55 protein-coding genes (2 of these 55 cut by a window edge) are annotated in these 56,068 nt (G+C 71.3%); 32 read left to right on the top strand and 23 right to left on the bottom strand.

Translation table 11 applies throughout. The features are described 5' to 3' along the window. On the top strand, positions 1-1,296 hold the end of the coding sequence (gene gcvP / locus OO67_RS17380; RefSeq protein ID WP_033301218.1) for an aminomethyl-transferring glycine dehydrogenase. The gene continues 1,590 nt to the left of window position 1, outside the view; 1,296 of the gene's 2,886 nt are visible here — the last part of the coding sequence; its start codon lies beyond the left edge, outside the window; the stop codon is at positions 1,294-1,296. 69 nt (positions 1,297-1,365) lie between these two features. Here gcvP and OO67_RS17375 read toward each other — a convergent pair whose 3' ends face one another. After that, positions 1,366-1,572: a DUF5999 family protein gene (locus OO67_RS17375; protein ID WP_033301216.1), complete on the bottom strand. Its 207-nt coding sequence runs from the start codon at positions 1,570-1,572 to the stop codon at positions 1,366-1,368. 607 nt (positions 1,573-2,179) lie between these two features. Here OO67_RS17375 and OO67_RS17370 point away from each other — a divergent pair. Continuing rightward, complete coding sequence (locus tag OO67_RS17370; RefSeq protein ID WP_033301215.1) at positions 2,180-2,926, top strand: SAM-dependent methyltransferase; 747 nt, start codon at positions 2,180-2,182, stop codon at positions 2,924-2,926. Positions 2,927-3,333: 407 nt separating this feature from the next. Here the strand turns inward: OO67_RS17370 and OO67_RS17365 are convergent, their stop codons facing one another. Further along, entirely contained in the window at positions 3,334-3,948 is a 615-nt protein-coding gene (locus tag OO67_RS17365; RefSeq protein WP_033301213.1) for a hypothetical protein, read from the bottom strand. Positions 3,949-4,439: 491 nt separating this feature from the next. Here OO67_RS17365 and OO67_RS17360 point away from each other — a divergent pair, with 491 nt between their 5' ends. Both OO67_RS17360 and OO67_RS17355 read left to right on the top strand, forming a co-directional pair. After that, positions 4,440-5,945, top strand: a complete 1,506-nt coding sequence (locus tag OO67_RS17360) for a glutamate-cysteine ligase family protein (RefSeq protein WP_033301212.1) — start codon at positions 4,440-4,442, stop codon at positions 5,943-5,945. A gap of 92 nt (positions 5,946-6,037) precedes the next feature. Further along, a complete protein-coding gene (locus OO67_RS17355) occupies positions 6,038-6,817 on the top strand; it encodes a CPBP family intramembrane glutamic endopeptidase (protein ID WP_033301210.1) in 780 nt (259 codons plus the stop codon). Between the two features lie 24 nt (positions 6,818-6,841). On the opposite strand, the gene OO67_RS17350 is transcribed toward OO67_RS17355, so the two are convergent. Both OO67_RS17350 and OO67_RS17345 read right to left on the bottom strand, forming a co-directional pair. Then, entirely contained in the window at positions 6,842-7,663 is an 822-nt protein-coding gene (locus tag OO67_RS17350) for a PhzF family phenazine biosynthesis protein (protein WP_033301208.1), read from the bottom strand. 274 nt (positions 7,664-7,937) lie between these two features. Beyond that, a complete protein-coding gene (locus tag OO67_RS17345) occupies positions 7,938-8,597 on the bottom strand; it encodes a class I SAM-dependent methyltransferase (RefSeq protein WP_033301206.1) in 660 nt (219 codons plus the stop codon). A gap of 275 nt (positions 8,598-8,872) precedes the next feature. Here OO67_RS17345 and OO67_RS17340 point away from each other — a divergent pair, with 275 nt between their 5' ends. From OO67_RS17340 to OO67_RS17310, 7 genes are all read left to right on the top strand, one after another. After that, positions 8,873-10,087: a glycosyltransferase gene (locus OO67_RS17340; protein WP_033301205.1), complete on the top strand. Its 1,215-nt coding sequence runs from the start codon at positions 8,873-8,875 to the stop codon at positions 10,085-10,087. A 184-nt stretch (positions 10,088-10,271) separates the two neighbouring features. Then, complete coding sequence (locus OO67_RS17335) at positions 10,272-10,808, top strand: hypothetical protein (protein ID WP_244300244.1); 537 nt, start codon at positions 10,272-10,274, stop codon at positions 10,806-10,808. Between the two features lie 30 nt (positions 10,809-10,838). After that, positions 10,839-11,315 carry a hypothetical protein gene (locus OO67_RS17330; protein ID WP_033301202.1) on the top strand — a complete coding sequence of 159 codons (477 nt, stop codon included), beginning with the start codon at positions 10,839-10,841 and terminating at the stop codon, positions 11,313-11,315. A 625-nt stretch (positions 11,316-11,940) separates the two neighbouring features. After that, positions 11,941-12,537 carry a PadR family transcriptional regulator gene (locus tag OO67_RS17325; protein ID WP_078598036.1) on the top strand — a complete coding sequence of 199 codons (597 nt, stop codon included), beginning with the start codon at positions 11,941-11,943 and terminating at the stop codon, positions 12,535-12,537. A 198-nt stretch (positions 12,538-12,735) separates the two neighbouring features. Next, positions 12,736-13,278, top strand: a complete 543-nt coding sequence (locus OO67_RS17320) for a Clp protease N-terminal domain-containing protein (RefSeq protein ID WP_208861034.1) — start codon at positions 12,736-12,738, stop codon at positions 13,276-13,278. A 67-nt stretch (positions 13,279-13,345) separates the two neighbouring features. Next, positions 13,346-14,377, top strand: a complete 1,032-nt coding sequence (locus OO67_RS17315; RefSeq protein WP_033301199.1) for an EamA family transporter — start codon at positions 13,346-13,348, stop codon at positions 14,375-14,377. Between the two features lie 156 nt (positions 14,378-14,533). Beyond that, complete coding sequence (locus OO67_RS17310) at positions 14,534-15,490, top strand: DMT family transporter (protein ID WP_033301198.1); 957 nt, start codon at positions 14,534-14,536, stop codon at positions 15,488-15,490. A 44-nt stretch (positions 15,491-15,534) separates the two neighbouring features. Here OO67_RS17310 and OO67_RS17305 read toward each other — a convergent pair whose 3' ends face one another. Continuing rightward, entirely contained in the window at positions 15,535-16,230 is a 696-nt protein-coding gene (locus OO67_RS17305) for a pyridoxamine 5'-phosphate oxidase family protein (RefSeq protein WP_033301196.1), read from the bottom strand. 36 nt (positions 16,231-16,266) lie between these two features. Here OO67_RS17305 and OO67_RS17300 point away from each other — a divergent pair, with 36 nt between their 5' ends. Then, the gene (locus tag OO67_RS17300; RefSeq protein WP_078598034.1) at positions 16,267-17,598 is read left to right on the top strand and encodes an aminotransferase class I/II-fold pyridoxal phosphate-dependent enzyme; all 1,332 of its coding nucleotides are present in this window, start codon (positions 16,267-16,269) and stop codon (positions 17,596-17,598) included. Here OO67_RS17300 and OO67_RS17295 read toward each other — a convergent pair. Next, entirely contained in the window at positions 17,589-18,584 is a 996-nt protein-coding gene (locus OO67_RS17295; protein WP_078598032.1) for a DMT family transporter, read from the bottom strand. The two genes, OO67_RS17300 and OO67_RS17295, sit on opposite strands and share 10 nt — an antisense overlap. A 73-nt stretch (positions 18,585-18,657) precedes the next feature. Between OO67_RS17295 and OO67_RS17290 the strand changes: the two genes are divergently transcribed. Then, positions 18,658-19,572: a LysR family transcriptional regulator gene (locus OO67_RS17290; RefSeq protein ID WP_033301194.1), complete on the top strand. Its 915-nt coding sequence runs from the start codon at positions 18,658-18,660 to the stop codon at positions 19,570-19,572. On the opposite strand, the gene OO67_RS17285 is transcribed toward OO67_RS17290, so the two are convergent. The 3 genes from OO67_RS17285 to OO67_RS17275 all read right to left on the bottom strand — a co-directional run bounded on the left by OO67_RS17285 (position 19,569) and on the right by OO67_RS17275 (position 21,318). After that, positions 19,569-20,039 (bottom strand): pyridoxamine 5'-phosphate oxidase family protein, encoded by a 471-nt coding sequence (locus OO67_RS17285; RefSeq protein WP_106972764.1) that lies wholly within the window; start codon positions 20,037-20,039, stop codon positions 19,569-19,571. The two genes, OO67_RS17290 and OO67_RS17285, sit on opposite strands and share 4 nt — an antisense overlap. An 87-nt stretch (positions 20,040-20,126) precedes the next feature. Then, a complete protein-coding gene (locus OO67_RS17280) occupies positions 20,127-20,582 on the bottom strand; it encodes a Rieske (2Fe-2S) protein (RefSeq protein WP_033301192.1) in 456 nt (151 codons plus the stop codon). Positions 20,583-20,748: 166 nt separating this feature from the next. Further along, positions 20,749-21,318, bottom strand: coding sequence for a GntR family transcriptional regulator (locus OO67_RS17275; RefSeq protein WP_244300243.1), 570 nt, complete (start codon positions 21,316-21,318; stop codon positions 20,749-20,751). A 257-nt stretch (positions 21,319-21,575) separates the two neighbouring features. Between OO67_RS17275 and OO67_RS39320 the strand changes: the two genes are divergently transcribed. After that, the gene (locus OO67_RS39320; protein ID WP_208861033.1) at positions 21,576-21,866 is read left to right on the top strand and encodes an MDR/zinc-dependent alcohol dehydrogenase-like family protein; all 291 of its coding nucleotides are present in this window, start codon (positions 21,576-21,578) and stop codon (positions 21,864-21,866) included. 81 nt (positions 21,867-21,947) lie between these two features. Here OO67_RS39320 and OO67_RS17265 read toward each other — a convergent pair whose 3' ends face one another. The 3 genes from OO67_RS17265 to OO67_RS17255 all read right to left on the bottom strand — a co-directional run bounded on the left by OO67_RS17265 (position 21,948) and on the right by OO67_RS17255 (position 26,492). After that, positions 21,948-23,255 (bottom strand): SGNH/GDSL hydrolase family protein, encoded by a 1,308-nt coding sequence (locus tag OO67_RS17265; RefSeq protein ID WP_051709493.1) that lies wholly within the window; start codon positions 23,253-23,255, stop codon positions 21,948-21,950. A gap of 209 nt (positions 23,256-23,464) precedes the next feature. After that, on the bottom strand, positions 23,465-24,670 hold the full coding sequence (locus tag OO67_RS17260) for a cytochrome P450 family protein (RefSeq protein WP_208861037.1): 1,206 nt from the start codon (positions 24,668-24,670) through the stop codon (positions 23,465-23,467). A 334-nt stretch (positions 24,671-25,004) separates the two neighbouring features. Next, positions 25,005-26,492 carry a SulP family inorganic anion transporter gene (locus OO67_RS17255; RefSeq protein WP_033301188.1) on the bottom strand — a complete coding sequence of 496 codons (1,488 nt, stop codon included), beginning with the start codon at positions 26,490-26,492 and terminating at the stop codon, positions 25,005-25,007. 404 nt (positions 26,493-26,896) lie between these two features. On the opposite strand from OO67_RS17255, the gene OO67_RS17250 reads away from it, so the two are divergent. The 9 genes from OO67_RS17250 to OO67_RS17210 all read left to right on the top strand — a co-directional run bounded on the left by OO67_RS17250 (position 26,897) and on the right by OO67_RS17210 (position 34,422). Beyond that, positions 26,897-27,310 (top strand): MerR family transcriptional regulator, encoded by a 414-nt coding sequence (locus tag OO67_RS17250; protein ID WP_208861032.1) that lies wholly within the window; start codon positions 26,897-26,899, stop codon positions 27,308-27,310. A gap of 237 nt (positions 27,311-27,547) precedes the next feature. Further along, positions 27,548-28,177 (top strand): hypothetical protein, encoded by a 630-nt coding sequence (locus OO67_RS17245; protein WP_157841700.1) that lies wholly within the window; start codon positions 27,548-27,550, stop codon positions 28,175-28,177. A 151-nt stretch (positions 28,178-28,328) separates the two neighbouring features. After that, positions 28,329-29,213: a HipA family kinase gene (locus OO67_RS17240; protein ID WP_033301184.1), complete on the top strand. Its 885-nt coding sequence runs from the start codon at positions 28,329-28,331 to the stop codon at positions 29,211-29,213. Beyond that, positions 29,210-29,593: a DUF3037 domain-containing protein gene (locus tag OO67_RS17235; protein ID WP_033301182.1), complete on the top strand. Its 384-nt coding sequence runs from the start codon at positions 29,210-29,212 to the stop codon at positions 29,591-29,593. Before OO67_RS17240 ends, OO67_RS17235 begins: the two co-directional genes overlap by 4 nt. Positions 29,594-29,796: 203 nt before the next feature. Further along, positions 29,797-30,558 (top strand): 3-oxoacyl-ACP reductase FabG, encoded by a 762-nt coding sequence (gene fabG, locus OO67_RS17230; protein ID WP_033301180.1) that lies wholly within the window; start codon positions 29,797-29,799, stop codon positions 30,556-30,558. Between the two features lie 23 nt (positions 30,559-30,581). Continuing rightward, positions 30,582-31,337 (top strand): SDR family oxidoreductase, encoded by a 756-nt coding sequence (locus tag OO67_RS17225; RefSeq protein ID WP_033301178.1) that lies wholly within the window; start codon positions 30,582-30,584, stop codon positions 31,335-31,337. A gap of 119 nt (positions 31,338-31,456) precedes the next feature. Further along, complete coding sequence (locus OO67_RS17220) at positions 31,457-33,037, top strand: ABC transporter substrate-binding protein (protein WP_033301176.1); 1,581 nt, start codon at positions 31,457-31,459, stop codon at positions 33,035-33,037. A gap of 89 nt (positions 33,038-33,126) precedes the next feature. After that, positions 33,127-33,846 (top strand): uracil-DNA glycosylase, encoded by a 720-nt coding sequence (locus tag OO67_RS17215; protein WP_033301175.1) that lies wholly within the window; start codon positions 33,127-33,129, stop codon positions 33,844-33,846. 75 nt (positions 33,847-33,921) lie between these two features. Beyond that, positions 33,922-34,422, top strand: a complete 501-nt coding sequence (locus tag OO67_RS17210) for a hypothetical protein (RefSeq protein ID WP_033301173.1) — start codon at positions 33,922-33,924, stop codon at positions 34,420-34,422. A gap of 37 nt (positions 34,423-34,459) precedes the next feature. Here the strand turns inward: OO67_RS17210 and OO67_RS17205 are convergent, their stop codons facing one another. Further along, positions 34,460-34,972 (bottom strand): DinB family protein, encoded by a 513-nt coding sequence (locus OO67_RS17205; protein WP_033301322.1) that lies wholly within the window; start codon positions 34,970-34,972, stop codon positions 34,460-34,462. Positions 34,973-35,013: 41 nt separating this feature from the next. Next, positions 35,014-35,649, bottom strand: a complete 636-nt coding sequence (locus OO67_RS17200; protein WP_033301172.1) for a TetR/AcrR family transcriptional regulator — start codon at positions 35,647-35,649, stop codon at positions 35,014-35,016. Positions 35,650-35,732: 83 nt separating this feature from the next. On the opposite strand from OO67_RS17200, the gene OO67_RS17195 reads away from it, so the two are divergent. Then, a complete protein-coding gene (locus OO67_RS17195; protein WP_033301170.1) occupies positions 35,733-36,944 on the top strand; it encodes an FAD-dependent monooxygenase in 1,212 nt (403 codons plus the stop codon). Positions 36,945-36,977: 33 nt separating this feature from the next. After that, entirely contained in the window at positions 36,978-37,883 is a 906-nt protein-coding gene (locus OO67_RS17190; protein WP_033301169.1) for a Gfo/Idh/MocA family protein, read from the top strand. Here OO67_RS17190 and lnt read toward each other — a convergent pair. The 3 genes from lnt to OO67_RS17175 all read right to left on the bottom strand — a co-directional run bounded on the left by lnt (position 37,807) and on the right by OO67_RS17175 (position 40,748). Beyond that, positions 37,807-39,435 carry an apolipoprotein N-acyltransferase gene (gene lnt, locus OO67_RS17185; protein ID WP_033301168.1) on the bottom strand — a complete coding sequence of 543 codons (1,629 nt, stop codon included), beginning with the start codon at positions 39,433-39,435 and terminating at the stop codon, positions 37,807-37,809. The two genes, OO67_RS17190 and lnt, sit on opposite strands and share 77 nt — an antisense overlap. A 50-nt stretch (positions 39,436-39,485) precedes the next feature. Next, positions 39,486-39,809, bottom strand: coding sequence for a hypothetical protein (locus OO67_RS40635; RefSeq protein WP_341864644.1), 324 nt, complete (start codon positions 39,807-39,809; stop codon positions 39,486-39,488). Between the two features lie 75 nt (positions 39,810-39,884). Further along, positions 39,885-40,748: a universal stress protein gene (locus OO67_RS17175; protein WP_033301163.1), complete on the bottom strand. Its 864-nt coding sequence runs from the start codon at positions 40,746-40,748 to the stop codon at positions 39,885-39,887. A 218-nt stretch (positions 40,749-40,966) separates the two neighbouring features. Here OO67_RS17175 and OO67_RS17170 point away from each other — a divergent pair, with 218 nt between their 5' ends. Further along, positions 40,967-45,112, top strand: a complete 4,146-nt coding sequence (locus tag OO67_RS17170) for a bifunctional nitrate reductase/sulfite reductase flavoprotein subunit alpha (protein WP_033301161.1) — start codon at positions 40,967-40,969, stop codon at positions 45,110-45,112. 2 nt (positions 45,113-45,114) lie between these two features. Here the strand turns inward: OO67_RS17170 and OO67_RS17165 are convergent, their stop codons facing one another. The 3 genes from OO67_RS17165 to OO67_RS17155 form a co-directional block, all read right to left on the bottom strand. Next, the gene (locus OO67_RS17165; RefSeq protein WP_033301320.1) at positions 45,115-45,903 is read right to left on the bottom strand and encodes an SGNH/GDSL hydrolase family protein; all 789 of its coding nucleotides are present in this window, start codon (positions 45,901-45,903) and stop codon (positions 45,115-45,117) included. Positions 45,904-46,063: 160 nt separating this feature from the next. Further along, positions 46,064-46,936 carry an undecaprenyl-diphosphate phosphatase gene (locus OO67_RS17160; RefSeq protein WP_033301159.1) on the bottom strand — a complete coding sequence of 291 codons (873 nt, stop codon included), beginning with the start codon at positions 46,934-46,936 and terminating at the stop codon, positions 46,064-46,066. A 172-nt stretch (positions 46,937-47,108) separates the two neighbouring features. After that, positions 47,109-47,855 (bottom strand): TVP38/TMEM64 family protein, encoded by a 747-nt coding sequence (locus OO67_RS17155; RefSeq protein WP_033301156.1) that lies wholly within the window; start codon positions 47,853-47,855, stop codon positions 47,109-47,111. Between the two features lie 49 nt (positions 47,856-47,904). Here OO67_RS17155 and OO67_RS17150 point away from each other — a divergent pair, with 49 nt between their 5' ends. From OO67_RS17150 to OO67_RS17135, 4 genes are all read left to right on the top strand, one after another. After that, on the top strand, positions 47,905-48,624 hold the full coding sequence (locus OO67_RS17150; protein ID WP_033301319.1) for a DNA alkylation repair protein: 720 nt from the start codon (positions 47,905-47,907) through the stop codon (positions 48,622-48,624). 315 nt (positions 48,625-48,939) lie between these two features. After that, the gene (gene tuf, locus OO67_RS17145; protein ID WP_033301154.1) at positions 48,940-50,109 is read left to right on the top strand and encodes an elongation factor Tu; all 1,170 of its coding nucleotides are present in this window, start codon (positions 48,940-48,942) and stop codon (positions 50,107-50,109) included. Between the two features lie 70 nt (positions 50,110-50,179). After that, the gene (locus OO67_RS17140; RefSeq protein WP_033301151.1) at positions 50,180-51,028 is read left to right on the top strand and encodes a patatin-like phospholipase family protein; all 849 of its coding nucleotides are present in this window, start codon (positions 50,180-50,182) and stop codon (positions 51,026-51,028) included. Between the two features lie 40 nt (positions 51,029-51,068). Then, positions 51,069-51,914: a spermidine synthase gene (locus OO67_RS17135; RefSeq protein WP_033301149.1), complete on the top strand. Its 846-nt coding sequence runs from the start codon at positions 51,069-51,071 to the stop codon at positions 51,912-51,914. Here OO67_RS17135 and OO67_RS17130 read toward each other — a convergent pair. After that, on the bottom strand, positions 51,876-53,189 hold the full coding sequence (locus tag OO67_RS17130) for an MFS transporter (RefSeq protein ID WP_033301146.1): 1,314 nt from the start codon (positions 53,187-53,189) through the stop codon (positions 51,876-51,878). The genes OO67_RS17135 and OO67_RS17130 overlap by 39 nt on opposite strands. A gap of 66 nt (positions 53,190-53,255) precedes the next feature. Continuing rightward, on the bottom strand, positions 53,256-54,296 hold the full coding sequence (locus OO67_RS17125) for a DUF8017 domain-containing protein (RefSeq protein WP_033301144.1): 1,041 nt from the start codon (positions 54,294-54,296) through the stop codon (positions 53,256-53,258). Positions 54,297-54,405: 109 nt separating this feature from the next. Between OO67_RS17125 and OO67_RS17120 the strand changes: the two genes are divergently transcribed. Further along, the gene (locus OO67_RS17120) at positions 54,406-54,843 is read left to right on the top strand and encodes a DUF4442 domain-containing protein (protein ID WP_033301142.1); all 438 of its coding nucleotides are present in this window, start codon (positions 54,406-54,408) and stop codon (positions 54,841-54,843) included. A 129-nt stretch (positions 54,844-54,972) separates the two neighbouring features. After that, positions 54,973-55,635 (top strand): DedA family protein, encoded by a 663-nt coding sequence (locus OO67_RS17115; protein ID WP_033301140.1) that lies wholly within the window; start codon positions 54,973-54,975, stop codon positions 55,633-55,635. Positions 55,636-55,691: 56 nt separating this feature from the next. Here the strand turns inward: OO67_RS17115 and OO67_RS17110 are convergent, their stop codons facing one another. Beyond that, positions 55,692-56,068 carry the 3' portion of a gamma carbonic anhydrase family protein gene (locus tag OO67_RS17110; RefSeq protein ID WP_033301137.1) on the bottom strand. It continues 157 nt past the right edge of the window, so only the last 377 of its 534 coding nucleotides appear in the window; its start codon lies off the right edge, out of view; its stop codon occupies positions 55,692-55,694.

Here is a 56,068-nt window from a genome sequence, read left to right as displayed (position 1 = left end):
TTCGGTGCGCTGCACCCCTTCGCGCCGGCCGAGCAGGCGCAGGGCTACCTCACGCTCATCCGCGAGCTCGAGGAGCGTCTGGCCGAGGTCACCGGATACGACGCCGTCTCCATCCAGCCCAACGCCGGCTCGCAGGGCGAGTTCGCGGGGCTGCTCGCCGTGCGCGCGTACCACCGGGCCAACGGCGAGCACGGACGCACCGTCTGCCTCATTCCGTCCTCCGCGCACGGCACCAACGCCGCGAGCGCGGTGATGGCCGGTATGAAGGTCGTCGTCGTGAAGACCGCCGACGACGGTGAGGTCGACATGGAGGACCTGCGGGCCAAGATCGCGAAGCACCGTGACGAGCTGGCCGTCCTCATGATCACCTACCCCTCCACACACGGTGTCTTCGAGGAGCACGTCGCCGACATCTGCGGCGAGGTGCACGACGCCGGCGGTCAGGTGTACGTGGACGGAGCCAATCTCAACGCGCTTGTGGGTCTCGCCAAGCCGGGCCATTTCGGTGGCGACGTCTCCCACCTGAACCTCCACAAGACCTTCTGTATCCCGCACGGTGGTGGCGGCCCGGGTGTCGGCCCCGTGGGGGTCCGCGCCCACCTGGCGCCGTATCTCCCCAACCACCCCCTGCAGCCCGCGGCGGGCCCGGAGACCGGCGTCGGACCGATCTCGGCCGCTCCGTGGGGGTCGGCAGGCATCCTGCCGATCTCGTGGGCGTACGTACGCCTCATGGGGGGCGAGGGGTTGAAGCGTGCGACGCAGGTCGCCGTACTCGCGGCCAACTACATCGCCAAGCGACTCGAACCGCACTTCCCGGTGCTGTACAACGGCCCCGCCGGTCTGGTCGCGCACGAGTGCATCGTCGACCTGCGGCCGATCTCCAAGGCGACCGGCGTCAGCATCGACGACATCGCCAAGCGGCTGATCGACTACGGCTTCCATTCGCCGACCATGTCCTTCCCGGTGGCCGGGACGCTGATGATCGAACCCACGGAGAGCGAGGACCTCGCCGAGCTCGACCGGTTCTGCGACACGATGATCGCCATCCGAGGCGAGATCGAGAAGGTCGCCTCGGGTGAGTGGAGCGCGGACGACAACCCGCTGCGCAACGCCCCGCACACGGCGGCGGCGCTCGGCGGCGAGTGGACCCATGCCTACACCCGCGAGGAGGCGGTCTTCCCGTCCGGCGTCACGCCCTCGGACAAGTACTGGCCGCCGGTGCGCCGGATCGACGGTGCCTTCGGTGACCGCAACCTGGTCTGTTCCTGCCCGCCGCTGGACGAGTACGACCAGTAAGCACGCGGACACGCGTCGGGGCCGGTGCGGAGTTCTCTCCGGCCGGCCCCCGTGTTCCGTCTGCCGCGGTCAGGCGGCTTCCACCACCTGGCCGCTCTTCAACGGGCGGTGAGGGGCGATGATCTGCCCGTCCGGAAGCAGCTCACCGGTGTCCTCGAAGAGCAGGACGCCGTTGCACAGCAGACTCCAGCCCTGTTCCGGGTGGTGTGCCGTCAGGCGAGCGGCTTCCCGGTCGTTGGAGTCGGCGGTCGGGCAGAGTGGCTGGTGCTGGCACATGGGTGGGTTCTTTCGCTGCGTCGATTCGAGTGTCCTGCGGCTGGACGATGTGTTCATGGCCGCCCCCGTATCAGTCGGTCCGGTCCCAGTGTTGCCCTACGGGCGTCTCTCCGCAGGGATTTCGCGGCAGCTGCTGTTCTCCTCCCATGACGCATCACCCGGCCGGACGGTTCAATCCAACTGCACTGTCCGTTCGGATGGTTCGGGGTGACCTGACCGGACTAGTCCGGACGGGTAAGGACGCGCTCCCGCCGGTCGTGTGACACGGCCGGCAGACTTCTGGGCCGGCCCGTGAGCCGGTCCTCATGAGCGGTTGTGGTCGTGAACACCGACGTCGAGACGTCGAGCTCCTTCCGCGACATCCGCACCGACGGCTACGGACTTGCTGCCTGACGAGATGTCGATCCCACGGTCACCTTCACACGCCCCACTCGAAGGGCCGACGAAGCCGGTGGAGGCGTCAGCCGGGAAGGCTTATATTGACCGGGTTCAAGATCCCCGCGTACGGACGAGGTGTATTTGATGACGGTCGAAGCAACGACTGCCGACTCCGGTCGGCTGTCCCCCGCAAAGGCCGTGACCTCATCAAACCGAAGGAACCCCTCTCGTGGATCTTCCACGCATCTTCACCATTCGCGAAAGTAGCCACCGCGTCCACAACCCGATCACCCCTGGCAAGCTCGCCGCCCTGGGCCAGGCACTGCACCTGGCTTCCGGGACGCGCGTGCTCGACCTCGCCAGCGGATCGGGCGAGATGCTGTGCACCTGGGCCCGTGACCACGGTGTCACCGGGACCGGAATAGACATCAGCACGGTGTTCACCGAGAAGGCCCGCGCCCGCGCAGCTGAACTCGGCGTCGCCGACCGGGTCACCTTCGTGCACGGCGACGCCTCCGGCTTCGTCGCGGACGAGCCGGTCGATCTCGCCGCGTGCGTCGGCGCCACCTGGATCGGGGGCGGCGTGGCCGGCACCGTTGAGCTGCTGGGCAAGAGTCTCCGCCCCGGCGGCCTGATGCTGATCGGCGAGCCGTACTGGCGCCGGGAAGTGCCGGACCAGGAAACCGCCCAGGCCTGCTTCGCCGGCAGCAAGGACGACTTCCTCGTACTGCCGGAGCTGATCGAGCAGTTCGGTGATCTCGGGTACGACGTCGTGGAAATGGTGCTGGCATCCCAGGACAGCTGGGACCGGTACCGGGCGGCACAGTGGCTCAACCTCCGCCGCTGGCTCGACGGTAATCCCGACGACGAGCTGGCCGGAGAGGTGCGGGCCGAGCTCACCACCGATCCCGCCCTCTACACGCGGTACCAGCGTGAGTACCTCGGCTGGGGGGTCTTCGCGCTGATGGGCCGCTGACGGTCCGATCCGCGCGGGTCCGGGCAGCAGGCTGCCCGGACCCGCGCGTTCTGCTGGATCTCCTCATCGCTGCTTGCGGGCGGAGGGCGATCCGGCGGCCGTGGAATCCTTGCGCGCACGGCCACCGGATTCGAGCAGACCGTGCTCCGCAGCGGCCTCAAGCACCCGGTCCAGGAGCTGAGCCCCGGCCTCCCGGCGATCGGCGGCCCTTGAACTCGGTGGGCACCGAGTCGGCCGGGGCCGTCTCCTCCGGAACCTCGAAGACCTTTCCGGCGTGCAACGACACCCTCCCCGAGCACAACGTCGGCCTCCACGACCACAACGGGTCATGAAGGCCGACGGCACGTACAGGCCCGGAGATCACCAACGGTGTCATCGTGTCGGCAGGGGCGCGTGAGGAAGGAGGGTCAGGCGGGCGACCCGAGGAGGCCGGGGAGCTCGGGAAGGTCCGGAAGAGGGGCCGGGGTGATACGCAGTGTCATGACCGGGAGGAGCTCCGCGACCCGGTGCGGGCGGTAGGCCGTGATGCCCGGAGGTGCGGGCGCCAGGGGTACCAGTACGTCGGTCGGTGCGAGTGCGCCGCCGCCGGCGTCGGCCGCGATGTCGTGGTGCAGCCACAGCGTGAGCATGTACAGCTCGGGTATCGACAGCAGGCGCGGCTGGTACTGCGTGGTGGTCGACTCGGCCTGGCGTACGGCGAGTTCGGTGGAGACGATGTAGGGCCCCTCGAAGAAGTGCGAGAAGGTCCAGCCATCGGCGGTGAGCATGGTGTCCGCGGCGGCGACGGCACGCTCACCGCTGCGGATGAGGAAACGCCAGCCGGCGAGGCGGGTGCGCGGTGCTGCCTCGTTCGGAACGATCCGGTCCAGTACGTGAACGGGAAGCGGAAGTTCGGGGCTCAGCGGTCCCTGGACGGACCGGAGAGCGGGCGTATGGGCCTCGCGGACTGCGGTGGGAGAACCGAGTGCCGCGAGAACGCTGCGCAGTGCGGGCGCTGGGGCCGGGGAAACATGCAGCGGCATAGTGGGTCGCCTCTCACTTCGGAGACACGGTGATGCGTGGGCGGGTGCAGACGGCGCTGTCGGCGTGCGGGGCCAGAGGAAGGCCGGTGACGGGCGGACGGGCCGGTGCGTCAACTCTCTGCCTCGTTCGCAGAGTTTATACGACAAATGTTCACACGATGTTTCGGCTACCTGTTCCGCGTATTGCCCGCAAGGCGTCTTTGAGCCTTTGAATTGCGCGGTTTCTGCGGATCCGGGCCGCTTCCGGCCTCTGTCGCCAGGTACTTTCCCGATGTGGCGGTAGGCTGAAACTCATCGGTGTTTCCGCCGTGCGACTCGATCACGCAAACTGCATATGCCTCATGCCTTCGGAATGTGCCTCCGGCGCCAGTCACCAGACTACTGGGTGCCGGTGGGGCGTGGGGGCGTTACGGATCATCTCGTCGGGGCATTATCGATCGTGATACGAGCGGCCTGTGCCGCGGGCCGCCCACTCGAGGAGGGACCCTTCGATGGGCGAGAAGGTCGTGGCGGACGCCTTTGCCCTGTCCGGTCGGCAGGCGTACCGCGAGAAGCTCACCCAGTGCCTGACGGGTCTGGAGAGGCTCCTGTCGGAGGGGAGGTTCGATCGGCCCAGGAATCTGATGGGGCTGGAGATCGAGCTGAATCTCGCGGGTTCGGACGGCATGCCGAGGATGCGGAATGCAGAGGTGCTCCAGCGCATCGCCAGCCGGGATTTTCAGACGGAACTAGGGATGTTCAACCTGGAAGTAAATATTCTCCCCCACCGGCTGAGCGGCCGGGTATTCGATCAGCTGGCCGAGGAGTTGCGTACAGGGCTCGCCTATGCCCACCGGAAGGCCGTGGAGGTCGACGCCGGGATCGTGATGATCGGCATCCTGCCGACGCTGGGACGGGACGACGTGGTTTCGGCGAACCTGTCGGACGTCGACCGTTACACGCTCCTCAACGACCAAATGGTCGCCGCGCGCGGCGAGGAATTCGTCCTTGATATCGAAGGTGTCGAGCGGTTGGTCTCGACCTCTGCTTCGATCGCCCCGGAGTCCGCGTGCACCTCGGTCCAGCTGCATCTGCAGGTGACGCCGGAGCGGTTCGCGGACGTCTGGAACGCGGCCCAGGCCATCGCGTCCGTGCAGATCGCCCTCGGCGCGAACTCCCCCTTCCTCTTCGGCAAGGAGCTGTGGCGTGAGTCGAGGCCGCCGCTGTTCCAGCAGGCCACGGATGTGCGGCCTCCCGAACTACGGAATCAGGGGGTGCGTCCCAGGACCTGGTTCGGGGAGCGCTGGATCGGCTCGGCGTACGAGCTCTTCGAGGAGAACGTGCGCTACTACCCGCCCCTGCTGCCGATCTGCGACGAGGAGGACCCGCTGCGGGTCCTCGACGAGGGCGGTGTACCGGCGCTGGCAGAACTCGTCCTGCACAACGGCACGGTCTACCGGTGGAACCGACCGGTCTACGGGCTGGCGGGCGGCGTCCCCCACCTGCGGGTGGAGAACCGGGTCCTGCCGGCCGGGCCCACGGTCGTCGACGTGATCGCCAACGCCGCCTTCTACTACGGGCTGGTGCGGGCCCTTGCGGACGAGTCCCGGCCGGTGTGGACCAAGCTGCCCTTCGAGGCGGCGGCCGAGAACTTCGACGCCGCCTGCCGCCACGGGATCGAGGCCGAGCTGCTCTGGCCGCGCCCGGGACGCTCCGGCGGAGTGGCGAAGGTGCCTGCCGTCAAGCTGGTCCGGGACGAACTGCTGCCGCTCGCGGCCGCCGGACTCGACGCCTGGAACATCGAGCCCTCGGACCGCGACCGCTACCTCGGCGTCATCGAGGAGCGCTGCAGGCTCCGTGTGAACGGCGCCTCCTGGCAGGTCGACACGTACCACCGTGCGCTGGAGGCCGGCCTCGCACGGGAAGGGGCACTGGCAGCCACCACCCGGCGCTACGGCGAGCTGATGCAGGTGGGGGAGCCGGTGCACACCTGGCCCGTGGGCTTTCCCGCTCCCTGAGGAGGACGCCCGGTGTCCCGCCGCCGCGACCCCGTCGGGCAAGCTATGACGACGCATGGCTGACGGCAGGGGTACAGGTGGAGGCGGGGCGCGTGGCTGATTCCATTCCGCACGAGGAGGTGTCCCGGCGGACCCTCCGGTCGGAGACGCTGCTCGTGCTGGCTCTCTCGCTCGGGGCCAGCGGGGTCTCCGCGCTGATCAGCTTCATCGGGTCGCTGACGAAACCGGGGGGTCTCAAGGACCAGGCGGCGACACTGAACGGGTCGTACGCCCCCGGGCGGCCGTGGCTCGACCTGGCCTGGCAGCTGTTCGGTATCTCCACGGCCCTGGTGCCGGTCGCCCTGGTGGCTCACCTGCTCATCCGCGAAGGGGCGGGCCTGCGGGCCCTCGGTCTCGACCGCACCAGGCCCTGGACGGACCTGGGCCGGGGGACCTTGGTCGCGGCGGGTATCGGCAGCGCGGGACTGGCGTTCTATCTGGTTGCGCGGGCCGGGGGATTCAACCTGACGGTGGTCCCGGAGTCGTTGCCGGACGTGTGGTGGAAGTTCCCCGTACTGATCCTCTCCGCGGTGCAGAACTCCCTGGTGGAGGAAGTCATCGTCGTCGGCTATCTCCTGCGCCGCCTCGGGCAGTTGGGGTGGACGCCGATGGCCGCGCTGGTGGCGAGTTCCGTGCTGCGCGGCTCCTACCACCTGTACCAGGGGATCGGCGGATTCGTCGGCAACCTGGTCATGGGCGTCGTCTTCGTGCTGCTGTACCGGCGCTGGGGGCGGGTCGGGCCGCTGGTCGTCGCGCACGCCCTCCTCGACGTCGGGGCGTTCGTCGGATATGCGCTGCTCGCGGGGAAGGTGGGCTGGCTGCCCACCCCGTGAGCGGGTGGCCCGTCACCGCCGTTCTCAGAGCCCGGTGAGCAGCTCCCCGTCGATCACGGTGACGGCGCTTCCGGTCAGCAGTGTGCGCTCGCCACGCAGCGACGTACGGACCAGGCCCGAGCGGGCGGAGGCCTGGAGCCCGACGAGGTCGTCGCGCCCCAGCCTTGCCGACCAGAAGGGCGCCAGGGCGGTGTGGGCGCTGCCGGTGACCGGATCCTCGTCGATGCCGAACCCGGGGAAGAAGCTGCGCGAGACGAAGTCGTACCCGCTCGTGGGGTCCTCGGCCGCTGCAGTGGCGATGACGCCCTGCCGGGTGCAGGCCGCGAGCGCGCGGAAGTCCGGCCGCAGGGCGCGTACGGCGGCTTCGTCGGCCATCTCCACCAGGAGGTCGCCGAGGTGCTGGCCCGGGTCGTGCAGCGAGAGGGGTGCCGCACCCAGTGCGTCCGTCAGGCCGGGCGGAGCGGGCACCGGTGTCGGCGTCGCCGTCGGGAAGTCCAGTGTGCAGGTGCCGTCGTCGTGGGCGGTGGTGCGGAGGATGCCCATCCGGGTGGCGTAGCGCACCGTGCCGCTCGCGGCTCCGGTGGTGCGCAGGACATGGGCGGTGGCGAGTGTCGCGTGCCCGCAGAGGTCGACCTCGGTGGTCGGGGTGAACCAGCGCAGAGCCCAGTCGGCCTCACCGCCCGGTGGCAGCGGGTGGGCGAAGGCGGTCTCCGGGAGGTTGACCTCGGAGGCCACGAGCTGGAGGCGGTCCGCCGCGGGGAAGGTGCCGGAGTCCAGGAGCACGACTCCGGCGGGGTTGCCGGCGAAGGGGCGGTCGGTGAACGCGTCGACGATGCGGATCTTCATGAGGCCGACCGTAGGCAGGGCCGTCCGAGCGGTCCAAGGCCAATTCCGGATACGCGGCCCCGGCGTGTGCGGGAGGCCGTGGCCGCGTTCGTGCCCGCGCGGGCCGCCGGTTGCCGTTCGTGGTTCGTGTCCGCGCGGGGCGCCGGTTGCCGTTCGCGCCCAGGGAGCTCCGGGGCAGCCGATCCGGCCCGTCCCCGGGTGCGGCCGGGACAGCGCGGCGGTCACCGGCCCGTCGCGTGTGGTGGAGGCGACCGCTCTCGGAAACGGTGCGTGTTCACAGCCCTGCCGGCCTGCGGGCCAGGAATGTGCCGACGGCCCACTTCGCTCCTTCGCCGGGCTCCTGCAGCAGACGTGAGGTGACCTCGAGTCCGGCGCGGCCCATAAGGGCGACGATGCGATCGGGCCGCACCAGGTGGGACTCGTAGGACACGGGGTGACCTCCGTAGGCCCGTGTCGGGAGCAGGAGCTCGTCGTCCCCCACGTGGCCCGCCATCATCAGGTGACCGCCGGGTGCGAGTGCGCGCCGGAATCCGGCGAACACGACGGGCAACACCTCGGGTGGTGTGTGATGGGCCGAGTAGTACGCCAGGATGCCGCCGAGCGTGCCGTCCCGGATCGGCGGGGCGGTCATCGAGCCCACGGCGAACGCCAGATCGGGGTGGGCCCGCCGGGCCAGCTCGATCATCTTCGGGGACAGATCGACGCCGAGGACGGACAGCCCCAGGTCCGCCAGGTGCGCCGTGACCTTTCCGGGACCGCAGCCCAGGTCCGCGACCGGTCCGAGTCCGGCCGTCCGGACCACTTCGGCGAATGCGGCCAGCATCGCGCGGGACAGCGGATCCAGCTCCGCAGGGCTTCTGACGAGTTCCGCGTAGGCGGCGGCCACGGTGTCGTAGGACTCCCGGACCGCGGCGAGGTAGGTGGGTTCCGGCATGCGGGCGAGCTTAGAGCGGTGCGCCGGCCGCCGGACCACACGCGGCCGGGAGGGCGGGCCCGGCCACGGTCAGGTCCTGCCGGATGTCGGAGTCGACGGTTCTCGTCCACCGCTGTCGGTGAGCCGGCGGCCGCTCACCGGGCCGGATCGGCCGCGGAGCCGAGAGCGTGCAGGTGTTGCGTGTCGACAGGCAACGACGGCACACGCCACGGTGGTCGAGGATCCTCTCGGCCGACGACGGTGACCGGGCGGCGTCCGCCGACGAGAATCGCGCCATGCGCATTCTGATCATCACGGCCGGTTCACGGGGCGATGTCGCGCCCTTCACGGGTCTCGGGCGGCGCCTGTTCGGCGCCGGCCATCAGGTCGTCGTGGCCGCTCACCCGTCCTTCGCCGCACTCGTCGAAGGGTGCGGTCTCGACCACCGGCCTGTGCCGGGGGACCCGCAGGACCTGTTGCGGGCCTGGTCCCGGGCGGCGTCGCGAGAGGAGGCCAGGGCACTGACAAGGGCGTATGCGGACGGGCTCGCCGACGGGGTCGCGGAGGCCGTGGCAGGCGGAACCGACCTGGTGCTCACCGCTTTCGGGCCGGCACCGCTCAGCCGGGCCGCCGGCGAGGCGTTCGGCGTCCCCGTCATCGGCACCTACCTCACACCGGCGTTCGCCACCGACCAGTTCCCCCTGCCCGGCGCACAGACCACCGACGGCCTGGGGCCGGAGGACAACCTCGCCGCGGGCCGGGAGGTGCTGAGGCGCGCGGAAGGCCTCTTCGCAGGCGCGGCGGCCCGGTTGCGCGTCCGCCTCGGGCCGCCGGCCGGCGTGTCGCCGGCACCCGGGGACAACGGGCCGGTCTTCCACGGCTTCAGCCCGCTGGTGGTGCCGCGCCCCGCGGACTGGCCGTCCGGGGCCGAAGTGGCGGGCTACTGGTGGCCGGCGCGGCCGTCACACTGGCAACCCCCGGCCGAGCTCGTCGACTTCCTCCAGGCCGGTCCGCCTCCGGTTTTCATCGGGTTCGGCAGTATGGCGTCGGGGCAGGGCGAACGGCTCAGTGCGCTGGTGGCCGCGGCAGTGGAACGCGCGGGCGTACGCGCGGTGGTGCAGGCGGGGTGGGCCGAACTGGGCGGTTGCGGCGACGACGTGCTGGCCATCGGCGACCTCCCGCACGACTGGCTGTTCCCTCGCACCGCTGCCGTCGTCCACCACGCCGGGGCGGGTACCACAGCGGCCGGCCTGCGGGCCGGAGTACCCGCCCTCCCGGTACCCGTCATGTACGACCAGCCGTTCTGGGCGTCCCGGCTGCACCAGCTGGGAGTCGCTCCCCGGCCGTTGCCGTTCGAGGACCTCACCGCTGAGACCCTCGGCGCCGCCCTCACGGCCTGCCTGTCCGAGCCTTCACACCGCCGCCGTGCGGCCGGACTCGCCCCCCACATCGCCGCGGAGGACGGCGCCGGTACCGTGCTCGCCCACATCGGCTCGTTGGGCGCCGGGTGAACCCGGGAGATGCTCCGTCGCCCACTGCCGTACCGGGCGGCCCGGACGAAGCCGGCGGGCGGGGTGCGCGGTCATCCGCGCGCAGTCCTGTTCACCGGGACAGGCGTCGACGGGAGCGTCCGGCGGCCCAGGTGTCCGATGCCGGTGGCCTGTCGACTTCAGCGGAATGGGAGACTGTCCGGCCGTGCGGACAACAGAGAAGACGGACACCACGGTGCGACGGCGACAGAGGCGCGGTGCCACGGCAGCCCTGGTCATGGCGGCACTGATGACGACGACGGTCACGGCCTGCGCCCCTCCGCTGCGGGACCTCGGGCCACTGCCTCCGCGTTTCACGGGCCCGCCGCTGCCCGCGGACACGGTGGTGTCGGAGATGACGTCGGTACTGGCGGCGGATGGCATCACGGTGGAGAGAGAACCCTCGAACGGTCAGGGCAGGTGCTCCGAACGGCTCATGGGACGGCACGCGCCCGAGACGGCGGAAGCCGACCTGAAGGCGGCCTTCGCGCGGGCCCGTTCCGAGCACGGCTGGAAGACCGGCCCCGACATGGGCAGCGAGTCACTGATCCTCGTGAAGAGCAACTGGACGGTCATTGCGAGTCTCCCGGGGGAGTCGGCACAGGGCATCCAGGCGCCGATCGTGATGTCGCTGACCTGTCTGGACGGAGGAAGTCCTTCTGCTTCCCCTGCAGCACCGTCACCCGCACCGACGTCGTCCTGACCGCCGACGTCGGCGTTAGCGTGTGCGGCCATGGCTGACATCTTCGAACTGACGCTGACTCTGGACCTGCGCGACGACTTGTCCGAGGCGGAGCTCGCAGAGCTCCGCTGGCATCTCGGACTGGGCCCCGAACCGGAGACCCTCAGCATCGTGACCGGGTTTCCGTTCGTGGTGGAGGACGATCACGGGAATCTCCTCGTCGAGGACCGTCCTGAGCCCCTTCTGGGCCGGCAGGGTGAGGCGCTGAAGGCAGGCGGTGCGCTCGTCTCGGTACTGCTGCGCAGGAAGGACACCGGGCGGGGTGCGTGGGCTCTGGCCAGTCGGCAGGAGATTCACCCCGATCAGTTCGAGGAAACCGGCGCCCTGCTCAGCTGGCTCGCGGCCGGAGCCGGCGACGCGCACCGGCTCGCGGACGGAACCGTGCGGCTGGGGTGGATCCGTTTCCATGAATCCTGCGAGGCCGAGTCGCTGGTGGTGCGTGACGGGGAAGTCGTCTGGCCGTCGTAGCCGGGGGTGTCGGCGGGCCCGGATGACGAGGGTTCAGAAGGCCCGATGAGGCACGGGAGACCGCCCACGGACCTCACGGAGTGGCACCGGGAAGGCGATGCCCGCACGAGGCCGTTCGCGGGAGCGGACGAGGACCGGCGGGTCCCGCTCGACGGTGCCACGCGGGGCTGCGGACACCGCTTTCCCGGCAGTTGCCCCGATCCGTGGACGGTGGGGCGCGCGTTACCGCCCCCCGCGGGCATGACACGAAACCGCGGCTGACGGCGCCCCCGGGCCACAGCCGTGTGTCTGTCGGTGAGCAAAGGAGCCGGCAGTCGGGGGGTGCAGGCTGGTCGAGCCGTCGGGTTCAGAACGATCGTGGCCGGGAGCTGCGGTGACGCCCTGCCCGGCCATCCCACGCTCTCGCCGGCATCCGGCACGAAGGCCGCCGGATGGAGCGGGTGTCCTGCTCCGCGCACCCCGGTCATCACTGATCTGCCGTAGAGGTGACCGAGCGCCGCCCTGATCCGTTCACCGCGCGCTCCGAGGGGGAGCCTTGCAGGGCGATAGCTTCCGATATATCGTTGAGGCATCGCGACAGTACGAGAACGGGTCGCGTGCCGACGACGATGAAGGGAGCGCAGTCATGCGTTCACATGGAAGCGATCACGGATGCGGTCCCGGGCGCCGGGGTGCCGGCTGGGGAGACTCCGAAAGTGGACGAGCCGCTTTCGGGCCGTTCGGGCCGCCCTTCGGGGGCGGGCCCTTCGGCGGTGGACGCGGCCGGGGCGGCGGCCGGGGGAGGGCCAGGCGCGGCGACGTGCGCGCGTCGATCCTCGCGCTGCTCAAGGACCGCTCGATGCACGGTTACGAGATGATCCAGGAGATCGGCGAGCGCAGCGGAGGGGCCTGGAAGCCCAGTCCCGGCTCGGTGTATCCCACTCTCCAGCTGCTGGAGGACGAGGGGCTGATCACCAGCGCCAGCGAGGGCGGCAAGAAGCTGTTCACCCTCACCGACCTGGGCCGCAGTGAGGCCGAGTCCGGCCCTGACGCCCCTTGGGAGGAAGCGGGGCGAGGTGTGGACTGGGAGGGAGTCAACGAGATCCGGCAGGCCGGCTTCGGTCTGATGGAGGCGTTCGGCCAGGTCTGGAAGACCGGCTCGGCCGATCAGCGGCAGAAGGCCCTCATGGTCATCAACGACGCGCGTAAGAAGCTGTACCTGATTCTTGCCGACGAGCACTGAGCCGTGCGGTGCGCGCCGGGCGGGAAGGGCCCCGGTCCCGGGGCCCTTCTTCTGTGCGCCGTCCATGCGGTGCGGGCGGCGATGGCTTGATCTCATCCGCAGGGATGAGGAACACGTCAGCGGTCCCCGCCTTGCGCGGGATGACGGATGGGCCGTTCCGGGGATGATTTCACCCCGCTGGGCTGATGGGGTGGAGGGGTGCAATTCCGGACGTCAGGGACCCCCGAACAAACCCCGCCGAACCCCCCGTGGCCCGGTGACGGGCTGAGCGCCACCATGACCCGTGTGGTGACGGGTGCCCGCAGGAGGGCCGTGCGCGACGGCGACCGTCATGTCGATACGGCTCATCTCCTGCACTCCCTCGTCGAATCCGACCCCGAGGTCCGGGAGGTCTTCGACGGTGGGCCCCAGCTGGCCAGGGTGCTCGGATACCTCGTGCAGCGCACCATCGGTTACGGCCTTCGCTGGCAGGGGAGCCAGGAGGATACAGGCGCTCTTCCGGCCGTACGGGAATCCGTCGGCGAGGGGTGGTCGCCCTCGGCGGCAGCCGCGCTGGACCGTGCCGCCCGCAGCGCGCTCCTGCGAGGGGAGCTCCACGCGGACGGCCTCGATCTGCTGGCCGCGCTGGTCGCCGATTCGCGGTGCCGCGCGGTCGAGGTACTGGAACGGGCCGGGGTCACAGTCGAGCGGCTGGCCGTCCGTGCGGCGGACCGGACGGCCTGTAAGGGCTCGGTGCGGTGATCATGAACACGTGGCGGACAGGTGTGACCAGGGTGACGCTGCTGACGCCTGCTGCCATGATGTGCCGATGCACGCGTCTCAGAGGAGAAGCGCCGGTCTGGGCCTGGCCCTTGCCTCGGCCTTCGCATTCGGTGGTTCAGGGGTTGCGGCCAAGCCGCTGATCGAGGCGGGTCTCGACCCGCTGCACGTGGTGTGGCTACGGGTGGCCGGCGCTGCCCTCGTCATGCTGCCGGTTGCCTGGCGGCACCGGAATCTGGTGCGGGAAAGGCCCGTGCTGCTGGCAGGTTTCGGGCTGTTCGCCGTGGCCGGGGTACAGGCCTTCTACTTCGCCTCGATCTCGCGCATCCCGGTCGGCGTGGCCCTCCTCGTCGAGTATCTGGCGCCCGCACTCGTCCTCGGCTGGGTGCGCTTCGTCCAGCGGCGGCCCGTGACCCGAGCCGCCGCGGCCGGTGTGGTGCTGGCGGTGGGCGGACTCGCCTGCGTCGTCGAGGTCTGGGCCGGTCTGAGCTTCGACGCGGTCGGGCTGCTGCTCGCCCTCGGCGCGGCCTGCTGTCAGGTGGGTTACTTCGTCCTGTCGGACCAGGGTGCCGGTCACGGGGACACGGCCGGTGCCGAACCTCCGCACCCCGTGGGCGTGATCGCGTACGGGCTGCTGGCCGGTGCGGCGGTGCTCACGGTGGTGGCCAGGCCGTGGGGCATGGACTGGGCGGTGCTCGGCGGGAGCGCGGACATGGACGGGCGCGGCGTCCCGGCGTGGCTGCTGCTGGGCTGGATCGTGCTGCTCGCCACCGTGCTGGCCTACCTCACCGGTGTGGTCTCGGTACGGCTGCTCTCGCCCCAGGTCGCGGGCGTCGTCGCCTGCCTCGAGGCGGTCATCGCGACCGTGCTGGCCTGGTTCCTGCTGGGGGAACACCTCTCCGCGCCGCAACTCGTGGGCGGCGGGGTGGTGCTGCTCGGAGCCTTCATCGCGCAGTCGTCCGCACCCAAGCCGCCGTCAGGGCCGGTGGCGTCGGGGCCGGCTGTGCCGACCGCCGGGACGGCGGGCGCGCCCGAGGCGGCCACGGAGGGTGAGTTGTCCCGCCCTCCCGCCCCGTCGTAGGGTGTCGATCATGCTCCAGACCGTACTTCCGCCTCCAGCCGCCTAGCGCGAGGCGGCCACTCCGGACGAAGACCGGGCTCGGGTGCGCCCCGAGCGGTTCGTCGCTGCCCGCGCGCGGAGCCGAGCGACCACCACCCCCTTCTTCTGGAGTGTCACGTGTCCCACCCTGTTCCCGGGCTGCCCGTCGGGCGGAGCCTGGTCTATCTCGTCGTCGCCGGTATCGCCTGGGGTACGGCGGGCGCGGCCGCCTCGCTGCTCTTCCTGATCAGTGATCTCGGGCCTCTCGCCCTGTCGTTCTGGCGCTGCGTCGGCGGCCTCGTCCTGCTGGCCGGGGCACTCGCGCTGCGTCCCCGCCGCCCGCGTACCGTCCCCGAGCCGCGCCGTCGGAGGCTGCTGCGCATCCTGGGGACCGGCATCGGTCTCACCGTGTTCCAGAGCGCGTACTTCGCGGCGGTCGGGTCAACGGGACTCGCCGTCGGAACCGTGGTCACGCTGGGCGCGGGCCCCGTTCTCATCGCGGTCGGCGCGCGGCTGACCATGGGGGAGCGGCTGGGCAGGGGCGGGCTCGTCGCTGTGGTGGGTGCCATCACCGGTCTCGCCGTGCTGGTGCTCGGCGGTGAGCCGGCGGAAGTGCGGCCCGCCGGACTGCTGCTTGCCCTGCTGTCCGCCGCGGGGTACGCGGCGATCACGCTGCTGACCCGGTGGCTCGGGCGGGACGGTGCGGCGGGCGACTCCCTCTCCACCAGCGCCTGGGCGTTCGGTATCGGTGCCGTGGGACTGCTGCCCATGGCCGCGGCCGAAGGTCTCGTGCCGCACACCGCCGAGACGGGCCACGTGCTGTGGCTGCTCGTCTACGTGGCGGCGGTGCCGACCGCGCTCGCGTACGCGCTCTACTTCGCGGGAGCCGCGGCGGTACGGTCGGCGACCGTGTCCGTGATCATGCTGCTCGAGCCGGTGAGCGCCGCGGTCATCGCGGTGACGGTGCTGGGGGAGCGGCTCACCTCCGCCACTGTCCTCGGCACGCTGCTCCTGCTCGCCGCCGTGGCGGGGCTCGCCGTCGCGGAGACGCGCGGCGCGGCGGCGGCCCGCCGCCGGGCCGCGGTGGTGGCCTGACCCACTGTGGGGGAGGGCGTGGGCGGCGGGCCGCGGAGGCCGGTTCAGAGCGCGGTGAGGTAGTCCGGCACCTGGACGGCGGGGTCCAGGTCGCCGGACGGTTCCGGTGCCGCGTATCCGTGCGTCAGCGGGACCACGCCCGCCCAGTACGGCAGCGAGAGGTCCTCCGGGTCGTCGTTCGGGCCCCCGGTGCGGATCTTCGCCGAGACCTCGTCGAGGTCGAGGCGGATCACCGCGGTCGCGGCGAGCTCCTTCGCGTCGGCGGGCCGGGAGTCCTGCGACCTGCCCGGCACGACCTGGTCGACGATGGCGTCGAGCGCGAGGCGGCGTTCCTCCGGATCGGTCACCGTCCGGGCGGTGCCGTGGACCACCACGGAGCGGTAGTTCATCGAGTGGTGGAAGGCGGAACGGGCCAGCACCAGGCCGTCCACATGCGTCACGGTCAGGCAGACGGCGAGGCCCGGATTTGCCGCGCCCGTCGCCCGCATCGGGCGCGATCCGGTCGAGCCGTGCACGTACAGCCGCTCGCCGACCCTGCCGAAGAGGGTCGGGAGGACGACGGGTGCGCCGTCGCGGATGAAGCCCAGATGGCAGAGGTAAGCGGCGTCGAGTATCGAGTGGACCGTCTCGTGGTCGTACGAGGCGCGCTGCCTGGCACGGCTCGGAACCGTGCGCTCCGTCGGCTCGTAGGCGGGGATCCGGGGGAGGCCGGTGCTGTCGGGCGTGGAGGTGTCCGGCATGTGCGTACTCCATTGCACTAGTGCATACTATTTTTTGTGCTAGGAGAGTATCGGATCAGTGGACGGCGTGCCTCCGACATCGCCGCGAGTGTGGAGCGCGGGGTCGCCTCGGGGGATCTCCCGCCCGGTCATGTCCTGCCGCCCATGCGGGAGTTGGCGGCCCTGCTCGGCGTCAATCCCAATACGGTGGCCGCCGCGTACCGGACCCTCCGTGAGCGCGGGGTGATCGAGACGGCGGGGCGGCGGGGGAGCCGGGTGCGGCCCCGGCCCGCGAGCACGGCACGCGGCTCGCTCAGGGTGGAGGCGCCGCCGGGCGTGCGCGACCTGGGTGACGGCAACCCCGACCCCGCACTGCTGCCGCGCCTCGGGGAGGCGCTGGCGGCGGCGGCGGAGGCGTACGGCCGGGCGCCGGGTCTCTACGGGGACGCGTCGGTGGTCCCCCGGTTCGCCGAGCTCGCCAGGGCAGGACTGGACGCGGACGGCGTGCCCGCCGGGCCGGTCGCGGTCGCCTCCGGGTCCCTCGACGCGATCGAGCGTGTGCTCACGGCACACCTCAAACCCGGTGACGCGGTGGCTGTCGAGGATCCTGGGTGGGGCGCCCTGCTGGATCTCGTGCCGGCGCTCGGTATGCGCGTCGTTCCGGTGGCGCTGGACGAAGAGGGCCCTCTGCCCGGCGACGTGGAGCGGGCCCTGCGGGCGGGCGTCAGGGCCCTGGTGGTCACGGACCGGGCGCAGAACCCGACCGGGGCGACCGTGGGTGCCGGAAGGGCGGGCGAGCTGCGGTCCGTCCTCGCGGAGCATCCCGGTGTCCTCCTGATCGAGGACGACCACGGCCACGGCATCGTGGACCTCCCGGTGCATCCTCTCGCGGGGGTCACGGAGCGCTGGGCGTTCGTGCGCTCCGTCTCCAAGGCGTACGGCCCCGACCTGCGGGTCGCCGTGCTCGCCGGCGACGGACTGACCGTGGACCGGGTGACGGGGCGTCAGCGTCTCGGACCCGGCTGGGTCAGCGCGCTGCTGCAGCGGACGGTGGCGCACCTGTGGGAGACGGAGGCCGTCGACGCGGCGGTCGTGGACCGCTCGTACGGGGAGCGCCGCGACGCGCTGGTCCGGGCGCTCCGGGAGCGGGGGATCGCGGCGTACGGGCGGACCGGGATGAACGTGTGGGTGCCCGTGAGTGACGAGACCGGGGCGGTGGCCAGGATGCTGCACTCGGGCTGGGCGGTGGCCCCGGGAGCGCGGTTCAGGATGACCTCGCCCCAGGGCATCCGCCTGACCGTCTCGTCGCTCTCCGCCGCCGACATCGGGCCCCTCGCGGACGCGGTGGCGGCGGCGGCACCGGCCGCCCGGCCGGTCAGTTACGGCTGAGCCGTCCGGCGCCCGTGGCGCGACGGGGACGTGCCGTCGGAGCCGCGGGTCCGGCTCCGGGTGAGTGCGGCGCCCGCGAGGACCACGAGCGCGCCTACTGGGGTGTTCCAGCTCAACTGCTCGCCGAGCAGGGTCACTCCCGCCGCTGTGGCGATCACCGGGATGAAGTAGGTGACCATCTGCGCCGTCGTGGGGCCGACCTCCTCCACGAGACCGTACTGGAGGAGGACGGCGAGCCCCGTCCCGAGCGCTCCGAGGGCCACCACGGCGAGTGTGGGCAGCAACGGGAAGCTGTCCGGAGCTGTGGTGAACAGCGGTACGACCACGGCCAGTTGCATAGTGCCGAGGAAGAGCTGGCTGCCGGTCAGCGCGAGCGTGGAGGAGCCGGTTCCCGCCAGGGTGCGGCGGACGTAGATCCAGCCGACCGGATAGCTGAGGGAGGCGAGGAGCGCCATCGCCGTCCCGGTCGCGTCCAGCCCCGAGAAGCCCTGCCAGGCGCCCAGTACCGTCAGTACGCCGATGAATCCCAGGCCGAGTCCCGCGACGCGGCGGCGGGTCGGCCGGTCCTCGGAGAGCGCGACGAGAGAGAGCGCCATGCCCCACAGGGGCGAGGTCGCGTTGCAGATCCCGGCCAGGGTGGACGGGATCGTCAGTTCGGCGTACGCGAAGAGCGAGAACGGCAGCGCGTTGAGGAAGAACGCGGCGACGAGGAGATGGGCCCAGGTCCGGCCGGAGCGGGGCACGCGCTCACGGCGCACCGCCATGGCGACGGCGAGGACCGCCGCCCCGGACAGGAGTCGGCCGAAGGTCACCTGGAACGGGGCGAACCCGTGGGTGCCGACCTTGATCAGCAGGAAGCTGAACCCCCAGATGAGCGACAGCGCCGCGAAGCGGATACGCCAGTCCAGGGCTCGCCGCCGGGCCGGGGGTGTGGGCAGGCGGGCGTCGGAAGGGGTCAGGGTCGCCGGTGCGGCGGGAGCGCTCATGCGTCAACGATGGCCAGAAGCATCACGTAGGACAAGTGAAATTATTTGCGCTGCTTGGCGTAGCATCGCTTACATGTTGAATCTGGAACGCTTGCGGACGCTGGACGCCCTTGCACGGCACGGCTCGGTGAGCGGGGCGGCCGACGGCCTCCATGTCACCACCTCGGCGGTCTCCCAGCAGATGGCGAAGCTGGAACGCGAGGTGGGCCAGCAGCTCCTGGCCAAGAACGGGCGAGGGATCCGTCTCACCGACGCGGGCCGGCTGCTCGCGGACCATGCCGCGAAGATCCTTTCGCAGGTGCAGATCGCGCAGTCCGACATCGAGGCCCAGCGGGGCCAGGTGGTGGGCGAGGTCCGGCTCGCGGCCTTCCCGACGGCCGCCCGTGGGCTGTTCCCCGCGGCTCTCACCACACTCCGCGCGGAGCACCCCGAACTCAGGCTGCGCACGACGGAGCTGGAGCCGGAGAGCGGCATCCGCGCGGTGCTCAGGGGGGACGCCGATCTCGCCGTGGTGCTCGACTGGAGCAACAAGCGCCTGCCGGTTCCGGGCGGTCTCGCCAAGGCCGAACTCCTCGACGACGCACCGGACATCGCCATGCCCGCCGGTCACGCCCTCGCGGACCGGCGCGAGGTGGACATCGAGGACTTCGCCGAGGACGACTGGGTGTCCTGGCCGGAGGGCGAATTCTGTTACGACTGGCTGATGTTCACCCTGCGGTCGAAGGGCATCGAGCCCCGCATCGCGCATCTCGCGGGCGAGCATCACACCCAACTCGCCCTGATCGCAGCCGGATTCGGAGTGTGTGTGGCGCCCCGGCTGGGGCGGGGTCCGGTGCCGGACGGTGTGCGCCTGGTGCCCGTGCGGCAGCCGATGCGGCGCCATGTCCACGCGGTGTGGCGCACGGATGCCGACCGGAGGCCGTCGATCCAGGCCGCCGTGGAGGCGTTGCGCTCCGCGGGCCGGGCTCTGCACGCCCCGGTTCCCTAGGCCGGCCCGGACAGCTTCCTGAAGTCCCAGGACCTGACGGCCAGTGGCGTGAGCCGGAGCCAGGCGTGCCGCTCGTCGTGCGGAAGGGATGCCAGGCCGAGGTACTTCGCCGCGAACAGCCTTTCCGGGTGCTCCAGTTCGGCGCAGTCCTCGCCCGTGCGGGGGATCTCGCCGACGAAGGAGACCTCGCCGGACAGTTCCACGCCCCGGAGCTCGCCGTACTCCTGTCCGTCGTCCACCACCACGGCGACCCTGGGGTCGTGCCGGAGCTGAGCCCAGCGCAGGCTCCGGGTGAGCGAGTAGAGCCAGACGGAGGTGCCGTCCCACACGAACCACAGGGCCCCGACGTGCGGCATGCCCTCCGGGGAGACCGTGGCCACCCGGCAGGTGCGCTGTTCCGCGAGGTAGGTGTCCCGTTCGGCGTCGGTCATCATGATCCGACGGCCACGGCGCTGGGCAACGGTCACGTGACGCCTCTCCTGCGGTTCGGCCGGTCCGGGAATCATGGGGCCTCATCCGTGATCACGCAATGGCCCCGCCCGCTCTCCGGGCCCTCACACCAGTGTGATGGAGCCGCCTTCCACCCGGATCTGCTTCTCCGGCAGTGGCAGGGTCGCGGGGCCGCCCGTCACCTCACCGGTCGTGGCGTCGAACGTACTGCTGTGGCAGGGGCAGTTGATGACGCCGTCGACGATTCCCTTCACCGCGCAGCCCTGATGGGTGCACTTCGATGAGAACGCCTTGAACGTGCCGGCCGTGGGCTGTGTCACCACGACACCCTTGTCGGCGAAGACCACTCCGCCGCCCTCCGGGATGTCGGCTGTCCGCGCGAGGGCCGCTGCGTCGCCGTTCGCCCCGTCCTTGCCCTCTTCGGGCCGGACCGTGTCGGAACCTCCGGCGTCCTGCGAGCCCCCGCACGCGGTGAGCGCGGCGACCACTCCCGCCGCGCCGACCGCTGCGACGACGGAGCGCCGCCCGAAGCGGGCCTGGCTCTCCTGCGATGCGCTCATGCCGGTTTTCCCTTCATCGGAGTGACAAGACCTCGGAAGTGGATACGCACCGGCGGGCCCGCGCGTTCAGCGGGACGCGGCCGGGGCGGCGTCTGTGACGAGCGCCACAGCGGAGGATGGGATGTCGCACCGGTGCGGAGGCGGCCGGGCAGGCGCCGGGGCGCCGTCACTCCCAGACCACGACGTTGCGCCGGACCGGCACGGCCGAGGGGTCCGCGGCGAACAGTTCGGGGGAGTGGGCGCGGACGCGTTCGATGTCGTTGAAGACCGCCCGCAGGTGGTCGCGCATCCGGGAGCGGGCCAGTGGAGCCTGGCCGCCGACGACCGCTTCGAGGATCTCCCGGTGCTGGGTGGTGAAGACGGCCGGGGACGCGCTCTCGTGCAGACCGAGCCGCCGCGCCCTGTCCAGGTGACCCTTGGCCGCGGCGACAGTGGTCCAGACGTCGCCGTGACCGCTCAGGCGCATCAGGCCGTGGTGGAACGCCTCGTCGAGTGCGAAGAACTCCTCCAGGCCCAGGTCCGCGCGCTGCTGGCGTTCGAGGTTGTCCCGCAGCTCGCCGACGACGGCCGGATCGAGTCGCGAGGGCAGGTTGTCCAGGGAGGCGAGCTCCACGGCCTCCCGCAGGAACTGGGCGTCCGCGACCTGCGCCGGGTCCACGCGGGAGACGAACGACCCGACCTTCGGGAAGACCTGCACCAGGCCTTCCTGGACCAGAAGGATCAGGCTCTCCCGCACCGGAGCCGGGTCCCCGGCCTGCGTGGCCGGACCGTCCTGGTCAACGGCGCCGGGCCGATCGGCTCCCTCGTGGTGGCCGCCGCACGGCACCGCGGAGCGGGCACGGTCATCGCCGCGGACCTGACCGCCCCCGCCCTCGCCGTCGCCCGCGCCATGGGAGCCGACGAGACCCGCGACCTGGCGCGTGGCGACGTCCTGCCGCAGGACGTGGAGGTGGTCTTCGAGGCGTCCGGAGCCCCCCGGCTGCCCTGGGCCCGGTGCTGCGGGCCACCGCGCGGGGCGGCACGCTCGTCCAGGTGGGCAACCTGCCCGGAGCGGCCGCGCCGGCCGTCCTCGGCGATCTGGTGACCCGCGAGATCACGTGGACCGGGTCGTACCGGTTCGTCGAGGAGATGGAGGACGCCCTGCTCGCCCTGCGGGAGGGCCTGGACCTGACCCCGCTGATCACCCACCGATTCCCGGTGGCACGCGCGGAGGAGGCCCTGGCGGTCGCCGCCGACCCGGCCGGCGGCAGCGGCAAGGTCATGCTGCGGCTGTCCGACGGGTGAGGCACGCCCGTCCCCGCGACTGGGGGCCCTTCCCCGCGTGCGTCGTCGCCCACGCGCGCACCTGACCGCGGGAACCCGCGGTCAGGTGCGGGGCGAGTCGTCCCGCCCGGGGCGGGCGAGCAGCATGCCGAGGTCGACGGCGTCGGCCATCGCCCGGGTGCCCGCGTCGTTGGGGTGCAGTCCGTCCCCGCTGTCGTAGGCGGGGTCCATCGTGAGGGGGTCACCGGCCGACGCCGTGGCCGCCGCGAAGTCGACCACCCCGTCGAACGCGCCGGAGTGCCTGATCCAGTCGTTGACCGTGGTCCAGGTGGCCTGGCGTTCCGGGGTCCACACGAACGATCCGCGGAAGGGCAGCAGCGTGCCGCCGTAGACCGGAACGCCCCTGGCGTGCACCTTCTCGATGAACGTCCGGTACCCGGCGATGATGTCCTCGGCGGAGGCGCTGAATCCGATGTCGTTGATGCCCTCCTGCAGGATGACGGCCCTCACTCCGCTCTGCCCGAGTGCGTCGCGTTCCACCCGGGAGACGCCCGACGGGCCGTAGTACGGCTCTCCGTCCCGCTCGGCGATGAGGCGGTTGCCGCCCAGGCCCGCGTTGACCACCGACAGGGTCGGCCCCGACCGGTCCTGCAGCCTGCGGGCGAGGTGGTCGGGGTAGCGCTGATTCGCATTGCCGGTGGTGCTCGCGGTGTCGGTGATGGAGTCGCCGAACGTCACCACGGTGCCGGCCGTACGGGCGCTCCCACGCACGTCGACGCCGCTCACCAGCATCCAGCAGGGGGTGTCCGAGTACCGGGTGCCCGAGGTGGCGGCGGCCGCGTCCCCGGAGGCGAGATGGTTGCCCTGAGCGGTGAACGGATGGTTGGTCACCGGGCCCGTGGCGGCGTCCACGTGCACGCTGACCAGGAGGCTGGACAGAGCCCGCACGCGCATCGGCAGGGGGTCGCTGAAGAGGTCCTCGCCGGCCTGGACCGTGGTGCCCCTGCGGCCGTCGAAGGTCAGGGTGCGCACTGTGCCGGGTAGGGCCGCGGCCCCGGAACGCTGGAGCGCGACGGTGACGCGGTCCACGTCCAACGGCCGCGTACCGAAGGTGTTGGCGAGCCGGACCCGGACGCGGTCGCCGCCGGCACTGACGAAGAGCACGTTGCGGACCGTCTGGTTCTCGAGACCCTTTCCGGCCGGGCAGCTGTTGCCGGGGATCTCGCTGCCGGCCACCTGGCTCGCGCCCCAGGCGGCGACCCATGGGCCGCCGGATCCGTGGGCGGAGGCGTGCGGCACCTGAGTGACGGCCAGGGCGACGGCGCTCACGGCCGCGAGCCGCAGTCGCGCCGCGGGGGAGAGGCGTGAGGCGGGGGAGAGGCGTGAGGCGGCGGAGGGGCGTGAGCGCATCGGCGTACTCCTTCGTGTGGTGCGACGACGGCGGCGCCCTGCGCCGGCCCTTCTGGCAACGTTGTCAAACCGCGATCGGGGCTGCCATGACGATGAGACCGGACCCGGCAGGCGGGCACAAGTGGTGTTCGAGTCAGGCGGAGAACGGCCCGCGTTCGCCTCTGCCTCCGGGGGCCGGCAGAACAGGGCCGGTTGCCGAGGGCTCCGGCTCAGCCGCGCGGACGCACCGGCAGTGCCTGCACGCTGTTGCCCACGAAGGAGGCGTGGCGCGGCAGTTCGGCCTCAGGAACGGCGAGTTCGAGGTCGGGGAACCGTGCGAAGAGTCGCGAGAGCGCCACAGTGCTCTCCATCCGGGCCAGCGGGGCTCCCATGCAGTAGTGCGCGCCATGGCCGAGTGAGAGGTGCCGGGTCCCGCCGCCACGGGTGACGTCGAAGCGGTCGGCAGCGGGGCCGTGGGCCTTCTTGTCGCGGCCCGCCGCGGAGTAACCGGCGAGCACCGGCGTCCCCTTGGGGATCACGGTGCCGTCGAGCGTCAGATCGCGGGTCGGGTAGCGGAAGGGGAAGTAGCTGACCGGGCTGTCCCAGCGAAGGGTCTCCTCCACGACGTCCCCCCAGCTCGCGCCGCCCGAGCGGACCAGATCGAGCTGATCGCGGTGGGCGCACAGCGCGCGTACGGCGTTGGTGATCAGATTGAGCGTCGTCTCGTGTCCGGCGATGATCGTCAGCATCAGGGTGCCGATCAGTTCGTGGGGGCCGAGCCGGTCGCCGTTCGCCTCCCGGGCCGCGATCAGTGCGCTGATGAGGTCGTCCCCCGGATCGTCCGTCCGGGCGGCTGCGACGGTGCTGAGCACCTCCACCATCTCCCGGTTGGCCGCCACCGCCTCCGCGGGGCCTATGTCGGTGGCGACGATGCGGTTGGACAGGTGGTGCAGCCGGTCGTGGTGCTCGGCGTCGACACCCAGCAGTTCGCAGATGACGCCCATGGGGAGGGGCAGCGCGAAGTGCTCACGCAGGTCGGCGACACCGTCACCGGCGGTGGCGGCCCGGTCGAGACCGTCCAGGAGCGAGGTCGTCAACGCCTCGACACGCGGCCGTAGTTCCTCCACCCGACGCGCCGTGAACGCCTTGCTCACCAGGGAGCGCAACCGGCGGTGGTCGGCACCGTCGGCGGTGGTCATCCCCTGCACCGTCGCGAAGGTCTTCAACGGCCAGCCGTCGGCGATCGCACCCGACCGGAGCGCCGCGAAGTGCTTCGCGTCCTTGGCGACATCGGGGTGCGCGAGGAATTCCCTGAGAGCGTCGTGACCGAGTACCGCCATTCCCTCGACCTCGCCGGGCAGGACGACCGCTGTGACGGCGCCCCGGGACAACAGACGGGCGTTGGCCGCGTGCGGACAGCCGCCGGACGGGTCCATGCGGTGCGGGTGGCCGGATGTGGAGTTCGCCGGTGACGTGTTCAACAGGGCTCCAGACCGAGAAGAGGAGTGTGCCCGGCCTTGTTCGCTCGACGGCCGGATGCCGACAGGACGACACGAGGGGGATCCTGCCAGTGACGTGCTCCGCCCGGGGCCCCCTCGGCCATGTGGATCATGGCAGGAGAAGCCCGGGGGGCTGTCGTCCGCGGGTCCGGCCCGGGAGAGTTGCCGTCCTGGGCCAGGCGGCGGGCGAACCGGGCGCCGGGCACACCGAGGTGACGGGAGGCGGACCGGTCGTCCGGGCGAACGGTTCACCGCCGTTCGCCCGGTGAGGTCAGTGGCTGGTGAGTTCGCCGGTGAGCTTGCCGTGGAGGTCGGCGCTGGGGTCGTTCAGGCCGATGATCTCGACGGTCTTGCCGCGCTGTCCGTACTTGGTCTCGACGGCGTCGAGGGCGGCCACGGAGGAGGCGTCCCAGATATGAGCGGCGGACAGGTCGATGACGATCCGGTCGGGGTCGTCGTTGTAGTTGAACCGGCCGACGAGGTCGTTGGAGGAGGCGAAGAACAGCTCGCCGGTCACGGTGTACACGATGGTCGTGCCGTCGGGGCCGGTGACTGCGGTGACGCCGGCGAGACGGGCGACGCGCTTGGCGAAGACGACCATGGCGGTGACGGATCCGACGACGACACCGATGGCGAGGTTGCCGGTGGCGACCACCACGACCACGGTGATGACCATGACGGTGATCTCACCTGCGGGCATCCGCTTCAGTGTCTTCGGCGCGATGGAGTGCCAGTCGAACGTCGCGAACGACACCATCACCATCACCGCGACCAGGGCGGCCATCGGGATGTCGGAGACGACCGGGCCGAAGACGATGCAGAGGACCATCAGGAACGAGCCCGCCAGGAACGTCGACAGGCGGGTGCGGGCGCCGGAGACCTTCACGTTGATCATGGTCTGGCCGATCATCGCGCAGCCGCCCATGCCGCCGAAGAAGCCGGTGACGATGTTGGCGATGCCCTGGCCGACGGACTCGCGGGTCTTGGAGGAACGGGTGTCGGTGATGTCGTCGACGAGCTTGGCCGTCATCAGGGACTCCATCAGCCCGACCAGCGCCATGGCCAGTGCGTACGGGGCGATCGTCGTCAGGGTGTCCGTCGTGAACGGCACGTCCGGCAGACCCGGCACCGGCAGCGACGAGGGCAGCTCGCCCTTGTCACCCACGGTGGGTACGGCGATGCCGGCTGCGAGCGTGATGACGGTGAGCACGACGATGGAGACCAGAGGGGCCGGGACCACCTTCGTGACCTTCGGGAAGAAGATCATCAATGCGAGGCCGCCGATGATCAGCGGATACACCGCCCACGGCACGTCGTGCATCTCCGGAACCTGAGCCATGAAGATCAGGATGGCGAGGGCGTTGACGAAGCCGACCATCACCGAGCGCGGGACGAATCGCATCAGCTTCGCCACCCCGAGTGCGCCAAGGGCGACCTGGATGACCCCGGCCAGGATCACGGCGGCGACCAGGTGGCCCAGGCCGTGCTCGCGGTTCAGGGGGGCGATGACGAGCGCGACCGCACCGGTGGCCGCCGAGATCATCGCGCGGCGTCCGCCGACGACGGACATGGTGACGGCCATCGTGAACGAGGCGAAGAGGCCGATCGCCGGGTCGACCCCGGCGATGATCGAGAAGGAGATCGCCTCCGGGATCAGCGCGAGGGCCACGACCAGGCCGGCCAGTACCTCTGTGCGCCAGACCTTCGGGTCGGTGAACCAGTCGGGCTTCAGGCCGCGAAGACGCGCGGCGGGAGTCATGACGGGAGAAGACAAGGGGATGGGTACCTGTCGTGCTCGGGCACACCCGTCGGCGGGCCGGGGCGTGAGGAAGGGGGCGGAGGGCCGGGCCGGCATCCCGCGGAAGGTCCGGACCGGCCTGAGGCCGATGGCGAGGAGGAGCCGGGGCGTGGTGCGGGCGTGCAGCTCACACCGGGGAGCGAGGAGTCACGGCAGGCAGCTGACGGTCATCCGCGACATGCGCTCGCTCACGCTCACTCCTGCGGAAATCGGATCCCGGCCGGGGGCGTCGTCGGCCCCGGAACCGTGGCAGCGGGCAGCCGGGCCGCCCTCGGCGGGATCAACTCTACCCTAACGTTAGAGTAGGGATGGGCGGGCTGTGCGGGACGCGGCCCACCGCGACGAGAAGGGTCGGGGCCACGGGCGTGGACGACAAGCACATGCAGATCGGCGAGGTCGCCGCGCGGACCGAACTGTCCCTGCGCACCATCCGCCACTACGAGGAGACCGGTCTCGTCACACCCTCCGCCCGATCGCGGGGCGGTTTCCGGCTGTACGCCGAAACCGACGTGCAGCGGCTCATGACCATCCGGCGCATGAAGCCTCTAGGGTTCACCCTCGACCAGATGCGCGACCTCCTGGACGCCACGGACCGCCTCGACCGTGAGCCCGGCCTCGGGGTGGACGCGCGCGAGGCCCTGCTGGAGCGCGTGCGCGAGTACGAACAGGCCGCCGGCGAGCAGGTCGACAGACTTCGGACCCAGCTGGCGCGCGCCGAGGACTTCGCCGCCACGCTGCGCGCCCGCCGGGAGCGGACCCTTCCTGCTGCGCCGCCCTGACGCCCGTCCCGGCCTGACCGGCGGTCCTCGGGTGGTGGCGCGAGACCCTGATCGCCGCATGCCCCCCGAGGTCAGGGAGCGTGGCGTTTCGTGCGGGGCGTCCTGGGCAGGGGGCCATGGCGCGGATGCGGTGGGAATCAACTGTACGAAACTGTTTCGTTTCGGTATTGTGGGTCCCATGGTGCTGACCTGCCTGTAATGACTGAGCGGGCGGACACCGTTGGAGAAAGGAAGAATTTGCCAGTCGATCTGCCCTCCCGGGTGACCGTGCGTCCAGCCACACTCGTGGACGTGCCGGCCGTGGTGCGCCTGTTCGCCCCGCAGGCGGCCTCCTTCCGGACGTCCGGCAAGGACGACGGGTCCGCAGACGTCGACTGGGAGCTGGCGCAGCGCGCCATGCGGCTGATGCTGGCGCACTATGCGCTGGAGGACGGCCATGTCCGGACGGCCGAGCGGGAGGACGGCACGCTCCTCGCGGCCGCCATCTGGCTGCCGCCCGAAGCCGGGGCTGAAGCTGCCGACGAGCGGTTCGGCGGCCTCCTGGAACGCGAACTCGACGTTTCCCTGTCGGAGCCCTCGGGACTCGCGACGGTGCTGAAGGCGGCTTGCCCCGATGAGCCGCACTGGAAGGTGGTCACCGTGTGTGCGCCGGAGGACATCGAGCTCTGGGACCACGCCTTGGCCGCCGAGTTGCTCGCCCCAGGGCTGCGCGCCGCTGACGAGGAGCGGGCCCCGGCGGTCGCGATCACACTCTCCGTCGACCTGATGGCACCGCTGTGGCCACTCGGCTTCGGCCGGCCGTACGAGGTGCAGTCGGCGCCGGGGGCCAGCGTCTGGCTGACGGCGCGCGGCCCCGCGGCTCCGTGAGCGGTCGCGTGAAGTGCCGGAACCGCCGGCTCGGGCGTGAGGGCGTCCACCACGCCGTACCGGGTGTCACCCCGACCGCACGGCCGGGCAGCGCAGAGGCTGTGCCAGGTTCCGTGGATCTTCAGGGAGTCGGGCCGTATAGCCTGGGGAAATGCTGACAGAAGTCACCGCGACCCGCTATGTCACGCCCCTGCGGGAGGGCGGATCACTGCCCGGGATCGTCGAGGCCGACGACCTGGGCACGTACGTCATGAAGTTCACCGGAGCGGGGCAGGGCCGCAAGACCCTGGTCGCGGAGGTCGTCTGCGGCGAGCTCGGCCGGAGGCTGGGGTTGCGGGTGCCGGAGCTGGTGACCATCCAGCTCGATCCCGTCATCGGTCTCGCCGAGCCGGACCAGGAGGTGCAGGAGCTCCTCAAGGCCAGCGCCGGGCTGAACCTCGGGATGGACTATCTGCCGGGCTCGCTCGGATTCGACCCGCTCGCCTACGAGGTCGGCGCGGCGGAGGCCGGAAGGGTCGTCTGGTTCGACGCGCTGATCAACAACGTGGACCGGTCGTGGCGGAACCCCAACATGCTTGTCTGGCACGGTGAGCCGTGGCTGATCGATCACGGGGCCACCATGATCTGGCACCACAACTGGCCGGGCGCACAGACCTCGGCTGCGAAGCCGTACAACGCCTCCGACCATGTCCTCGCGCCGTTCGGGCCGGACATCGCCGCCGCGGCCGCCGAGCTCGCCCCGCTCGTCACGGAGGAGCTGCTCACCGAGGTGACGGCGCTGGTGCCGGACGAATGGCTGGCCGGCGAACCGGGCTTCGAGACCACGGATCAGCTGCGCCGGGCGTACGTGGAGCCGCTCCTGGCCCGCGCACGGAGCATCCACGAGCGCATCGTGCTGGAAGCGCCCACGAAGCCCCGCCCCTCCCAGGCCCCCGGATGGCTCACCGAGCGACTGGCCCCCCGGCCGCATTCCGTCAAGAAGGAGCGCGACGCGCAGGCGGACGCAGCAGCGAACAGCAAGGACGGCGGCCGATGAGCGAGCGCGATGTCTTCGAGTACGCGGTCCTGCGCGTCGTTCCACGCGTGGAACGCGGGGAGTGCTTCAACGCGGGCGTGCTGGTCTACTGCCGCGCCAAGTCCTTCGTCGCCGCGCTGACACACCTGGACGAGCGCAAGCTCCGGGCACTGGACCCGGAGGCCGACGTAGCCGGTGTCCGGGCCGCCCTTCGGGCGGTCGAGGGTGTCTGCGGCGGCGGCGAGGCGGCGGGCCAGGCTGCCGGTGACGATGCGGGGCGCCGCTTTCGCTGGCTGATCGCGCCACGATCCACGGTCGTCCAGCCCGGTGTCGTCCACAGCGGACTGACCACGGATCCGGCCGCCGAGGTCGAGCGGCTCCTCGACCTGCTGGTGCGCTGATTCCCGGGACCGGTGCCGTCGCCCCCGAGTAACAGGGCGGCGGCGCCGGCCGGTGTGACATGCGACCGGGCCCTCGTGGGCCGTTGACACCGGGTGCCAGGGCTTCTAGCGTCTCGTCTGCTGAAGGTACTAAGCGGTTGCTCAGTTATCGGGAACTTCCTGACGTCCGCTGAGCCGCGATCCAAGGGCGAGGAGAACCAAGCATGTCCACCACCGAGCAGCGCGTCGCCATCGTGACGGGAGCGGCACGGGGCATCGGCGCCGCCACCGCCGTACGCCTCGCGGCCGAGGGCCGCGCCGTCGCCGTACTCGACCTCGACGAGGCGGCGTGCAAGGACACGGTCGAGAAGATCACCGCCGCCGGGGGCAAGGCCCTCGCCGTCGGCTGCGATGTGTCGGACAGCGCGCAGGTGGAAGCCGCCGTCGCGCGTGTGGCCGCCGAGCTCGGCGCCCCGACGATCCTCGTCAACAACGCGGGGGTGCTCCGCGACAACCTGCTCTTCAAGATGAGCGAGTCCGACTGGGACCTCGTGATGAACGTCCACCTCAAGGGCGCGTTCCTGATGGCCAAGGCCGTCCAGTCCCACATGGTGGAGGCCAAGTTCGGCCGCATCGTCTCGCTCTCGTCCTCCTCGGCGCTGGGCAACCGTGGCCAGGCCAACTACTCCGCCGTCAAGGCCGGCCTCCAGGGCTTCACCAAGACGCTCGCGAAGGAGCTCGGCAAGTTCGGCGTGACCGCCAACGCCGTTGCCCCCGGCTTCATCGTCACCGAGATGACCGCCCAGACGGCCGCGCGGGTCGGTATGGGATTCGAGGAGTTCCAGGCCGCCGCCGCGACGCAGATCCCCGTACAGCGCGTGGGGCACCCCGAGGACATCGCCAACGCCATCGCCTTCTTCACCGGTGAGGACGCGGGCTTCGTGTCCGGCCAGGTCATGTACGTCGCCGGCGGACCGCTCAACTGACCCCCGGAAGGGCAACGGACAACATGACTGTGCAGGACAGTGGCAAGGTCGCGCTCATCACCGGCGCGAGCAGGGGCATCGGCTACGGCATCGCCGAGGCGCTCGTCGCCCGTGGCGACCGGGTCGTCATCACGGGCCGGGGTGAGGACGCCCTGAAGGAGGCCGTGGAGAAGCTCGGTGCCGACCGGGCGGTCGGCATCGCGGGCAAGGCGCACGACGAGGCGCACCAGGCCGCGGCCGTCGAGCGTGCGATGGAGGCCTTCGGCCGGGTCGACTACCTCGTCAACAACGCCGGTACGAACCCCGTCTTCGGGCCGATGGCCGAGCTCGACCTCAATGTCGCCCGCAAGGTCTACGAGACCAATGTGATCTCGGCGCTCGGGTTCGCCCAGCAGACCTGGAAGGCCTGGCAGAGGGAGAACGGCGGGGCGATCGTCAACATCGCCTCGGTCGCGGGCGTGTCCGCGTCACCGTTCATCGGTGCCTACGGCATGAGCAAGGCCGCCATGGTCAACCTGACCCTCCAGCTGGCGCACGAGTTCGCACCGGTCGTACGGGTCAACGCCATCGCCCCCGCCGTGGTGAAGACCAAGTTCGCCGAGGCGCTCTACGAGGGCCGTGAGGCCGAGGCCGCGGCCGCCTACCCGCTGGGCCGGCTCGGTGTCCCGCAGGACATCGGCGGTGCGGCGGCGTTCCTCACCTCCGAACAGTCCGACTGGGTCACGGGGCAGACCCTCGTGGTCGACGGCGGTATTTTCCTGAACGCGGGCGTGGCCTGAGAGAGGCCTGCGCCAGTTTGGCCCTGATTGCCTCAAGTGCCTCGCCGGGCCATCGGATTGTTCCGGCGGGGCGCTGCGGTATGGTCTGCCGACCCCAAGGCCGATCGAGGAGCGTGCACGTGTTCTACCGGGCCAGTCTGCAGGCTGCTGCAACCCTTGCTTCCCTTTCTCTGCTTGCCGGCTGCGGTCTGCTGTCGGACAGCAGCTCGGAGACGAACCAGCAGATATCGGTCGGAACGACGAGCTCGCCCTCGACCCTTGATCCGGCGGCGGCGTGGGACGGCTCCTGGGAGCTGATGAGGAACGTCTTCCAGACCCTGGTGAGCTTCCCGACCGGCAGTACCAGCCCGGAGCCCGACGCGGCGAAGGAATGCCGGTTCACGGACGCCACGAGCATGGCGTACAGGTGCACCCTGCGGTCGGGCCTGAAGTTCTCCAACGGGGAGAAGGTCGACGCCGAGGCCGTGAAGTACTCCATCGACCGGATCGCGAAGATCAAGGTCAAGGGCGGCCCGGCCGGTCTCCTCGGGTCCCTCGACCGGGTGGAGACGAAGGGGGACGACACGGTCGTCTTCCACCTCAGCAAGGCGGACGCGACCTTCCCGTTCATCCTGGCCACCCCGGCGATGTCGCTCGTCGCTCCTGGTGACTACCCGGCTGACAGCGTGCGCGAGGACGGCAAGGTCACCGGTTCGGGGCCGTACGTCCTGGATTCGTACGAGCCGGGCAAGAAGGCCGAGCTGACCAGGAACTCCGGCTACAAGGGCTTCGCCGACCGGAAGAACGACGCGGTCACGATCCGTTACTTCGATGACTCCGCCCCCATGGTGGAGGCGCTGAAGAAGAAGGAGATCGACGCCACCTACCGCGGCCTGACCGCCGAGGAGGTCATCGGTCTCGAGGACGACAAGAAGGAGGACAACGGGCTGCAGATCGTCGAGTCGGTCGGTGCGGACATCCGCTTCCTCGTCTTCAACCCCAAGGACCCGGCCGCGGGAAAGCTCGCCGTCCGGCAGGCGATCGCCCAGGTCGTGGACCGTGACGCCCTCGTCGCCAAGGTGTACCAGGGCACCGCCGAACCGCTCTACTCCATGGTCCCGAAGGGCATCGCCGGACACGCCACCAGTTTCTTCGACTCCTTCGGTGACCCGGACGTGGCCAAGGCCAGGGAGACCCTCTCCGAGGCGGGGATCACCGAGCCGGTCGAGATGACCTTCTGGTACACCACGGACCGGTACGGCTCCTCCACCGCTCCCGAGTTCGCCGAGCTGAAGCGCCAGCTCGAGGCGTCGGGGCTGTTCAGGATCACGTTGAAGAGCGCGCCGTGGAAGTCCTTCCAGGAGGGCTTCAACAAGGGCGACTACCCGGTCTTCGGGCGTGGCTGGTTCCCCGACTTCCCGGACCCGGACAACTTCATCGCTCCCTTCGTGGGCCAGGACAGCGTCACCGGTACCCCGTACCTGTCCAGCGAGATCACGCAGGAGTTGCTGCCCTCCTCCCGTAGGGAGAGCGACCGCGGGGCCGTCTCCGACCAGTTCAAGCGGGCCCAGGAGATCCTCGTCAAGGATGTGCGGCTGCTGCCCCTGTGGCAGGGCAAGCTCTACGTCGCTGCGGGTGAGGACATCGGCGGCGGCGAGCGCGCGCTCGACCCGCAGACGGTCATGCAGATGTGGGAGCTGTACCGCAAGACCAGCTGGTAGGAGGGGGCAGCGGGCTCGGCGGGACCGTTGTCAGTGGTCCCCGGTAGGTTCTGTGGTCAAGAACCGACTGCTTACCGGAGGTTGTGCACGTGACCGACACCGACCTGCTGCCCGAGTCCTGGCGCGGCGTCCTCGGCGAAGAGCTGCAGAAGCCCTACTTCGAGGAGCTCACGGAATTCGTCGAGGAGGAGCGGGCCAGGGGGCCGGTGTACCCGCCGCGCGAGCAGGTCTTCGCCGCGCTGGAGGCCACGCCGTACGACCGGGTGAAGGTGCTCATCCTCGGCCAGGACCCCTATCACGGGGAGGGCCAGGGGCACGGCCTGTGCTTCTCGGTCAGGCCGGGCGTCAGGACGCCGCCCTCGCTGCGCAACATCTACAAGGAGATGAACGACGAGCTCGGCCTGCCGGTCTCGGACAACGGATATCTGATGCCCTGGGCCGAGCAGGGCGTCCTGCTGCTGAACGCGGTGCTCACGGTCCGTGGCGGCGAGGCCAACTCGCACAAGGGCAAGGGCTGGGAGAAGGTCACCGACGCGGTGATCCGCGCGGTGGCCGAGCGGCCCGACCCGGCCGTCTTCGTCCTCTGGGGAAACTACGCCCAGAAGAAGATTCCGCTGATCGACCAGGACCGCCACGTGGTGGTCAAGGGCGCGCACCCCTCGCCGCTCTCCGCCAAGAAGTGGTTCGGTTCCCGTCCCTTCACGCAGATCAACGAGGCCGTCGCCGCGCAGGGGCACCAGCCCATCGACTGGCGGATCCCGGACCTGGGCCTCCAGGTGACCCGGCAGACGGCCGGAGCCCGCGCCTGAGCGGGATTGTCCGTGGCTGCGGCTAGCGTCTGAGCGACCGCAACAGGCCGGATGCTGATCAGGGAGACCTCTGCAGTGGAGCAGCGTGAAGTGCCGGGGGACGCCGTCATGACCCGGATCGGCCAGGCGATCATGCTGCTCCACGCCGGTGACAGGGAAGAGGCCCGCAACCGCTTCGGGGTCATCTGGTCGGAGATCGGTGAGCGCGGGGAGGCTTTGCACCGCTGCACCCTCGCCCACTACATGGCCGACACGCAGGATGATCCGGGCGACGAGCTGGCCTGGGACCTCAGGGCCCTGACGGCTGCCGAGGGCCTGACCGGCGCGATGGTCACGGACACGACCGCCCGGCACCGGGACACCGACGCCGTGCGGGCCCTCGTTCCCTCGCTCCACCTCAACCTGGCGGAGGACTACATGAAGCTGCAGCGCTTCGAGGCCGCCCGGCTCCACCTCGACCGTGCCTGGAACGCCGTCGGGGTGCTGGAGGACGACGGATACGGCGGAGGGGTCCGTGCCGCCCTCGGGCGCATGGAGCAGCGCATGCGGGGGAGCGCGCCCGGCGAGGGAGCGTGAAGCGGGCCGGTTGCCGGCACGGCGCCGCCCCCGCCCTTCACTCGCCGGTCGCGCCGTCGATCCGCTCCCGTACGAGATCGGCGTGGCCGTTGTGGCGGGCGTACTCCTCGATCATGTGTGTGTAGATCCAGCGGAGGCTGAAGGGCTTGCCCTGCTTGCCCACGCCGACGGACAGGCCGTCGAGCCCGACCTTCGCGGCGTTGGCCCGTGCCGCCTCGATCTCCGCCAGCCAGGTGGTCCTCGCCTCGTCCCAGGTGTCCGCGTCGGTGAGGTGGAACTCCCCGTCCGGGTCCTCGTCCGTTCCGTAGATCGGCGGCAGGTCCTCGCCGGCCAGTACCTCGCGGAACCATCCGCGTTCGTTCTCGGCCAGGTGACGTACGAGACCGAGCAGGGTGAATTCCGACGGAGGGACGGAAGCCTCCCTGAGCTGGGCGTCGGTGAGGCCCGCGCACTTCATGGCCAGGGTCTCGCGGTGGTAGTCCAGCCACCCCTCCAGCATCTGCCGTTCGGCTGCGTCGATCGCGGGGCGGGACCGTTCCTGTGTCGTCATGAGGGTCATATTCGTCCAGCAATGATCAGCAAGACCACTGCTTATCCGGCTCCCGTGCCGAGCATCCCCCGCAGCAGCTCGGTGCAGCTCCTGCGCAGCTCGTCCTCGGTCGGCACGGCCCGGTGGTAGGACCCCACGGCGCACGCGAACATCATTCCCTCCGCCCACGCCACGACCGAGAGTGCCTGGCGCTCCGGCTCGGCCGATCCGGCCGCTGTCATCAGGGCCACCAGCGGATCGCGGAACCGCGCGCCCGCGTCGTCGTAGAACGCCCGCAGGCCGGGGCGCCGGGTCGCCTCCAGAGCCAGCTCGTAGCGGCAGACCAGGAGCTGCGTGCTGCCGACCAGATAGCGGTGCAGCGCGTGGGCCAGCCCTGCGGCGACCCCGGCCGGATCGCTGCCGGCGAGCAGGTCCCCGGGGACGAGCACCCGCGCCTCCAGCTCGGCGAGCCGGCGCACGGAGGCCTCCAGGAGGGCCTGCCGGGTGCGGGCGTGGTTGGACGTCGACCCCTGGGGGAGCCCGGCCCGCTCGTCCACCGCCCGGTGGGTGAGGCCTCTCGTCCCGCGCTCGGCGAGAAGGGCGAGCGCGGTGTCGGCGATCAGTTCGGCGCGGGAGGGGCCGGAGGACCGGGAGCCGCCGGGAGCGGCGGTGTGTGCGGGCGTGGAGCGTGTGGGCATGGGGCCAATCTATCGCTGGCACTACATCTGTAGTAACGTGGAGCCCGGTTACTACAGGTGTAGTCCCGAAGAGGGGTTGAGTCATGGCGACATCCCGAGCAGTGGTCATCGGCAGCGGAATCGGCGGACTCACCGCCGCGGCGGCGCTGTACCGGAGCGGCTGGCAGGTCACCGTGCTGGAACGCTCCGCCTCACTGGAACCCGTCGGCGCGGGAATCAGTCTCGCCCCCAACTCCCAGCGGGCCCTCGACGTCATCGGGCTCGGCGACGAGGTCAGAGCCCTCGCCGCCTGGCAGGGCGACGGAGGGATGCGTACACCGTCCGGGCGCTGGCTCGCCCGTACGGACAGCGCCGCCGCGGCCGAGCGGTTCGGGGGGCCGCTCGTCCTGCTGCACAGGGCCGCGCTGATCGACCTGCTGCGCGCCCGGCTGCCCGCATCCACCGTGTACACCGGCACGGAGGCGCGGCTCGTCGCGCCGGGCCGCGCAGACGGGCGCCGGGCGGTGGTCAGGACATCCACCGGGGACATCGAGGCCGATCTGGTGATCGGCGCCGACGGCATCGGCTCGCAGGTGCGCACCACGCTCTTCCCGCGTCATCCCGGCCCCGCCTACAGCGGCTTCACCACCTGGCGCGTCATCTCTCCCGGACTCGGCCGCACCTTCAGCTCGCACGAGACCTGGGGCCGGGGCGCACTGTGGGGCAGCCACCCGCTGAAGGACGGCGGGATCTACGCCTACGCCGCGGCGGCGGTCCCCGCGGGAGCCCGTGCCGCCGACGACGAGAAGGCGGAGCTGCTGCGCAGGTACGGCGACTGGCACGACCCGGTCCCCGGCATCATCGCCTCCGTCGAGCCGGACCAGGTGCTGCGCCACGACGTGTACCACCTGGCTGATCCGCTGCCGTCCTTCCACCGGGGACGCGCCGTGCTCGTCGGCGACTCCGCGCACGCCATGGTGCCCTTCCTCGGCCAGGGAGGTAACCAGGCCATCGAGGACGCCGTCGTACTCGCCCACCACGTCGCACCGGACGGTGACCTCGGAGCGGGACTCGCCGCCTACACAGCGGCGAGGCATCCCCGCACGACCGCCATGGTCCGCAAGGCGGCGCAGGTGTCCCGGATGACCGGACTGTCGGCGGCGCCGGCCGTCGCCCTCCGGAACGGACTGATGTCCGCCGTCTCCCGTCTCGGTCCGGGGCTCGTCCTGCGGACCTTCCACGGCATCTGCGACTGGCAGCCGCCGCAGCGCGCGTATGCTGCCGGGACCAGGGAGGGGCAGACGACGCGACCGTGACAAGGCCCTGGTCAAGGCGACAGGGAGAACCTCGTGAAGGTCGGCTGCATCGGGCTCGGCGACATCGCGCAGAAGGCGTACCTGCCGGTACTGACGACCCTTCCCGGTGTCGAACCGCATCTGCAGACCCGCACCCCGGCCACGCTGGCGGCCGTCGCGCGGGCCCACCGGATTCCCGCGGCGCAGTGTCACGAGGATCTCGGATCGCTTCTGGCCCAGGGGCTGGACGCCGCCTTCGTGCACGCGCCGACCGCCGCTCACGCGGAGATCGTGGGACGGCTGCTCGAAGCGGGTGTCCCCACGTACGTCGACAAGCCGCTGGCCTACGAACTCGCCGAGTCCGAGCGGCTCGTGGCCCTCGCCGAGGAGCGTGGCGTCACCCTCGCGGTCGGGTTCAACCGCAGGTTCGCCCCGTCGTACGCGCAGTGTGCCGAGCACCCGCGCGAGCTGATCCTGATGCAGAAGAACCGGGTGGGACTGCCCGAGGACCCGCGCACCATGGTGCTCGACGACTTCATCCACGTCGTCGACACCCTGCGTTTCCTGGTCCCGGGCCCGGTGTCGGACGTCGTCGTGCGGGCGCGGGTGACCGACGGGCTCATGCAGCACGTGGTGCTCCAGCTGTCCGGCGACGGCTTCACGGCCATCGGCACGATGAACCGGCTCAACGGATCGACCGAGGAGATCCTCGAGGTCTCGGGTCAGGACACCAAGCGGCAGGTCCTCAACCTCGCGGACGTCGTCGACCACAAGGGCCAGCCGACCCTGCGGCGGCGCGGCGACTGGGTGCCCGTCGCCCGCCAGCGCGGCATCGAGCAGAGTGTGCTGGCCTTCCTGGACGCGGTCCGGGCCGGGCGGGTCCTCAGTGCTCAGGACGCTCTCGAGACTCACCGGCTGTGCGAGCGGGTCGTCCGGGACGCGTCGGAGCAGGTGTTCTGAAGGACCGCAGGCCCGCCGCGCCGAAGAAGACGGCCAGTACCGCCACAGCGCCGTACACCGGCCAGGCGCCCAGCCGGACGTAGAGAGTGGTGCCTCCGGCGAGCGGCACGTCGTACACGGCTGCCTCGGTCGCGTCCGTGCCGAGAGGCGTTCCCACCCGTTCACCGCCGGGGCCGTACACCGCGCTCACGCCCGTGAGCGTGGCGTGCACCATCGGGCGGCCCGTCTCGGCCGCCCGCAGAGCCCCGAGCGAGGCGTGCTGCGCGGGGGCCCAGCTGTGCTGGAACGTCGAGGTGGACGACTGGGCGACCAGCAGCTGGGCTCCGTCCCTCGTCAGCTGCCGGCTCATGTCGGGGAACGCCGACTCGAAGCACACCAGCGGGCCCACCCGCAGTCCGTCCGGCAGGTCCATCACCACGGGGCCGTTGCCGCGCAGCCGGTCCTCGCCCGCGGCCTTTCCGACCGAGGTCGCCCAGCCGAGCAGCGCGCGGGCCGGGACGTACTCACCGAACGGGACCAGGCGCATCTTGTCGTAGCGGTCCCCGGTGGGGCCCTCGGGGCCCACCAGCACCGCGGACTTGTAGATCCCGGCGCGGTCGGGCCCGTCCGTGCGACGGGCGTCCATGTTGACCAGCACATCGGCCCCGACCAGACGCGACAGAGCGGCGACGCGTCCCGCCGTCTCCGGGTCGCGGGACAGATCGACGCCCACACTGCTCTCGCCCCACACCACCAGGTCCACGTCCCGCCCGGCCAGGCCACGGGTCAGTGCCTCACTGCGCGCGAAGCGGCGGTCGACACTGCCGGGGCCGTCGACCACACCCGGCTGCACGACGCCGATCCGCACCGAGCCGGTCTCCTCGGGCCGCGGCGCCCACACGGCCGTCGCACCCACGCCCACGGCTCCCGCGACCAGGCACGCGCCCGCCGCCCTGCGGCCCGCCGGCACGGCGAGCAGCAGAGTCACCACGGTGTTCACGGCCACCACACCCAGGCTCACCAGCCACACGCCGCCGACGGAGGCGGTGCGCAGCGCGAGCGGGACGTCCCACTGGCTGGCGCCCAGCAGCCCCCAGGGACCGCCCAGCCCCTCCCAGGAGCGGACCAGCTCGATCATCAGCCACCCGGAGGGCACCACCGCCACGGCGGCGACGGAGCGCCGGACGGACGGCGAGCCCCCGAGAAGCCGGTCAACGAGCAGGCCCCAGGGAGCCCACAGGATCCCCAGCAGAGCGGCGAGCACCACGATGAACACGTGAAGGCTCGGCATCAGCCAGTGGTGCACGGCGAGCATGAAGCCCGTACCGCCGAGCCAGCCGTCGACCGCCGCGCGGCGCCCCGTCCCCGCCGAGCGGATCAGCAGCAGCCAGGGCACCAGCGCGACGTAGGCGAAGTACGAGAGCGAGGGCGCGGGGAACGCCAGGGCGGGCAGCGCGCCCGCGCACAGCGCCGCAGCTCCTCGCCCGGTACGGGAACCGAGCAGCCGCTCGTACGGCCGTGCGCCGCCCGTATCCGCCCGCCCGGCCGGAAGCCGCCCGCCCCGCATCGGCATGCATCTCCCTCTCGCCGGTCCTGCTCCTGATCCCAGTGTGGTGCAGAAGATCAGCAGCGCACAGAGGACGTGCCGCCGCCACCGGGGGCACGCGCCTCCACCGGGCGCGGATCAGCCGGCGGCACGGGGCGAGCACCGCCGTTCCCGGTGAGCCGTGACGCTCCGGATACGCCGGCCCGGGTCCGGACGCCGCAGCTCGAAGACGTACGCCCCTCCGGACCGCCCGCGCCGTGGTGGCCGGCGCGCCCGTCCGTCGTGAACAGGGCGACGTGGTCGTCCCGGGCGCCGTCGCCCGACGCAACGGCGTAGTCGGTGATCAGCGCATCGGCGGGGAGCCGGTCCGTCACCGTCGCGAGAGCGACGCGCTGTGTCATCGCCCCGGCATCGGTCAGCGGGATCGCCACGCCAGGGGCCGCGCACGGCCCCTGGCGTGGCGGAGGGGGCCGGTGTCAACTGGGGATGACGGCCACCGGACCGAGAGCGTGCGTCACCGTCGTCTGCGCCACGGGGGAGAGGCCGAGCCCGAGGGACTCGCCGCCCTTGCGCCGCCCGACGACGGTCAGCGCGGCCGTGGCCGATGCCGTGACCAGAGTGCGCGACGCCGAGCCCCGGACCGGTTCGCGCACGACGTCCACCTGCGGGTACTTCTCGCGTCGGCCCGCGGTGAGTTCGGCGAGGGAACGGTCCGCGGCGGCAGCCGCCGCCGCGCTGTCGAAGACGGGGCCGCCGGAGAGCATCGATGAGAACATCGTCCACCCGTGCACGAGCCGCAGCCGTGCGCCAGGCCTGGAGACGGCGGCTTCGAAGGCGAAGTCGAGGACCGCACCGCTGCTCTCGTCGGCGGCGACCCCCGCGACGACGTCCGGGAAGGCATCCGTCGGCTCGGCCTCGCTCTCGTCCGTCCGGCCGGTGTGCACGACCACGACCGGGCACCGGGCCATCGAGGCGGTGGCCAGGCTGTTGGATCCGATCATCAGCGAGCGGAACCCGCCGAGACCACGGGACCCGACGACCACCATCGAGGCGTCACGGCTGAGCGAGGTCAGCGCCGCCGAAGGGAAGTCCAGCGGGGCCAGCGTCGAGGTCGGCAGCCCGGGGGCGGTTCCCGACGTCCGCAGCACGGCTTGGGCAAGCAGCTCCTCGGCCTCCACCCGCCCTTTCTCCTCCTCCGTACGCCGGGTGAGGGGACGGACGTGGACGATCAGCAGCGGGAGACGGCTGCGCACCGCTTCGTCGGCGGCCCAGTCGAGCGCCTCCCAGCTGTGGGCGGAACCGTCCACAGCGGCGATCACGGGAAGGTCGTCGGCGGTCATGCGGGCCTCCAAGGGGGTGGGACAGCTCCCGGGCCGGGGCGTAACGGCCCTGGGTCGTGATTATGTCCCGAGGGCGCAGCGGAGGCCCCGGCAGGCCTCACCGGCGTACTCGGCCGACTGTGCAGCGGACGTAACCACGCTTGATCGTCCTGCGTGACACCCGGGAAACGGGCGTTCCATACGGTGGTGATGTCAGCGTTCCCCATGAGAGGCCGTCCATGACCGTGCCGAATCCGCAGCCGGACACCCCCGCCCAGGTGCGGACGGTCTGCTCGTACTGCGGTGTCGGCTGCGGGATGGTCCTCGACATCGGCAGGGGCCCCGACGGGCGGCGTACCGTCCTGAAGGCCACGGGCGACAAGGCGCACCCCACGAACGGCGGGCGGCTCTGCACCAAGGGGGCGACGAGCGCCGAGATGCTGGCCGCGCCCGGCCGGCTGACGACGGCCCTGGTGCGGGCCGACCGCAGCGAGGAGCCGTCGCCGTCGCCCATGGACGCCGCGGTCAGGGAGACGGCGCGCCGGCTGCGCGCGATCGTCGACGAGCACGGGCCCGACGCGCTCGCCCTCTACGTCTCCGGGCAGATGACGCTGGAGGCGCAGTACCTCGCCAACAAGCTGGCCAAGGGCTTCGTCCGCACGAGCTGGATCGAGTCCAACTCCCGTCTGTGCATGGCCAGCGCGGGCAGTGGCTACAAGCTCTCGCTCGGCGCCGACGGCCCACCCGGCTCGTACGAGGACTTCGAGCACGCCGACACGTTCTTCGTCATCGGTTCGAACATGGCGGACTGCCACCCCGTTCTCTTCCTCCGCCTCATGGAGCGGGTGAAGGCCGGCGCGAAGCTGATCGTCGTCGATCCCCGGCGCAACGCCACCGCCGACAAGGCCGATCTGTTCCTGCGGATACGCCCGGGCACCGACCTGGCGCTGCTCAACGGCCTGATGCACCTCCTCGTCGAGAACGGCCACACCGACCCGGAGTTCATCGCCGAGCACACCGAGGGATGGGAGGCGATGCCCGGCTTCCTGCGGGACTACCCGCCCGCCGCGGTCGCGGAGATCACCGGCATCCCGGAGGCGGACATCCGTCTGGCCGCCCGCTGGATCGGCGAGGCGGGCGAGTGGATGAGCTGCTGGACCATGGGCCTCAACCAGAGCACCCACGGCACGTGGAACACCAACGCGCTGATCAATCTCCATCTGGCCACCGGAGCCATCTGCCGCCCCGGCAGCGGCCCCTTCTCACTCACCGGCCAGCCGAACGCCATGGGCGGCCGGGAGATGGGCTACATGGGCCCGGGCCTGCCCGGCCAGCGCGTCCTGCAGTCCGACGACGACCGCGCCGACGCCGAGGAGCTGTGGGGCCTCGCAGCCGGGACCCTGCGCACGGACGCGGCGGGCATCGGGACCGTCGACATGTTCCGGCGCATGTCGGAGGGCGACATCAAGGCCTGCTGGATCATCTGCACCAACCCGGTGGCATCCGTGGCCAACCGCCGCACCGTCATCGAGGGGCTCGAAGCCGCGGAGTTCGTCGTCACCCAGGACGTCTTCGCGGACACCGAGACCAACGCCTACGCCGACGTCGCCCTGCCCGCAGCACTGTGGGGCGAGGCCGAGGGCGTCATGATCAACTCGGAGCGGAACCTCACGCTCGCCGCACACGCCGCCGATCCGCCGGGGGAGGCCTGGCCGGACTGGCGGATCATCGCGCGGATCGCCTGCGAGATGGGGTACGAAGAGGCCTTCGGCTACAGCAGCGCGGAGGAGATCTTCGAGGAGATCAAGCGGGCCCACAACCCGAGGACCGGATACGACCTGCGGGGAGTCACCTACGAGCGACTGCGCCGGACCCCCGTCCAGTGGCCCAGCGCCGCTCCGGACGGCCCCGCCCGCAACCCCGTCCGCTACCTGAACGACGGCGTCAGCCAGACCCTGGCCGTACGTCCCGACGGGAGCGTGCCCCGGCTTGCCTTCCCCACGGTGAGCGGCCGGGCGGTCTTCCACGCCCGCCCGCACATGCCCGCGGCCGAGATGCCCGACGACGACTTCCCCTTCGTGCTCAACACGGGCCGCCTGCAGCACCAGTGGCACACCCTGACGAAGACCGGGAAGATCGCCAAGCTCAACAGGCTGAACCCCGGGCCCTTCGTCGAGATCAACCCGCGGGACGCGGCGGCCCTCGCCATCGGCGAGGGCGATCCGGTGGAGGTCGCCTCCCGGCGCGGCCGGGCCGTGCTGCCGGCCGTCGTGACCGACCGGGTGCGGCCCGGGGACTGCTTCGCGCCGTTCCACTGGAACGATCTCTTCGGCGAGTACCTCAGCGTCAACGCGGTCACCAACGACGCCGTCGACCCGGTGTCCCTCCAGCCCGAGTTCAAGGTCTGCGCCGTGACCCTGGCGAAGGTCGCCGCCGTCGTCCCGGCCTCGCCGGAGCCTGCCGACGTCATCGCCCCGGCCCTCCTGGACGCCCCGGCCGCCGCACTCGCCGGGATGTTCGGGATCACGCCCACAGCCCCGCCCGTGCTGGCCGAACACGAGCGGCGTTACCTGTCCGGATTCCTCGCGGGACTCGGTACGCGGCCCGCGGGCACCCCGGTACTGCCGGTGCACGCGCCGTTCGAACCCGGCCACGCCCTGTGGGTCAACGGGGTACTGGCCGGCATGTTCTCCCGCTCGCCCGCCGATGCGTCCCGCGGCCCGGAGCCCGCGGCGACGGGACGGGCACCGGACACCGAATCCGGCCGGCAGGTCGTGGTCCTGTGGGCGTCGCAGACCGGCAACGCCGAGGAGGTCGCCGCGGCCGCGGCCCAGCGGCTGACCGCCGAAGGGCGGACGGCGACCCTCCTCGGGATGGATGACAGCCCTCTGACGAGCCTCCCGCGCACCGCCGATCTGCTGGTCGTCACCAGCACGTTCGGTGACGGCGACGCGCCGGACAACGGCTCCGGGTTCTGGGAGTCGCTCAACGCACCCGACACGCCCCGGCTGGACGGTGTGCGCTATGCCGTGCTCGCCCTCGGGGACTCCTCGTACGACGACTTCTGCGGGCACGGCAGACGCCTCGACGAACGCTTCGGTGAGCTGGGCGCCGTGCGGCTCGTCCCCCGTACGGACTGCGAACCGGACTACGAGGAGCCGGCCGGGCGGTGGCTGGAGGAGGTGTTCGCCGCACTGGGCGCCCCGTCCGGCCCCGCCACCCCCGTCGCCCCGTCCGCCCTCGCCGCACCTCCGATCACGACCCGCTCCACCAGGACGGCGACCGGGCGCCTGGTCGGCAACAGGCTGCTGAGCCTTCCCGGTGCCACCAAGGAAGTGCGTCAGTTCACCTTCGACACGCGGGACAGCCCGGTACCGCTCACCTACGAGGCGGGTGACGCGTTGGGGGTGGAAGCACGCAACTGCCCGGATCTGGTGGCGGAGTGGCTGGCCGTCACCGGACTGGACGCGGCGGAGCCGGTCGACGTGTCAGGCGTCGGGCCCGTGCCACTGGGGGAGGCGCTCCACCGGCACCTGGACATCGCCCGGATCACTCCCGGACTACTGCGCCTGGTCGCCGGCCGCACCCACGACCGCACCCTCAAGAAGTTGCTGCGGCCGGACAACAAGGGCGAACTCGCGCAGTGGACGTGGGGCCGCCAGGCCGTCGACGTCATCGCCGGACACTCCGCCCGCGCCACCGCGGCCGAGTGGACCGGCGCCCTGGCACGCCTCCGGCCGAGGCTGTACTCCATATCGTCCAGCCCGCTCACCGACCCCGCCCTCGTGCGGCTCACCGTCTCCGTCGTCCGCTACGAGAACCGGCACGGCGCCGTCCGCAAGGGCGTGGCCTCCACCTTCCTCGCCGACGCGGAGGCGGGCAGCCCCGTCCCCGTCGTCGTCCAGCGCGCCCCGCACTTCCGCCCGCCGGCGGATCCGGCCACCCCCATGGTGATGGTCGGCCCCGGCACCGGAGTCGCCCCGTTCGTCGGCTTCCTCGACGAACGGCGCGCTCTCGGACACCGGGCCGCCAACTGGCTGTTCTTCGGCGAGCAGCGCAGGGCCACCGACTTCTACTACCGGGAAGAGCTCGACTCCCTGCACCGGGACGGCACCCTCACCCGGCTGGACACCGCCTTCTCGCGCGACCAGCGGGCCAAGATCTACGTCCAGGACCGGATGCGCGAGCACGGCGCCCAGCTGTGGTCGTGGCTCCAGGAGGGGGCCCACTTCTACGTCTGCGGCGACGCCTCCCGGATGGCGAAGGACGTGGACCGGGCGCTGCGGGACATCGCCGTGGCCCACGGAGGACTCCAGGAGGGCGCCGCAGCCGCGTACGTCAAGCAGCTCGCCGCCGACAAGCGGTACGTGCGCGACGTGTACTGAGCTCAGTTCCCGGACACGGCGGCGCTGAAGGCCGGGAGATACGCGGACTCGTGGCCCTCGGCCGTCGGGTGGACGTTCGAGCCGCTGATCCACGCGTCGCTCGTACAGATCTCGTGTCCCGCGAAAGCGGGCCGGCCGTCCGCGAAGGCGAATCCGGCCGCCGCCGCACGGCCCGCGATCGTCTCGTTGAGAAGATCCGAACCCTGGTTGACGGCCGTGCGCTTGGCGGAGCTGAGCCCGCCGAGGCAGAGGCCGCCCTCCTTGTAGAGGTGCGGGTACCCGACGATGACGACCTCGGCGTGGGGCGCCCGGGCGCGGACGGTCGCGTAGAGGCTGTCCAGCTCGCCCGGCAGCTCGTTCACCACGTACTCCCCGGCCGTTCTCAGGGCCCGCTCGCAGGCCGACTGGGTGGAGTACTGACAGCTGAGCATGGTCGAGGCGAAACCGGAGTCGTTGCCCCCGATGCTCAGGCTGACCAGGGTGGTGTCCTCGTCCAGCTCGTCCACCTGGTCAGCGAGCACGTCAGGGATCTTCGCACCGCCGCAGGCGGCGAAGGAGAACGCGGCCGGGTCGTTGGCGTCGGCCCAGAGAGCCGGATAGGCGTTGCGGCTGCGGGTGCACGCGATGTCGGAGTAGCTGCCGGCGCCGGTACCGGAGGCGTACGAGTCACCGAGGGCCACGTAGCGCACGTCGGCCGCGGCGGCCGCGGTCGACGAGGCGGATGCCGGGACGGCGACGGAGGCGAGCGCGAGGGCCAGCAGAGCGGAGCCGGCTGTACGGGGCAGGGGCATGGGGATCTCCGTGGTGTGGGAGCGAGGACGGCCGGTGCACGGCTGCCGCGTGACGGCCGTGACCACGCCCAACTTCCCGCTCCCGTGCCCGCGCGTCATCGGTGAAATGACCGACTCCCGGACCGGCCCGGTCCGGGAGTCAGGGCGGAGCAGCCGTCTCTCAGCCGGCGGACTCGCCCGCGTCCGGGCTCAGTACGCCCGCACCGACCAGGACGAAGATGACGATGCCGAGGATCACCCGGTAGATGACGAACGGCATGAAGCTCTTGGTGGTGATGAACTTCATGAACCACGCGATGACCGCGTACCCGATCACGAACGCGACGATCGTGGCGAAGACGGTGGGCCCCCAGGAGACGGGGCCTTCCCCGGCGTCCTTGAGCGTGAACAGGCCGGAGGCCAGGACGGCGGGCACCGCCAGCAGGAAGGAGTAACGGGCCGCGGCCTCGCGGGTGTACCCCATGAGCAGACCGCCGCTGATGGTGGCGCCCGAGCGGGAGACGCCCGGAACCAGCGCCATGGCCTGGCAGAAGCCGAAGATCAGACCGTCCTTGACGCCCAGCTCCTTGAGCGACTTGCGCTCCTTGACGGCGCGGTGCTTGCCGCCCGCCTCGTCACGGGCCGCGAGGCGGTCGGCGATCCCCAGGACGATACCCATGCCGATCAGAGTGGTCGCGATCAGGCGCAGGTCGCGGAACGGACCTTCGATCTGGTCCTTGAACGCGACGCCGAGCACACCGATGGGGAGCGAGCCGATGATGACCAGCCAGCCCATCTTGGCGTCGTGGTCGCTGCGCATCGAGGCGTCGGTCAGCGACCTGAACCACGCGGAGAGGATCCTGCCGATGTCCTTGCGGAAGTAGATGAGGACCGCGGCCTCCGTGCCGATCTGCGTGATGGCGGTGAACGCCGCACCGGGGTCCTGCCAGCCCGCGAACGCCGCGGTCAGCCGCAGGTGCGCGCTGGAGGAGATCGGCAGGAACTCGGTCAGTCCCTGCACGATGCCCAGGACGAATGATTCGAACCAGCTCATGGGGCTTTGGCCATCCCGGAGGTACTCATGCAACGGCCGACGGACGCGAGGGCCGTCGGCGGCGTGCGGATGCGGTCAGAAAGGGGGGACGGGACGCCACGGCCCCGGACATCCTCTGTCGGTTGCGCGCAGCGTATCGCCTGCAGGTGAACAGACTTCCGCCTGCCCCTTGCTACGCCCCGCCGCCCGCCTCCGGCGACGAGACGCCTTCCGCCCCGCCCAGCCGATGCCGCCTGCGCCACGCCACCAGTGCCGCACCCGCGCCGGACAGCACGATGAAGCCCATCGCGGCCAGGAACACCGGTGACGTCGGGGAGGAAGCCGTGCTGCCCGCGATGACGTACGCGGCGGTGTTCGGGATCGAGCCGAGCCCGGTGGCGAGCAGGAACGGCGGATAGCCCATGCGGGAGGTCGCCGCACAGTAGTTGGCCGCGGCGAACGGCACCCCGGGGAAGAGCCGCAGCGCCAGCATGGACCTGAACCCGTGACGGCTCAGCAGCCCGTCGGCCGCCTGGAGGTACTTGCCGCGCAACAGCGTGCGGAGTGCGTCCTGCCCCAGCACCCTGCCGAGGAGGAAGGAGACACCGGCACCGAGGACGGTGCCGGCCAGCGCCGCCGCGAGACCGGTCTGTGCCCCGAACAGCGCACCGGCGGCCAGGTTGAGGAGCGGGCGTGGCACGAAGGCCACCGTGCACACGCCGTACACGAGGCCGAACAGCATCGCCGCGGCGGAACCAGTCAGTTGGGGTGGCCAGCCGGAGGCCAGCAGTCGCTGTGGTTCGAACTGCAGCATGGTGACGGCGGCGGCCAGCAGGACCGCCACGAGCAGGGAGAACCGGGACCAGGGGGACAGCAGCGCCCTCGTACAGCGCACTGCGAGGCCGCCGGAGGGCCGTGTTGCGGGGACGGGGTCGAACATCTGGGGAGCGTAACCGAAACCGCTGTGTGATCGTCGTAATGTGGACGCCATGAGTCCATCGGCACACTCGCACCCCGTGGTGCCGGAGAGTGCCCTCGCCGACACCGTACTGGGCCGGCTCACCACGCTGTACCCCGCCGCGGCCGACCCCGAACGGGCGGCTCGCGCAGCCGCGTACATGAAGAACATCGCCCCCTTCCTCGGTATCGCCACCCCGCAGCGCCGACTGCTCTCGCGAGAGGTTCTCCACGGCGTCGGACGTCCGGACGAGGCGGACTGCACCGCGGTCGCCCTGCGGTGCTGGGCTCTGCCGGAGCGCGAGTACCAGTACTTCGCGACTGATTTCCTGCGCCGCCATGTGGCCCGCTGCTCGTCCGGATTCCTGCCGGTCCTGCGCCATGTCGTCGACACCGTGCCCTGGTGGGACACCGTCGACCTGCTCGCCGTGCACGTCGCGGGGCCTCTCGTGGCGGTCGATCAGGGGCTCCGTGTCGCGATGGACCGCTGGATCGAGGACGACAGCGTCTGGGTCACCCGTACGGCGCTGCTCCACCAACTGCGGTACAAGGAAAGGACCGACACGAAGCGGCTGTTCGGCTACTGCCTGCTCCGCGCGGAGCACCCCGACTTCTTCGTCCGCAAGGCGATCGGCTGGTGCCTGCGCGAATACGCCAGGACGGACCCGGAGGCCGTACGCGACTTCGTCGGCGGCGCGCGGGACCGCCTCTCGCCGCTCTCGGTGCGCGAGGCGCTCAAGAACATCGGCTGAGCCGGGTCGGCGGGCCCGCGCGAAAACCATTCGACGCCGCCGTGCCGCTCCGCCATGATCAGGGGCATGTTCCGGTACGCCTTCCTCGCAGCGCAGTCCGCAGTCGCGGACACGCCGAAGGCTGCCGTGAGCCCCGCGACCGCGTGCACAGCAGCGGTCGCAGCAGCAACTGACGCAGCGTCCACCGCTGCCGCGGCGCCCTTCGGCGGCGCCCGAAGCTGACCCTCCCCCGACAGTCCGGCGGACCCCGTGAGGGGAGGGTCGGCGGGGCCCTGGGGTCTTCTCTCTTCAGCTTCGAAATCCAAGGATCGAGCCATGCCCAAGACGGCATACGTGCGCACCAAGCCGCACCTCAACATCGGCACCATGGGCCACGTCGACCACGGCAAGACCACTCTGACCGCCGCCATCACCAAGGTGCTCAGCGACCGCGGGACCGGCACGTTCGTGCCGTTCGACCGGATCGACCGGGCCCCCGAGGAGGCGCAGCGCGGCATCACCATCAACATCTCGCACGTCGAGTACGAGACCGACACCCGGCACTACGCGCACGTCGACATGCCCGGACACGCCGACTACATCAAGAACATGGTCACCGGAGCGGCCCAGCTCGACGGGGCGATCCTCGTGGTGTCCGCGCTCGACGGCATCATGCCGCAGACCGCGGAGCACGTCCTGCTGGCCCGTCAGGTCGGCGTCGACCACATCGTCGTCGCCCTCAACAAGGCCGACGCGGGCGACCCCGAGCTCACCGACCTGGTCGAGCTGGAGGTCCGCGAGCTGCTCTCCGCGCACGGTTACGGCGGGGACACCGTGCCCGTCGTGCGGGTCTCGGGGCTCGGCGCGCTGCAGGGCGACCCACGCTGGACCGCGGCCGTCGAGGGGCTGCTGGACGCCGTCGACACGTACGTACCGATGCCGGTGCGCTACACCGACGCGCCGTTCCTCCTGTCCGTGGAGAACGTGCTCACCATCACGGGCCGCGGCACCGTCGTCACCGGAGCCGTGGAGCGCGGCACCGTGCGCGTCGGGGACCGCGTGTCGGTGCTCGGCGCGGACGTCGAGACCGTCGTCACCGGCCTGGAGACCTTCGGGAAGCCGATGGAGTCCGCGGAGGCCGGCGACAACGTCGCGCTGCTGCTGCGCGGGGTCGAGCGCGACCGGGTCCGCCGCGGGCATGTGGTGGCGGCGCCCGGCAGCGTGACACCGAGCAGGCGGTTCACCGCTCAGGTGTACGTCCTGTCGGCCCGGGAAGGGGGCCGGACCACACCGGTCACCACCGGATACCGGCCGCAGTTCTACATCCGTACGGCGGACGTCGTCGGAGATGTCGACCTCGGCGAGGCGGCGGTGGCGCGGCCCGGTGACACGGTCACCATGACCGTCGAGCTGGGACGTGACGTCCCGCTGGAGTCCGGCCTCGGCTTCGCCATCCGCGAGGGCGGCCGGACGGTCGGCGCCGGTACGGTCACCGCCCTCCTCTGAGGGCACGTGTGCGGCCCGCCTTCCCGACCCCGGGAGGGTGGGCCGCGTCTTCTGGGGCAGACTGGGGCGCATGGCAGACACAGCACTCGTACTGGGTGCCGGAGGCGTCACCGGCACCGCCTGGGAAAGCGGCATCCTGCACGGGCTCGCCAAGGCGGGCGTCGACCTCTCCACCGCCGATCTGATCGTCGGGAGCTCGGCGGGTGCCATCGCCGGGGCGCAGCTCGCGTTCGGACCCGCCGGCATCGGTGATCTCTACGAGCGGCAGCTCGCCGCCCCGGAGAACGAGAAGGCGGCCGGCAGGCTCGGCCCCGTCACCGTCCTGCGTTACGCGAGAGCGGTGCTCTCCTCCCGGACGCCCGAGGAGTACGGCCGGAGGCTGGGCGCCCTGGCCCGGGACAGCCGGCCCGGCGCGGCCGCGGACGAACGGCGGGAGATGATCGCGAGCCGCCTTCCGTCGTCCGAATGGCCCGGACGGCACCTGCTGGTCACCGCCGTGGACGCGTCCACCGGCGCGCTGCACACCTTCGACAGCACGGGCTCGGTCACGCTCGCCGACGCCGTCACGGCCAGCTGCGCGATCCCGCTGGTCTGGCCCGTGGTCAGTGCCGGAGGGGGGACCTGGATCGACGGGGGCGTGCACTCCCCGGCCAACGCGCACCTCGCTGCCGGCTACGAACGCGTCGTCGTGATCGCGCCCACCGCCAGTGGCAACAAGGTGATCGTCTCGCCCCGCGCGCAGGCCGCCGAACTGGAGGCCGCGGGCGCCCGCGTCGAGGTGATCACTCCGGACGCCGGCACCCGGAGGGCCATCGGCCGCAACTCGCTGGATCCCGCACGCCGGGCCGCGGCGGCCCGGGCCGGCCTCGCCCAGTCCGCCGCCCACACCGAAGCGGTCGCCGCGGTGTGGAACGGCTGACCCGGCGGGGACGGGGCCCGGCGCCCGGCACAATGGGGGCGTGAACGAGCCGATACCCGTGATCCGCGACACCGACTGCGGCACCGCCAGGCTGCTGCCCGACGTGGACCGGGACCGGGCCTGGCTGCTCACGGTCGACGGCGCCCCGCAGTCGTACGTCGATCTCGACGAGCCGGAGCACCTGGAATTCGAGTACGTGCGACGGCTCGGCCACGTCGTGGACCTGGCCGGCGCCCCGGGGGATCCGCTGGCCGCGGTGCATCTCGGCGGCGGCGCGCTCACGCTGCCCCGCTACGTCGCGGCGACCCGGCCAGGCTCCGGCCAGGACGTGGCCGAGGCGGACCGAGGGCTCGTCGAGCTGGTCGGGGAGTACCTGCCGCTGCCCGAGGGGGCCGGAATCACCGTGCACGGCACCGATGCCCGGGTATGGCTCGACGAGGCACCGGCGGGTTGCGCCGATCTCCTGATCGCCGATGTCTTCGGCGGCGCGCGGGTGCCGGCGCACCTCACCTCCGTCGAGTACGCGCGGGCCGCCGGGCGGGTCCTGCGGACGGACGGCGTCTACGCGGCCAATCTGGCCGACAGTGCGCCCTTCACCTTCCTGCGCTCGCAACTGGCCAACTTCGCCGAGGTGTTCGACGAGCTCGCCCTCATCGCCGAGCCGGCCGTCCTGCGCGGCCGGCGCTTCGGCAACGCGGTGCTGCTCGCCTCGCGCGCCCCGCTCGACATCGCGCCGCTCACCAGGCTGTGCGCCGCCGACGCGTTCCCCGCGCGGGTCGAACACGGAGCGGCGCTCACCCGGCTCATCGGCGATGCGAGGCCGGTGCGGGACAGTGAGGCCGTGGCCTCACCCGAGCCTCCCGACGGAGCCTTCAGCATCGGCTGACCCGCTGGACGAATGCTCCGGAACGCTGATCTTCCTGACCGAGCTGCGGCGCGTCAGGTTCCGGACGTCCGGAACGAGCAGCACGCCCGCCGTCACCAGCACGATCAGTGCGGCACAGCCCCACAGGGCCTCGCTGCGGCCGACGAGCGTCTCCACCGGGCCGGCTGCCGCCGTGGCCAGCGGCACCATCGCGACCGAGCCGAACCAGTCGTACGCCGCGACGCGGGACAGCTTCTCCTCGGGGATCTCCTGGTGAAGGGCCGTCATCCAGGAGACCCCGAACACCTCGATGGCGACCCCCGTCACGAACATCACCGCGCAGAGGCCGGCCACCGGCAGCGGGATGGCGAGCGCCGCGGACGGCAGGGCGAGGGGGAACACGCAGAGCGTCCCGGCCAGCAGCAGCCGCCGGGGTTTCCACCGCATCATCAGCAGCGCCCCGCCTACGGTGCCGACCCCGAACGCGGCGAGAGCGAACCCCCAGGGGCGGGCGCCACCGAGCTGGTCCCGCGCCACCAGCGGCCCGTACACCGCCTCGGCGGCCCCGACGACCGCCACGACCACGGAGAACTGCAGCACGACGGCCCAGAGCCAGGGGCGCCCGGCGACCTCCTTCCAGCCCTCGCGAAGGTCGGCGAGCAGTCCGCCACCCGGTGCGCGCGGGGGGATGTGGCTCACGTTCAGGAAGGCCCGCAGGCCACCGGCCATGGCGAACGCCGCCGCGTCGACCGCGAGCACCCATCCCGGGTCCATGGCCGCGATCATGGCACCGCCGAGGGCCGCGCCACCGATGGCGGCACCGTGCATGGACATCCGGAAGAAGGCGAAGGCCCGGGCCGCCTGTTCAGCACTCACGCTGGACAGCAGCATGCCCTCGGCGGCCGGGCCGAAGAAGGCCTGCCCGGTTCCGCAGAGCGCCGTCAGCAGCATCATGTGCCACAGTTCGGCGTCGCCGGTCAGCACCAGCCAGGCGAACGCCGCCTGTGAGACGCAGTTGAGCGTGTTCGCGGCCACCATCACCCTGTGACGAGGCAGCCGGTCCGCGACCGCACCGCCGATCAGCAGGAAGAGCACCAGCGGCGCCGTACGCGCTGCGGCCACGAGGCCGACGTCGCCGCCGTCGCCGCCCGACTCCAGAACCGCGAACGCCGCCGCGATCAGTGCGCCGTTGGTGCCCAGGCTCGTGATGATCGCGGCGGCGGTCAGCAGACCGAAGTTGCGGCCCGCCGGCACGGGGCGGAGGGCGGGGGAGGGGGAGGGAGCGGCGGAAGTCACCAGGGGACTATCCCCGCCCCGGCCCCTTCCCGCCAAATGGAGGGACCCGGTCTGTGCGCCGGAGGGTCAGGACGCCGTCTCCGCGCCTTCCGCCAGACGTACCGTGCTGAGGATCTTCTGGATGGTGGCGTCCGGGAGTTCGTCGTCGACACCGGCGCTGGCGTGGAGGATCCAGGACGAGTACTCGCCCTTCGCGTTCTTGAAGCTGAAGGCGGTCGACTTGCCGTCGGTGTCGCACTTGTTCTTGTTGGCCAGCCCGGTGGCGGTCGCCGTGACGACGCTGCCGGAAAGGCCCGACTTCGTCGTGTACGGCTCGGCCTTACCGATCTTGACCTTCTCCTTCGGGTCCTCCTGCGCATAGGCGGCCCAGACCCAGTTCGCGGCCTCGTTCCTGGCCGCCTCGTCCGTGCTCTTGGCTCCCTGGCCGCCCTTGGTGCCGACACCGGCCAGGCCGGTGTCCTCCTTGGTGCCGTCCTTGTCCGTGTCGTCGACGCACCACTTGCTCTTGTAGTGCGCGGGCGCGGAGAAGCCGACCGCCGGCGGGCCGGTGGGGTCCTTCACGTCCTCGAATCCCGAGATCACGCCGGTACCCGAGACCTCCCAGTCGCCGGGCACGTCGAACTGCGTGCCCCACTTGGGATTGGTCACGACCTTCCAGCCCGGAATCGTGGGTGCCGCCTCCTCACCGCCCCGCGGGTTCTCCGCGGGGGAGGACGTGGCGTCGGACGGCTTCGCGGACGGTGACGTGGACGCCTTGCCGCCGGCCACCTCCGAGCCCTTGTCGTCGTCCTTGTTCATGACGACGACACCGGTGACGACCGCCGCGACGACGACAGCGGTGGCCGCCAGGACGGCGACGAGGGTCGTCTTCTTCCTGTCGTCCGGCTGCGGGCCGCCGGGTCCGCCCGGTACGGCGTACTGCGGCACGGTGGGCTGCTGGTACGGGTTGGGCTGCGGGTACCCCGGCTGCTGCCCTGGGTGACCCTGCTGCTGATATCCCGGCTGCTGGTAGGGATTCGGCTGTTGGTACCCCGGCTGCTGGTACGGGTTCTGGTTCTGGTCCTGCGGGTTCTGCTCGCCCCCGGGCGGCTGCTGTCCTGGCCACATGGCCAGTAACCATAGAGGGGTGGGGAGCCCTCTGCTACGGGCGCCCCTGTGAGGGGATGGTCAAAGAGTGCTACTCGTTAGTAACATAATCGCCATGAGCACTGAAGAGATGACAGTCGGCGACATCCTGTCCGCGAGCGTCCCGATGGTCCGGACCCTCGGGATCGAGTACCTGGAGACGACCGCGGAGCGCGCCGTCCTCTCACTCCCGGACCGCGCCGAATACCACAACCACCTCGGCGGCCCTCACGCCGGAGCGATGTTCACGCTCGCCGAGTCGGCGAGCGGCGCTGTCGTCGTCGCCGCGTTCGGCGACCAGATGACCCGGGCCGTTCCGCTGCCCGTCACCACGGAGATGGCCTTCAAGAAGGTGGCCATGGGTGCCCTCACCGCGACCGCGGCGCTGGGCCGCCCCGCGGCCGAGGTCGTCGCCGAGCTGGACGAGGGGAAGCGCCCGGAGTTCCCCGTCAGCGTCGAGATCCGGCGCGCCGACGGTGCCGTCACCAGCGAGATGAGCGTGGTCTGGACGCTGCGTCCGAACCGCTGACCGCCGCCCGGCACCGCGCGCCCCGGCCGACGGGCCGCGGAGGCCGTTCCGGCCGTCCGGCCCGGTAGGCTGCCCGCCGTGCACCACCCGTGGTGCACGACCGCAGATCTCTTACGGGAAGGACCCGCGTTGCACGTCCAGGAGTGGCTCGAGACCGTCCCCGCGGTCAGCATCTACCTCCTGGTGGGGGTCGTCATCGGACTCGAGAGCCTGGGCATTCCGCTGCCCGGCGAGATCATCCTCGTGAGTTCGGCGCTCCTCGCCTCCCAGCACGGCGACATCGACCCCGTGGTGCTGGGCGCCTGCGCGTCGGCGGGGGCGATCATCGGTGACTCGATCGGCTACGCCATCGGCCGCAAGGGAGGCCGCCCCCTGCTCGCCCGGCTGGGTGGGAAGTTCCCCAAGCACTTCGGGGAGCCCCAGATCGCCCTCGCGGAGCGCTCGTTCGAGAAGTGGGGCGTATGGGCGGTCTTCTTCGGCCGCTTCGTCGCACTGCTGCGGATCTTCGCGGGCCCGCTGGCCGGTGTCCTGCGTATGCCGTACTGGAAGTTCCTGATCGCCAACGTACTCGGCGGGATCGTCTGGGCCGGCGGCACCACCGCCGTCATCTACTCGGTGGGAGTCGTCGCCGAGGCGTGGCTCAAGCGCTTCTCGTGGCTGGGGCTGCTGGCGGCCGTCCTGATCGGTGTGATCTCGATGCTGGTGCTGAAGAACCGCGCCAAGAAGGCCGCGGGCCAGGCCGACCGCCCGGTGGCGGTACCCGAGCGGGACGTGGTCCCCGCGACCGACTGACGTGGCGCTGCCCGGGCCCGGCCGGGTCCGCCCTGTCCGGGCGGGCCGTGTGAGAGTCAGTCCCGCTGGTGCGCTGCGCGGTGGGCCTTCGCCAGCTCCACGTAGCCGGCAGCGTTGAAGGCGATGCCCTCGCGCTCCTCGGCGGTCAGCTCGCGCTTGACCTTGGCGGGTACGCCGGCGACGAGGGACCCCGGCGGAACCCGCATCCCCTGCGGCACGAGTGCCTGGGCCGCGATCAGTGAACCCGCCCCGATGTGTGCGCCGTTGAGTACGGTGGCGCCCATGCCGACCAGGACGTCGTCCTCGATGACGCAGCCGTGCAGCACGGCGTTGTGACCGACCGAGACCCTGGCGCCCACCGTCAGCGGGAAGCCGGGGTCGGTGTGCACGCTGCAGTTGTCCTGGATGTTGCTGTCGGGTCCGAGGGAGATGG

The organism is Streptomyces atroolivaceus, assembly GCF_000717025.1.
Classification (GTDB): domain Bacteria; phylum Actinomycetota; class Actinomycetes; order Streptomycetales; family Streptomycetaceae; genus Streptomyces; species Streptomyces atroolivaceus.
The sequence above is the reverse complement of the archived record's forward strand: the minus strand, read 5'-3'. Positions and strand labels throughout refer to the sequence as shown.

Bases quoted from the DNA above. Each gene is read 5' to 3' on its own strand.
- OO67_RS17290 (WP_033301194.1), top strand. From the start codon at position 18,658: ATGTTGAATCTGGAACGCTTGCGGACGCTGGACGCCCTTGCACGGCAC.
- fabG (WP_033301180.1), top strand. From the start codon at position 29,797: ATGTCCACCACCGAGCAGCGCGTCGCCATCGTGACGGGAGCGGCACGG.
- OO67_RS17340 (WP_033301205.1), top strand. From the start codon at position 8,873: ATGCGCATTCTGATCATCACGGCCGGTTCACGGGGCGATGTCGCGCCC.
- OO67_RS17150 (WP_033301319.1), top strand. From the start codon at position 47,905: ATGAGTCCATCGGCACACTCGCACCCCGTGGTGCCGGAGAGTGCCCTC.
- OO67_RS17375 (WP_033301216.1), bottom strand. From the start codon at position 1,572: ATGTGCCAGCACCAGCCACTCTGCCCGACCGCCGACTCCAACGACCGG.
- OO67_RS17120 (WP_033301142.1), top strand. From the start codon at position 54,406: ATGACAGTCGGCGACATCCTGTCCGCGAGCGTCCCGATGGTCCGGACC.
- OO67_RS17265 (WP_051709493.1), bottom strand. From the start codon at position 23,255: ATGCGCTCACGCCCCTCCGCCGCCTCACGCCTCTCCCCCGCCTCACGC.
- tuf (WP_033301154.1), top strand. From the start codon at position 48,940: ATGCCCAAGACGGCATACGTGCGCACCAAGCCGCACCTCAACATCGGC.
- OO67_RS17170 (WP_033301161.1), top strand. From the start codon at position 40,967: ATGACCGTGCCGAATCCGCAGCCGGACACCCCCGCCCAGGTGCGGACG.
- OO67_RS17225 (WP_033301178.1), top strand. From the start codon at position 30,582: ATGACTGTGCAGGACAGTGGCAAGGTCGCGCTCATCACCGGCGCGAGC.
- OO67_RS17175 (WP_033301163.1), bottom strand. From the start codon at position 40,748: ATGACCGCCGACGACCTTCCCGTGATCGCCGCTGTGGACGGTTCCGCC.
- OO67_RS17160 (WP_033301159.1), bottom strand. From the start codon at position 46,936: ATGAGCTGGTTCGAATCATTCGTCCTGGGCATCGTGCAGGGACTGACC.
- OO67_RS17155 (WP_033301156.1), bottom strand. From the start codon at position 47,855: ATGTTCGACCCCGTCCCCGCAACACGGCCCTCCGGCGGCCTCGCAGTG.
- OO67_RS17125 (WP_033301144.1), bottom strand. From the start codon at position 54,296: ATGTGGCCAGGACAGCAGCCGCCCGGGGGCGAGCAGAACCCGCAGGAC.
- OO67_RS17365 (WP_033301213.1), bottom strand. From the start codon at position 3,948: ATGCCGCTGCATGTTTCCCCGGCCCCAGCGCCCGCACTGCGCAGCGTT.
- OO67_RS17165 (WP_033301320.1), bottom strand. From the start codon at position 45,903: ATGCCCCTGCCCCGTACAGCCGGCTCCGCTCTGCTGGCCCTCGCGCTC.
- OO67_RS17200 (WP_033301172.1), bottom strand. From the start codon at position 35,649: ATGCCCACACGCTCCACGCCCGCACACACCGCCGCTCCCGGCGGCTCC.
- OO67_RS17350 (WP_033301208.1), bottom strand. From the start codon at position 7,663: ATGAAGATCCGCATCGTCGACGCGTTCACCGACCGCCCCTTCGCCGGC.
- OO67_RS40635 (WP_341864644.1), bottom strand. From the start codon at position 39,809: ATGACACAGCGCGTCGCTCTCGCGACGGTGACGGACCGGCTCCCCGCC.
- OO67_RS17345 (WP_033301206.1), bottom strand. From the start codon at position 8,597: ATGCCGGAACCCACCTACCTCGCCGCGGTCCGGGAGTCCTACGACACC.
- OO67_RS17305 (WP_033301196.1), bottom strand. From the start codon at position 16,230: ATGCCGGACACCTCCACGCCCGACAGCACCGGCCTCCCCCGGATCCCC.
- OO67_RS17315 (WP_033301199.1), top strand. From the start codon at position 13,346: ATGCACGCGTCTCAGAGGAGAAGCGCCGGTCTGGGCCTGGCCCTTGCC.
- lnt (WP_033301168.1), bottom strand. From the start codon at position 39,435: ATGCCGATGCGGGGCGGGCGGCTTCCGGCCGGGCGGGCGGATACGGGC.
- OO67_RS17295 (WP_078598032.1), bottom strand. From the start codon at position 18,584: ATGAGCGCTCCCGCCGCACCGGCGACCCTGACCCCTTCCGACGCCCGC.
- OO67_RS17260 (WP_208861037.1), bottom strand. From the start codon at position 24,670: ATGGACCCGTCCGGCGGCTGTCCGCACGCGGCCAACGCCCGTCTGTTG.
- OO67_RS17205 (WP_033301322.1), bottom strand. From the start codon at position 34,972: ATGACGACACAGGAACGGTCCCGCCCCGCGATCGACGCAGCCGAACGG.
- OO67_RS17240 (WP_033301184.1), top strand. From the start codon at position 28,329: ATGCTGACAGAAGTCACCGCGACCCGCTATGTCACGCCCCTGCGGGAG.
- OO67_RS17140 (WP_033301151.1), top strand. From the start codon at position 50,180: ATGGCAGACACAGCACTCGTACTGGGTGCCGGAGGCGTCACCGGCACC.
- OO67_RS17235 (WP_033301182.1), top strand. From the start codon at position 29,210: ATGAGCGAGCGCGATGTCTTCGAGTACGCGGTCCTGCGCGTCGTTCCA.
- OO67_RS17280 (WP_033301192.1), bottom strand. From the start codon at position 20,582: ATGAGCGCATCGCAGGAGAGCCAGGCCCGCTTCGGGCGGCGCTCCGTC.
- OO67_RS17255 (WP_033301188.1), bottom strand. From the start codon at position 26,492: ATGACTCCCGCCGCGCGTCTTCGCGGCCTGAAGCCCGACTGGTTCACC.
- OO67_RS17195 (WP_033301170.1), top strand. From the start codon at position 35,733: ATGGCGACATCCCGAGCAGTGGTCATCGGCAGCGGAATCGGCGGACTC.
- OO67_RS17330 (WP_033301202.1), top strand. From the start codon at position 10,839: ATGGCTGACATCTTCGAACTGACGCTGACTCTGGACCTGCGCGACGAC.
- OO67_RS17325 (WP_078598036.1), top strand. From the start codon at position 11,941: ATGCGTTCACATGGAAGCGATCACGGATGCGGTCCCGGGCGCCGGGGT.
- OO67_RS17360 (WP_033301212.1), top strand. From the start codon at position 4,440: ATGGGCGAGAAGGTCGTGGCGGACGCCTTTGCCCTGTCCGGTCGGCAG.